The organism is Pseudomonas sp. GM49, assembly GCF_000282355.1.
Classification (GTDB): Bacteria; Pseudomonadota; Gammaproteobacteria; order Pseudomonadales; family Pseudomonadaceae; genus Aquipseudomonas.
In genome coordinates this window covers 1-48,864 of record NZ_AKJL01000032.1, presented here as the reverse complement: position 1 = coordinate 48,864, position 48,864 = coordinate 1, and the positions used below count along the sequence as shown (strand labels likewise).

Below are 48,864 nucleotides of genomic sequence, written 5' to 3'. Positions count from 1 at the left end.
AAGCCGATAAAGAACAAGCCGCCAATTGCGGCGGTGGCGACGCCGATGGGAAGGTCTTCCGGAGCGATCATTGTCCGGGCGGCGACGTCGACCCAAACCAGAAACACGCTGCCGAGCAGCACGCACACCGGCAGCAATCTTCGGTGTTCAGCCCCGACCAGACGTCGCGCAATATGCGGCACCATCAGCCCGACAAAACCGATCGAGCCGCTGATCGACACCAGCACTCCGGTCATCAACGACGCAATCAAAAACACCCGCAGACGCACGGTGCGCGCATTCAGGCCCAGGGTCACCGCGGTCTGTTCGCCGGCCATCAGCGCATTCAGCGGTCGCGCCATGCCCAGCAGCAAAATCAGTCCGAGCAGTACACTGGCTGTCGGCACCGCCAGCAGTTCCCAGCGTGCCAGCCCAAGTCCGCCGAGCATCCAGAACATCACCGCCGAACTGGCTCGATGATCGCCGAGAAACAGCAGCAAATTGGCAATCGCCATCATCACGAACGACACCGCCACACCACACAGCAGCAAGCGGTCACTGTCGAGTCGACCGTTGCGGTTGGCGATCATCAGCACCACCAGCATGCTCAGCAATGCACCGATAAATGCCGCGATCGGCAAGGTCAGCAGGCCAACGATTTCTCCCACATGCAGCACCACGATCACCGCGCCCAATGTCGCGCCGGACGTGACGCCGAGCAAGTGCGGGTCGGCCAACGGGTTGCGCGTCACCGCTTGCAGCACCGCGCCGATCAGTGCCAGCCCGGCGCCTACCAACGCGCCAAGCAGCATGCGCGGAATGCGGATCAGCCAGACGATATGTTCCTGCCCAGGACTCCAGTCCGGTACACCGAAGCCGAACAGTTTGTGCAACAGGATGCGCCACACCACGTCCACCGGCACCCGCGCCGGGCCGAAACCCAGGGACACCACGCACGACACCAGCAACAGCGCACCGAGGGCGATCAGTAACAGGGCATAGCGACGGTTGATCATTCGCCGTGGAAACCCTTGGCCAGGGTTGCGACCGCCAGCACATTGTCGATCCCCGGCGTGGCCTGCACGTACGGGATGACGATGAAGCGCCGGTTCCTGATTGCGTCCACCGATTGCAGGGCTTTGTTGTCCAGCAGGAATTGAATCTTCTGTTCGGCGGTGATTTCGCTGTAGTCGACGATCACGATCACCTGCGGATTGCGCTCGACTACGTTCTCCCAGTTGACCCGGGTCCAGCTCGCGTCGACATCCTCCAGGATATTGCGCCCGCCAGCGGCATCGATCAGCGCTTGCGGCATGCCCAGGCGGCCTGAGGTCATGGCCCGGTCTTCGCCGCTGTCGTACAGGAAGACCCGTGGTTTTGCCGCGGGCAGGTCTTTGCGAATGTCCGCCACTTGCGCCTGCATGTTGGCGATCAGGGCATTGGCACGGTCCTGCACGTCGAAGATCCTGCCGAGGTTACGCAGGTCGTTGTAGGTGTCTTCGAGGCTGGCCGGCGGGCGCTTCATCACGAAGGCGCAGGACTCGCTCAGCTCATACACATTGATGCCCAGCGGTTGCAGGGTTTGCGGCGTGAGGTCGCCGCCGACGCGCATGCCGTAGTCCCATCCGGCGAAGAAGAAATCGACGTTGGCATTGAGCAGGGTTTCCACCGACGGGTACTTGGCCGCCAGCTCCGGCAGGCCATCGAGCAGCGATTGCATGTCGGGTGTCACGGCCTTCCAGCCACTGACGCCGCTATAGCCGGCCATTCGTGGCTTGAGGCCGAGGGCGAGCATCATCTGGGTCATATTGATGTCGTGGCTGAGGGCGTGTTGCGGTGCCTGCCTGAAGGTCACTTCACGGTCGCAACTGTGGATCGTCAGCGGGTAACGGGTGGCTTCGGCAAACGCCTGGGCGCTGCCCGACAGCATCGCGAGGGAGAGGCTGCAGCGCAGCAGGGAACGCAAAGTCATGGTTGGGTTATCCAGGTGATTCGTGGGTAGCCGTGCAAGGGATGCTCATCGATCAGGGCTTCGACGCCGAACACATTGCGCAGCAGCGCAGCCGTCAGGACTTCTTTCGGCGTGCCGCTGGCGACGATGCGGCCGTGGTTGATCACGTACAGCCGATCACAAAAAGCCGCAGCCAGATTGAGGTCGTGGATGCTCGCCAGGGTGCCGATGTCCAGGCGCTTGACCAACTTCAAAAGCTCAAGCTGATAGCGCGGGTCGAGGTGGTTGGTCGGCTCGTCGAGGATCAGCAACTGTGGCTGCTGGGCCAGGGCGCGGGCGAGGATGACCCGCTGTTTTTCGCCACCGGAGAGGGTGGCGAACCCGTGGTCTTCGAACCCCTCGAGACCGACCGACGCCAGGGCTTGATTGATGAGATTCGAGTCTTCAAGCGTGTCGCCATCGAACAAGCCTTTGTGCGGCGTGCGGCCCATGGCGACCACCTCAAAGACGGTCAGGCCGAAGGTATCCGGGAACTCCTGCAACACCACGGCGATGCGTTGCGCGCACCAGCGCGAGGATTGCTTCCAGACATTCTGATGATCAAGCCTGACCTCGCCGCTTTCCGGTTTGCTGAAGCGCCAGGCACAACGCAACAGGCTGGTCTTGCCACTGCCGTTGGGACCGATCAGCCCGACGAATTCACCGGCGGCCACGTGCACAGAGGCATCACGCAGCTGGAATTGGTGGTGGCAATGGCCGTGACCCAAGGGCGTCCAGGAAATGTTTGCGAGGTTCAGCGAGGTCATGCAGTGGCTCTTGAGGTGATGCCAAGGGCCCCATCGCGAGCAAGCTCGCTCCCACAGGTCTTATGCAATCCCTGTGGGAGCGAGCTTGCTCGCGATGGGGCTGAGGAGATACGCGGGGAGTTTACAGTGCCTTTCGCCCCGCGCATCTCGCCTGTTTCAAGATGAAGATGAAGCCGACTCAGTCTGCCGGGTAAAACGCGACAGCAGCACACGATCCAGCACCCACACCACCACCAGCGAAGCGCCCACCAATGGGAAGGCCACCGCCAGGGCGAACATGATCACCATGGCGGTTTTCCATTTCGGCAGGTCGTGACGCAGCGGCGGCACGCCGAGTTTTCCTTGCGGGCGACGCTTCCACCAGATCACCACGCCGCTGACCGCGCTGAGCAGGATCATCAGGCAGATCAGCAACACGATGATCTGATTGAGCGTGCCGAACATTTTGCCTTCGTGCAGCATCACGCCGATTTCCGTGGCGCGGGCGACGCTGCCGTAGTGCTCGAAACGGACGTCGGCCAGAACCTTGCCGGTGTATTGATCGATGTGCAACGTGGCGTCATTACGCGGGTCGTCGGCGAACACCGAGATGGTGAACACGCCGGTCGCGGATTTCGGCAAAGTGATGCTGTAGCCCGGTTCGACCTTACTCTGCGTGGCGATGTTTTGTACGTCTTGCAGGCTGATAGTCGGCGTTGCCGGGCCGGCGTGCGCACCGTCGTGGGCCATGTGTTCGGCATGGTCGCCGGACATCGGCATCGGCGTATTTTCCATGGCCCATGGCACGGTCTGGCGGGTCGCGGTGTTGAGGCTGCGCGCTTCGACATCGGACTTCGGCACGTCATCCCACATCGTCGCCGGAAAGACGTTCCATACCGCCGCGTACTGCTGGCCCCAGAACCCGGTCCAGGTCATGCCGCTGAGCAGCATCACCAGCAGCAGGGACGCGCCCCAGAACCCGGTGACCGCGTGCAGGTCACGCCACAATACGCGCCCGCGACTGTTCAGGCGCGGCCACAAAATGCCTGCCGCCTGACCGCGCGGCCACCACAGGAAAATGCCGGACACCACCAGCACCACGCCCCAACCGGCGGCCAGTTCGATCAGCCGATCGCCAACCGTGCCGATCATCAGCTCGCCGTGAATCGCGCGTGCTATGGCTTGCAGATTGTTCTTGGCGTCTTGCTCGCCGAGGATGTCGCCGTGGTACGGGTCGACAAATACATTCAGCTCGTTGCCGCCATTGAGCACGACAAACTGGGCGCTGCGTTCGGCGTTGGCCGGTGGCAGGTACTGCTTGATCGTTGCTTGGGGATACGCGTCTTTCACACGCTTGAGCAGGTCGTCGGCCGGGACGGTGTGATGACCGGCCGGGACGTTGAGCAGGCTGCTGTACATCAGCGAATCGAGCTGCGGTTTGAACAGATAAATGGTGCCGGTCAGGGCCAGCATCACCATGAATGGCGCAACGAACAATCCGGCATAGAAATGCCAGCGCCACGCCAGGTTGTAGAAATTCACTTTGGGCTGTTTCATCACGTGTGCTCCGCTTGGCTGGATCTTTTAGTTGTTTGTTTTGCGGTTGCTGCGCAACCGATCGCGGGCAAGCCCGCTCCCACAGAGGGAGCGGGGCCCTCAAGGGTTAGAAACTCATGTCCACCTTGGTCCAGAGCGTTCGCCCCGGTTCCTTGATGGCTTGCGGGTCATTGGCCGGGTAGCCGAAGCCGGCGTTGCCGGCCAGGTTCAAGTGCTCGGCGTAAGCCTTGCCGAACAGGTTGTCGACGCCGCTGCTGACCTTCCAGTTGCTGTTGATCCGATAGGCACCGTTGAGGGAGAACACGCCGAAGCCCGGCGTCTTGCCGAAATCCTTGCCGACCACGTTGCCTTTGTTCTGGTCGATGCGGTTTTGCGCGGCAACCACTCTCCACAGTGCGCCGGCGCTCCAGTTGTCTTCGCTGTAGGTCAGGCCGAAACGGGCATCCAGCGGCGGCATCTGCGCCAAGGCAGTGTCGTCGCTGCTGTTCTTGCCCCAGGCGTAGGCCAGGGTCGCGTCGGCTTTCCAGTTTTCGGTGAAGTTGTAAGCGGCGCCCAGCTCGCCACCCATGATTCGCGCGTCGATGTTTTCGGCTTGCGAGGTCATGCCCATCATCCCGGGTGTGTAGCTGAACAGGATGTAATCGCGCACCTGGCCGACGTAGCCAGAGGCCCAGGCTTCGAGTTTTTCGGTGTTGTATTGCAGGCCGAAATCGAGCTGGGTGGTTTTTTCCGGTTTGATCGAATCGAAGGCATTCAGTGAACCGGCGGGGCCGGATTTGGGTGAAAACAGCTCCCAGTAATCCGGGAACCGCTGGGTGTGACCGAGGCCGGCATACACCGTGGTCGGGCTGTCGGCCAGGTCATGCTCGTAGCGGATGAAGCCACTGGGCAGGGTATCGGCGCGGGTGTCGTCGGCAGTCGGGTTCGGGCGGGACATCATTCCCGAGCCGATGGTTTGCCGATAATCCTTGGCCGAGGCGCGGTCCAGGCGTGCGCCGCTGATCAGGCGTTCACGGTCGGCGGCGTACCAGGTCAGTTCGCCGAAGACCCCGTAGTTATGGAAGTCGGCATCCTTGGTGTACGGCAGGTCCTTGTAGGTGTCGACGCCCATGGCGCCGCGCTGGCGATGCTCGTTGGTCTGTGCGTCGATGCCGCTGATCAGTTGCACATCGGCCCAGCGCCAGGTGGCCTTGACCCGGGCGCCGAGGGTACGGCGGTCGACGTTGGAGGCCATCGGGCCGGCCATCTTGCCGGTGCCGGACGGCGTGCGCAGGGTGTAGTTGTCCATCACGTGGTCGGCGTAGTTGTAGTAGACCTGGGCTTCGAGCTTTTCCAGTACGTCGCTGATGTTGGATTTCTCAAAGCGCAGGCCGAGGCTTTCGCGCAGGAACTGCGAGCCGTCCATGCTGCGCCCGGCGTAGCGTGCCTCACCGTCACCCTTGCCGGCGGTCAGCTCCAGCAGGGTATCGGCATCCGGGGTCCAGCCGAGTGCGACGTCGCCGTTCCATTTGTCGTAGCGCGACGGGACGGTGTCGTTGTTGCCATCCTGGTAGTCGTCTGCATGTGCGGTGTTGCCGATCACCCGCACGTAGCCCAGTGACCCGCCGGCAGCGGCGTCCACCAATTTGTCGAAACGCCCGTTGGAGCCGGCCAGCACGCTGGCATTCACCCTCGTGCCGAGTTCGCCGAAGCTTTCCGGTTCGCGGTCGAACAGGATGGTGCCGGCCGAAGCGCCCGGCCCCCAGAGTACGGTTTGCGGGCCTTTGATCACAGTGAGCTTGTCGTAGGTTTCCGGGGAGATGTAGGAAGTGGGGGCGTCCATCCGGCCCGGGCAGGCGCCGAGCATCATGCCGCCGTTGGTGAGAATGTTCAGCCGCGAACCGAACATGCCGCGCAGCACCGGGTCGCCATTGGTGCCGCCGTTGCGCACTTGGGCGAAACCCGGAATGGTTTTCAGATAATCCGAGCCGTCGCTGGCCGGTACCGGTTGGCGCGGGTCCTTGGGGTTGGTGACGATGGTCAGTGGCGAACTGGGTGCAACGGCGGTAATCACCGTCGGGCTCAGTTCTTCACTGTGACCGGAATGTTCATCGGCGAGCGCAGAGGGCGCCAGCAAAGCACCGCACAGGATCGCGGTGGCGTGCCTGAAACGAATGCAAGACTCGTTCAGGGCAAAAGAGGCTTGGGCAGTGCTCAAGCACGGGACAGCAGAAAACCTGGACATGACAACTTCCATCGAACAGTCGTAAACGACACGGCCGGCAGCCTGCGCAATCCCTGTGGGAGCGAGCTTGCTCGCGAAAGCGGTGTGCCAGACGACATCAATGTTGACTGACACTCCCTCTTCGCAAGCAAGCCCGCTCCCACAGGTTGCTGTGGCTGTCTTGCGGACCGTGTGAAATCAAAAGTGAGTGTTTACGCGACGATGACGGGCGGGGCGCGGGTGCGGGCGCCGGGGAAGAAGGTTTGCCGGGCATGGCCCAGGCGCGGAGAGGGTGTGGTGAAGGTGTTGACGGGCGGGATGACGAAGTTGGCGAAAGACACGCCACCGGTCAGCGCCGGGCAATTGAACAACAGGCTGCAATAGCCGCACTTTTCCCACAGCACATGCTGACCCGGGGCAGGCGGGCAATGCTCGGTGGAGGTTTGCGTGCCGTGGTCGGCATGCTCCATCGCCGCCATGCTCATGTCCATGCTCATACCCGCAGGCATGCTCATCGACATGGCGCGCGAATCCATCGGCATCGACTGAGAAATCAGCGGACCGATAAAGATCATCAGCATGGCGAACAGGCTGATCCAGCTGCCGCGTGTCAGACTCAATGCCTGATTGCGTGGCCTGGATGACCTGGCGCTAAGCGGGCGCATGGGCGTTTTCAGCTCAGACGATTACGGCTTGTGCACGTGCGCTTGCATGCTGTCCGGCGCCTGTTTCTGTACCGCGACTTCGACCGTCACGTCACCGGACTTCTCGAAGTGCAGCGTCATGGGGAAGCGCTTGCCGTCTGTGAGCAGGCTGCGGTCCTTGAGGCCCAGCAGCATCACGTGATAGGCCATTGGCGCAAAAGTGACCTGGCCACCAGCGGGCACTTCCACGCTCGGTACGTGCTGCATTTTCATCATGTCGCCTTGCATCACGTGCTCATGCAATTGCGCTTCGCCCGCTATGGGGGTGTCGACGCTGAGCAGGCGGTCGGCGGTCGTGCCTTCATTATTGATCACGAAATACGCCGCAACGTTGGGCGCATTGGGTGGCAACTCCTGGGACCACGGATGAGCGATTTCCAGTGTGCCGACCTTGTATTCGTGGGCATTGGCAAAGCAGGCAGGCAGCAGCAACGCGGCCAGAACGATGAGTTTGTTCAACATGGCAGTTCTCCGGAACGATTTAAACGCAGGTCAATTGCGAGAAAAATCACACCAGAGGGGAAGCGCGGGGGTTGAGGCTCGGCCATTGCTGGCGCGGTGACGGGCTTTCGAGAGAAGTCGCAGGCAGGCTTCGGTTGGACTCGAAGTGCGCGAAATACAGCTGTGGCGTATGCCCCGGCAACGCCACCAATGGCGCAGAACCCGAGCAGCACCAGCAATGTTGCATGTTGGAGTGATCGTCGCTTTGCGGGGCTTTCTGTTCGAGGTCGCCGATGGAAATTGCCACCATCCTGGTGCCGCTGGAGCTGCAGAAACTACTCCACAACAGTTGTTCGGCGGGTGACTTCGCCGTCTGTGCCATCGCTCCGGACATCGGCATGGCGAGCAAATTGAACAGCACTGCGAAGCAGGCTATCCAGGCAATTGCGAGCCGTTGTCGGGACATGGGACAAAATCCGTTTGGGTGGGCGATCAGGCGCGGGCTATTTAGCCTGATCAGGGCCGATAAGTAAAAAAGCGGCGTGCGGTTTGGTGTCGCAGCGTAATTAGACAGCGATGGCATGCAAGCGCAGACCCAAGGCTTTCATAACTTTCATGATAGTCGCGAATTCCGGATTGCCACTACTGCTCAGCGCTTTGTAAAGACTCTCGCGTCCCAGACCGGCATCACGGGCAATTTGTGTCATGCCTTTTGCTCGGGCGATATCGTTGAGCGCTGCACGTATCAGCACACCGTCTCCGGCATCCTCTTCAAAGCAGGCATCCAGATAGGCCGCCATTTCCTCCGGCGTTTTGAGAAACTCGACGGCATCAAAACGGGTAAATTGTTCGGCCATGATTTACTCCTCACTACCGATTTTGTGTGCCATTTGAATAGCACGTTTGATATCTCGCTTTTGAGTCGACTTGTCACCTCCGATCAACAGCAAGTAAATCACCTCATCTCTGCGAGTGAAGTACATCCTGTAGCCTGGGCCGTAGTGAACGCGCATCTCATAAACCGCAGCACCTACAGATTCACAATCACCAAAACTTCCATGCTCGGCTGCCCGGAGTCTGGCGATTATTCGAGCTTTGCCAATGGTGTCCTTCAGCGAGTTGAGCCAGTCAGCAAATACTTGGGATCGCTGAAAATCGATCATGTTGAATCGTATTCCTTGGGATACAGAGTGGCAAGCGGCACTTTCTCTTGGGCGAGACCATTTATCCCTGTGGATGTTGGGGGCGCTTGATTGGTTCAGGAGGAGGCGAACTATAGGGTTGAGGCCGTAGAGTCGATAGCCGGCTTCGTCTGAGAATATTGCCAGCGGAATCGCAAGGTTTAGCAGGTCTAAGGAACAGTCCTACCCTGATAGGGCATCGAGCATATCTGCCACCGCGCCAAACTCCCTATCAACCCCCGGCAATTCCGGCCGCTTCAAAACAATCACCGGGACCCCACGCTCACGCGCCACTTCCAGCTTCGGCTCGGTCGCCGTGCTGCCGCTGTTCTTACTGATCAGCACGTCGATGTTTCGCCGTTCGAACAACTCGCGTTCATCGTCGATCAGGAAGGGCCCACGTGCGCCGATCACTTCGCAGCGCTCGTTGCCCGGATACACGTCCAGCGCACGCAGGGTCCAGAATTGCTCCGGGGGGATTTCATCCAGGTGTTGCAGGGGTTCTCGACCGAGGGTGAACAGTGGTCGACGGAAGGGCTTCAGGGCTTCGATCAGTTCGGCCCAATCGCTGACTTCCCGCCAGTCATCCCCCGCCTGGGCTTGCCAGGCCGGACGTCGTAGCGCCCAGCAGGGGACGCCGCTCAAGCGCGCGGCGGTCGCAGCGTTCTGGCTGATTTGGGCTGCGTAGGGGTGAGTGGCGTCGACCAGCAGTTCGATACCTTCATCGCGAATGAATTGCGCCAGACCCTCGGCACCGCCGTAACCTCCCACGCGGATCTGACATTGCAGGTCCGTCGGCACTCGACCGACACCGGCCAGGCTGTAGATATGTTGCGGTCCCAGCGTGCGGGCAATGGCCAGGGCTTCGGTCACGCCGCCGAGCAACAGAATGCGCTTCATTGAAACGCTCCCGCATGGCCAACAATCCCGCCCTGGCGATCGATGGCAAAGACTTCCACTTGAACCTGCGCCGGCACCACGCTGCGGGCAAAATCCAGGGCGTGCTGACAGACGGCATCACCCAGGGCGACTCCGGCGGCGGCGGCCATGGCCAGTGCCTGCTGGCTAGTGTTGGCCTCGCGGATGCGCTGCTGCAACGCCGCATCGGCACCGACCTGCGCCGCCCATAACGCCAGTTGCGGCAGGTCAATGCTCGAATGACGACTGTGCAAATCCATGTGCCCGGCCGCCAGTTTGCTGATCTTGCCGAAACCACCGCACAGGCTGAGCTTGTCCACGGGCACCTTGCGCAGGTGCTTGAGCACGGCGCCAACGAAGTCGCCCATTTCGATCAGGGCGATTTCCGGCAGGTTGTAGACCCGGCGCATGGTGTCTTCGCTGGCGTTGCCGGTGCAGGCGGCGATGTGCAGGTAACCGTTGGTTTTCGCCACGTCAATGCCCTGGTGGATCGAGGCGATGTAGGCCGCACAGGAAAACGGCCGGACGATGCCGCTGGTGCCGAGGATCGACAGACCGCCAAGAATGCCCAGGCGCGGGTTCATGGTTTTCAGTGCCAGCGCCTCGCCGTTCTCGACATTGATCGTGACCTCGAAACCGCCGCTGTAGCCGAGTTCGTCGGCCAGTCGGGCCAGGTGTTCGCTGATCATTTTGCGTGGCACCGGGTTGATCGCGGGCTCGCCGACACCCAGCACCAGCCCGGGCCGGGTCACTGTGCCGACGCCGCGACCGGCCTTGAAGCGCGTCCCCGGTTCGCTGCTCAGGCGCACCTGGGAGTAGAGCAGGGCACCGTGGGTCACGTCCGGATCGTCACCGGCGTCCTTGAGGGTTCCCGCTTCGGCGCCGTCCTCGGTGAGGCGGCAGAACTCCAGGCGCATCTGCACCTGCTTGCCCTTGGGCAGCACGATTTCCACCGCATCGGCCGATGTGCCATCCAGCAGCAGACGCGCGGCGGCGAGGCTGGTGGCCGTGGCGCAACTGCCGGTGGTCAGGCCACTGCGCAGTGGTGCGGGTTGTTCGGCGGTTTCGTCACGCATCGAAGGGTTTCGTCACGTCCAGCAAGGTAATCGGAAGGGCCTGGCGCCAGGTGTCGAAGTCGCCCAGCGGTTGTGCTTGCGCGATATGAATGCGGGTCAACTCCCCGCCGTGTTGCTCGCGCCAGGCCATCAGGGTCATTTCACTTTGCAGGGTGACTGCGTTGGCAATCAGCCGGCCACCGGGTTTGAGTTCGGCCCAGCAAGTATCGAGCACGCCTGCGCGGGTGACACCGCCGCCGATGAAAATCGCATCCGGCCGCTCCAGCCCGGCCAGGGCCTGCGGCGCACTGCCGCGAATCAATTGCAGGCCGGGAACGCCGAGGGCATCGCGATTGTGTTCGATCAACGCTTGTCGGCCCGCATCGGCCTCGATGGCCAGTGCGCGGCAACTGGGGTGGGCGCGCATCCATTCGATGCCGATCGAGCCGCTACCGGCGCCGACGTCCCACAACAGTTCGCCGGGGATCGGGGCCAGGCGCGCGAGGGTGATGGCGCGCACATCGCGTTTGGTCAGTTGGCCGTCATGCTGGAAGGCCGAGTCCGGCAGGCCGGCCAGTCGTGACAGGCGCGGTGTATCCGGCTCTGCGATGCAGTCGATGGCAATCAGGTTCAGGTCGGCGATCGGCGGATCGCTCCAGTCGCTGGCGATACCGTCGACGCGCCGCTCGGCTTCACTGCCAAGGTGTTCCAGCACGCTGAGACGGCTAGGGCCGAAGCCACGTTCGCGCAACAGTGCCGCGATGGCGGCGGGGCTGCGGCCATCGTTGCTCAATACCAGCAAGCGCACGCCGCTGAATAATTGCGCGTTGAGTGCGGCGACAGGCCGGGCCACCACTGAGAGTGTGATCACATCCTGCAAGGGCCAACCCATTCGCGCAGCGGCCAGCGAGCAGGAGGACGGCGCAGGAAGCGTCAGCATCTCGGCCGCGGGGAGTTGCCGGGCGAGGCTGGCGCCGACGCCAAAGAACATGGGGTCGCCACTGGCCAGGACGCAAACGGGTTCGCCACGCAGTGACAGCAGCGACTCAAGGCAGAAGGGACTCGGCCACGGCTGGCGCTCGCCGCGTATGCACGGCGGGAGCAGATCCAGATGCCGCTGGCCGCCAAAGATCTTCGATGCGCGCAACAATGCATGCCGGGCGTTCTTGCCCAGGCCCTTGAATCCGTCTTCGCCGATGCCTACTACCGTCAACCAGGGTGTCATGCCGTTCCTCAATCCCGCGTTCAACGTTGTTGGGCGGCATGATAGCGCGGGTTCCTTGAGCTGACTGCCTTCTCTTCCCGACCGGAGTCTTTTCATGCAGCGAAGTAAAGCAGGCATAATACCGCGCACTTTCGCCGTGAATCGCCTCGCCACCTGAACGGGTCCACCTTGAACGAACGTCCGCTGTCCGCTGCCTTACGCCCCTCGGCTTGCCCGGGGTTGCTGCGTATTGTGCCGGCACTGGATGGCGGCATCTGCCGGATCAAGTTGAACGGTGGTTCAATCAACAGTATCCAGGCTGAGGCCGTGGCGTCTGCGGCCGAGCGTTACGCCAGCGGAGCGATCGAGGCGACCAACCGGGCCAACCTGCAGATCCGCGGCATCGGCAACGAGCGAGCGGCGTTGATCGACAGCCTGCTGGCCGCCGATCTGGGACCGCGCACGGCAGCTGGCGACGATGTGCGTAATTTGATGCTCAGCCCTGGTGCCGGGATCGATCCGCGCATGCTGTTCGACACTCGGCCGCTGGCCGGGCAGATCCTCGCCACACTGCAAAGCCACGAAGCTTTTCACGACCTCAGTGCCAAGTTCGCCGTGCAGCTTGATGGCGGTGAAGACCTGACGATGCTCGAACATCCCCATGACCTGTGGCTCTCGGCGTTTGATCAGGACGGTGAGCAACGGCTGGCGTTCGGTCTGGCGGGATGCCCGACGGACAGCCCCGCCGGGTCGGTTGCACTCGCTGACGGGCATGCGCTGGTGGTCGCGGTCCTTGAGTTGTTCCTTGAACTGGCGCGCCCCGAGCAGACGCGGATGCGCCATTTGCTGGCCGACTGCTCGGTCGAGGCCGTACGGCTTCGGCTGGCTGAGCGAGTACCGTTGCAAGCCGTTGTCGGTTGGCAGCGGCTTTCTGGTGGCAGTGATTTGCACATGGGCGCCCATCCCCAGGCCGAATCCGGTGTTGTCTATGTGGGGGCTGTCCCACCGCTGGGGCGGCTTGATCCGGCGATGCTGCGGGGTGTGGCACGACTGGCACGGGAGTTCGGTGATGGCCGTCTGCGCTTCACGCCCTGGCAAAGCCTGCTATTGCCCAATGTCCTCGCGGAAAACGCCACTGAGGTCATTCGGAAATTGCAATGTCTGGGCTTGCACTGCGAAGCCGATCAGCCATTGTCCCGGTTGATCGCCTGCACCGGCTCAAACGGCTGCGGTAAAAGCCTGGCCGAGACCAAGGGCGATGCCCTGCAACTGGCTGCATTGCTGCAACGTCACGGACAAACGCCGAGTGTGCATTTGAGCGGGTGCGCGCGTTCCTGCGCCGCGGCACATACGGCGCCCGTCACATTGCTGGCCGTCGCCCCCGGTCACTACGATCTCTATTTTCGCGATGCAGAGCAGCCGGGTTTCGGCGCGCTGCACGCACGCAACCTTACTATTGAAGCGGTCGCGACCCTGCTCGACGCCCGCTCACGGAGCCCCATTGATGCTTGATTACATCCGCGACGGTCAGGAGATCTATCGCAACTCCTTCGCGATTATTCGCGCCGAGGCCAACCTCGACAGGATTCCGGCCGATCTGGAGAAACTTGCGGTTCGGGTGATTCACGCCTGCGGCATGGTCGAGGCCATCGACGGTTTGCAGTTTTCCGAAGGCGCAGGCAAGGCCGGGCGTGATGCGCTGGCGGCCGGCGCGCCGATCCTGTGTGATGCGCGAATGGTCTCCGAGGGCGTGACCCGCGCGCGGTTGCCTGCGAACAATCAGGTGATCTGCACTCTGCGCGATGAAAGCGTTCCGGACCTCGCCCGTGAGTTGGGCAACACCCGTTCCGCTGCCGCACTGGAGTTGTGGCGCCCGCATCTGGAAGGCAGCGTGGTGGTGATTGGCAACGCGCCGACTGCGCTGTTTTACCTGCTGGAAATGCTGGATGCCGGCGCACCGAAACCGGCACTGATCCTCGGCTTCCCGGTAGGCTTCGTTGGCGCCGCCGAATCCAAGGCAGCGTTGGCGGCGGATAGCCGTGGCGTGCCTTTCGTCATCATGCAGGGTCGGCTGGGCGGTAGCGCCATGGCCGCCGCCGCCGTCAATGCACTCGCCACGGAGATCGAATGATGCAGCAACCTGGACGTTTGATCGGCCTCGGCGTCGGTCCCGGTGATCCGGAACTGATTACCGTCAAGGCCCTGCGTTTGCTGCGCGAATCCCCGGTGGTGGCGTACTTCGTGGCCAAGGGCAAGAAGGGCAATGCCTTCGGCATCATCGAAGCGCACCTGCAGGCTGCCCAGAATTTGTTGCCGCTGGTGTACCCGGTGACCACCGAAGCCTTGCCGGCGCCGTTGTCCTACGAGCAAGTGATCAGCGACTTTTACGATGACGCTGCCGAAGAACTGGCCACGCATCTCGATGCGGGTCGTGATGTGGCGGTGATCTGCGAAGGTGATCCGTTCTTCTACGGCTCCTACATGTACCTGCATGACCGGCTTGCCGAACGCTATCAGGCCGAAGTCGTGCCCGGTGTGTGCTCGATGCTCGGCGGTGCCTCGGTGCTCGGTGCACCGCTGGTGTATCGCAATCAGAGTCTGTCGGTGTTGTCCGGTGTGCTGCCGCACGACGAACTCAAGCGTCGCTTGGCCGATGCCGATGCGGCGGTGATCATGAAACTGGGGCGCAACTTTCCCAAGGTTCGCCAGGTGCTGGAAGAACTCGGCCTGGCCGAGCGTGCGTTGTACGTCGAGCGGGCGACCATGGCCAATCAGAAGATCGTGCCGCTGGATCAGGTCGAGCCGATGTCCTCGCCGTACTTCTCGTTGATCATCGTTCCCGGTGAAAGGTGGCAAGGCTGATGACCCGTCCAGTTCCGGCGATTGTCATTCTTGGCAATGGCAGCCTCGCTACCGCACGCAGCATTCAGCAGGTGTACCCCGAAGCCCTGATCCATGGCCTGGCCGAACGGGTCGAAGGCGCGGATCGGGTTTATCACGAGTTCGGTGCGACCCTGCGCGAACTCTATCAACGGGGCACTCCAATTATTGCCCTGTGCGCGGCCGGGATCGTGATCCGCACGCTGGCTCCCTTGTTGCTGGAAAAGGGCGCCGAGCCACCGGTATTGGCGGTGGCTGAAGACGGCAGTGCCGTGGTTCCACTGCTGGGTGGTCTCGGCGGGGTGAATGTAATGGCGCGGGAGATTGCCGCCGCGCTTGAAGTCGCGGCGGCGATCACCACCAGCGGCGAGTTGCGTTTTGGCACTTGTCTGCTCAACCCGCCCAGCGGTTATGCCCTTGGCGATCTGGAGTTGGGCAAGCGTTTCGTATCCGATTTGCTGGCTGGTGAAACGGTGCGCATTGAAGGTGAGGCCCCGTGGCTGGCGCAGGCGCAGTTGCCTGAAGATGCACAGGCCCGATTGGCGGTGCATGTCAGTCATGCCGAGCGGACACCCGCGGCCAACGAATTGTTGATCTACCCGCGCAATGTGGTGGTCGCTGTGGACGCTGGTCTGGTGAGCGTCGCGGGAGCGGTGCGCGAGGCGTTGCATCAGGCAAGAATCGCCGTGCAGTCGCTGGCCTGCCTGTTGGCTCCCGACACCGAAATTGCCTGCCCGGGGTTGCGCGAAGCGGCGCTTGAATTGGGCGTGCCGCTGCGTTTTGCCGGCGCTGAGAAGGTGCTTGGCGAACGTCTGAGTACTGCCATAGGCCAGCCCGTTTCCATGCTGGGTAGCGACACCGTTGCCATTGCGGTGGCAGAGCAGCCGCTGGATCCGTTGCAGATCGGCCGCCCGCGTGGACGGCTGGCCGTGATCGGTCTGGGGCCGGGGGCCGCCGAACTGATGGTGCCGGCCGTGAAGGCGGAACTGGCCCGCGCAACCGACGTGCTGGGTTACGAAACCTACGTGCGCATGGCCGGGCCGTTTCGCGCCGATCAGGTGCTGCATTGCACCGACAACCGTGAAGAGATGCAGCGTGCCCGCCACGCCTTCGAACTGGCAGCCCAGGGGCGTTCGGTGGTGGTGGTTTCTTCGGGGGATCCGGGGGTTTTTGCCATGGCTGCGGCGGTGCTGGAAGCGCTGCATGAGTCCACCGACGTCCATTGGCATAACGTTGATCTCGAGATTCTGCCGGGGGTTTCCGCCTCGCTGGCGACGGCCGCCCAGGCCGGCGCACCGCTGGGGCATGATTTCTGCGTGCTGTCGCTGTCGGATAACCTCAAGCCTTGGGCAATCATCGAAAAACGCCTGGACCTGGCCGCTCAAGCCGATCTGGCGCTGGCGTTCTACAACCCGATTTCCCGTTCGCGGCCATGGCAACTGGGCCAGGCGCTTGAAATCGTCGCCCGGCACCGTATGCCGCAAACACCTGTCGTGTTGGGGCGGGACATTGGCCGGCCGGGTCAGACACTGCGCGTCACGACCCTCGGCCAATTGACCCCCGACCAGGTCGATATGCGCACGATGGTATTGATCGGCTCATCCCTGACCTGTGTTTTTCCGCGGGTCGGCGGCGGTGATTGGGTTTACACGCCGCGCTGGTACCCAAGCAAGCCAGCCACCTGAGTGCAAGCGGCTTTGTTCAAAGGTCGCTGATGTTCAAGGCAATAACTGATAATAGGGCCTGCGATTGACGAAAGTTGTCGCGGGCCTTTTTGTTTTCTAATAACTCGTGAAATAACTTCGGAGTGTTTTTACTTTGACCAACTCAACTCCGCGCTTTAGTTTTCAGCCGGTCGCATGAGGCGGCTTGTTGATTAAATGGAGATTTAAATGGTCGATATAAAAAATTACTCAGTAGCTAAAGTCGCATTTGATGATGCCATGCAGGATAAGTATTTCGAAGGCATTGCGGCAGAACTTGAAAACGTTGTGCCACGGGCGCGGACCAAGCGTTCCACCTCGATCCTGGGCGCAGTATCGCGTGATTCGTCAGTGCAAGGTGTGGGGGCTTCGGTAGTAGGCCCCTCGCTGGTGGTGTTCGACCAGGCGCTTTCGGAGGACGACAGGCAGGATGCGCTGGACTGCCAGCAGTTTGCCGAAGCGGTGGTCCGGCGCCTGCCCAACGAAACCAGCAACGAAGACCGCTACAAGAAGTACAACGAGGCATTGTTGGCGGTGGGCTGGGTGTCGGGAAGCTTCACCTACAAGAAATTCGTCAGCAAACAGCTCACCATCACGATGAATGAAGCGATTTTGCAAGTGCTTGAGACCGTTGTTTCCGGTGGTGCAAGCAGCGTCCTGAACCTGGTGGCGTCGGGTTTCAGCAAGCTCAAGGGCGATAAGGACGCACTGAAGGTTGTCGATGCCGGCAGCAAGAAAAACGAGGTCGTCAGCTTCAAGGCTGTGCCTTGCATTACGACGCCAAGCGGCGGCATGTCCATGTTGATGGGAGGCCTGGACTTGGTGGACAAGGAATACAACGGCAACTTTCTATTTGTAACTTACAAGACCCAGGGTTTGCAGGTTTTCCAGGGTGCCGGTGTGCGCAATTTCAATCGACGTGCATTCGAACGAAAGAAAAATATGATGTATGCCTATAACGACCAATTTGCCGATGGTCTTTTCAAACAATTGACTGGTCAATAAGTCGGACAGGCTTTGATCGATGTAACCGATTAAAGCACTGACTGTATGGGGTAAATATGCCTGCGTCTGTTAATGCTGTTGTAGTGGGTGGTTGCCTGTTGTCCTTTACCCAACAGGTAAGCTCGCAAGACCAAGAGGATATACAGGACTGCCTGTTGTACGCGGAACTGGCGGCCAATGAGAAATACCCGGACCAAGTGTCGAGGAAGGTCTGGTTCGATTATTTTCAAGGGCGATTGCTCAAGGCGGGATGCAGGCTCAAGACCATCGTTCCGGCCGAGCCGATCCGGGTCACGAGTGTCCGACAATTGCTTGGCGCCAGTTACAGCGTGATTGGCCGCTTGGGCGTGGAGCGCTTGAGCCAGCTCCTCGAGGACACCTATCAGGCGTTGCGGCTGGATGAGTTTGCCTGGGACTTCTTTCGCGGCAATGTTGCCAATGGCGGCTCGGGTATCCTCAAGTGCGCGCCTTGCGAGCGGCTCGCCTCGGGTGAGGTGGTCGTATGCCTGCTGGGCTTGCGCTACAGCGCGACCGTGATTGAAAGCGACTTTTTCCTGTGGCGCGAATTCGATCGAGAGCTGGTGATCATTCCCGATGGCGGGGTGTTCGTGTTCGACCGACGGGCGTTTGAAAACTACCGTAAACGGGTCCACGAGAAAATCGAAGCTTATTCAAGCAAGGTGTTCGTGCGCAAACTCCAGTCCTGACTGAAAGGCTTTGCACGCCATAAACGACAAGGCCCTGTGATTGATGCACAGGGCCTTGTTTTCGGGTTCGGACAAGCCGCCGCTTCAAGGCACCAGGTAGCCCCTGACTCCGGTGAAGATAATCTGCGCCGCCAGTGCACACACGAACAGTCCCATCAACCGGCTGACGATCTGCAAGCCCTGGTCGCCGAGTATGCGTTCGATGCGGCTGGACAGATAAAGCACCACCCCCACGGTGAAGCTGGCCAAGGCAATGCTGACAATGGCGGTGAGCTTGTCGTCCCAGTGCGGCTGACTCACGCCCATCACGAGCAAGGCACCTATGGTGCCGGGGCCGACGGTCAGCGGGATGGTCAGCGGGACGATAGTGACATCCTGCTGCACGTTGTCGGTCTGTACCGCCGATTTGCCTTGTGCCATCCCCAGTGCCGAGATGAACAGGACGCTACCGGCGCCAATGCGGAATGCGTCCACGGTAATGCCGAAAACACTGAAAATCACTCGGCCGAACAAGTACAGCAGAACGCTGGAGACCAGGGTGGCGACCGCTACTTTCCAGGCCAGTCGCCGCTGTTCCTTGCGCGAATAACCACGGGTCAGGCTGATGAAGCAGGACAACACGAAGAATGGGCTGTAGAGCACCAGCATCTTCAGGTAAACGCTGAACAACTCATGGAGCATGGTGCCGGGCTCACTGGCGAGGGAAGTCGAGGGGGAGTCTATCAGGGGTTGCGTAGTCTGTCGGCTCAGGACGTTTGGGTCGTTGCGCGATTCTGCTGGTCACGCTGGGCGACCCAGTGTTCGATCAATTCGCGCAACTGTGACAGTTCGACCGGCTTGGCCATGTGTCCGTCCATGCCGGCCTGACGCGCACGCTCTTTGTGTTCGGCCAGGATATGGGCGGTCAATGCCACCACGGGGGTACGGACCCGCTGGTTGCTGACTTCCCAGGCACGCAATTGCTGGGTGGCCGAGAAGCCGTCGAGGATCGGCATTTCGCAGTCCATCAGCACCAGGTCGTAGCGTTGGGCCTTCATCGCCTGCAAGGCTTCTTCGCCGTTGCAGGCGGTATCCGGTTGCAGGTTGAGCTTGCTCAGCATGCCGCGGATCACCTTGGTCGAAATGCTGTTGTCTTCGGCCACCAGAATGCGGAAGTCGCAGGGGACCTTGATCGGCAGAGCCGGGCCGCTTTGCACTGGGTGGGTGGCGACGAGACCTTTGTTGCGTTGGGTCAGCTCGTCGGCGAGGGTGGTCTTGAGGGTGTAGCCGGCCACCGGTTTGGCGAGGATGCGCTTGATCCCGGAGTTGCGCGCGATGATCTTGCTCGGCGCATTGCTGATGCCGGTGAGCATGATCAGCAGGATGTCATGGTTCAGGCTCGGGTCTTCCTTGATTTTGGCCGCCAGTTGCATGCCGGTCATGCCGGGCATGTTCTGGTCCAGCAGGACCACATCGAAGTAATCGCGCAAATGAGCTTTGGTGCGCAGCAGTGCCAGCGCTTCCTTGCCGGAAGGCGCGGCGCTGACGTTCAGGCCCCATGCGCTGCATTGCTGCACCAGCACCTTGCGGCAGGTGTCGTTGTCGTCCACCACCAAAACCCGAGCACCTTGCAGCGGGCCGTCGAGATCGGAGGTCGGGTGTTCGAGGCGATCCGGGTCCAGTGGCAGGGTCAACCACAGGGTGCTGCCCTGGTTGCTGCCACTCTTGATCCCGAATTCTCCCTGCATCAAGCGGATCAGTTGGCGGGCAATCACCAGCCCCAGGTTGCCGCCCAGGTGGGTGGCCGAAAGAAAATGCCGGCTGTGCAGTTCGGCGTGCATCAGAGCGTCGCGCTCTTCGGCTTCCATGGGCTCGCCGCTGTCCTGCACGGCGATACGCAGGCGTGGTTTGGTGTTGCGCTCGTCGAGCGCCACGACGATCAGGATTTCGCCTTCATCGGTTTTTTTCAGGGCGTTTTCAAGCAGGCTCAACAGCGTCTGGCGCAGACGTGTCGGATCACCGCTGATCACCCGCGGCACCTGTGGCTGGATGAAGCTGATCAACTCGACGTTTTGCTGCTCGGCCTTGGCGCGGAAGATGCTCAGGCAGTCTTCGATCAGCGCGTTGAGGTCGAACTGCACATCGTCCAGTTCGATCTGCCCGGACTCGAGTCTGGAGATGTCGAGAATTTCGTTGATCAGTGTCAACAGCTCGTTGCCGGCGCTGTGGATCGTCTGCACATAGTCGCGTTGCTTGACCGACAGCGGCGTGCCCAGCAGCAGCTCGGTCATGCCGAGGACGCCGTTCATCGGGGTGCGGATCTCATGGCTGATCTTTGCCAGGAACTCGGCCTTGGCGTTGATCTCGGCGTTGCTGGCCGCCAGGTCGCGACTGATGCTGAAACGGTCTTCCATGATGCGGCGCTGGCGCTCGCTCAACGCAATGCTCATCAGCAGGCCGCTGATGCAGATGAGCACCAGCAATGTAGTGATCAGACCATGGGGTTCGATCAGGGTCAGCCCCAACAGGGCGGGCAGGATGACCAGTGTCCCGAGGTTGAACACCACCATGGCTGCCACGAAGAGGCGAGCCGGGCGATAACCTTTTTGCCAGTGATAGGCGCTGATGAACAGCATGGTCAGGCCTGCCAGGGCCACCAGGCCGTAGGTAATGAAGTTCAGCGGCAAGGTATTGACGAACAGCAGCATCAGGCCGCAGGCGGTGATGAGCAGGACCTCGCCGAGCAGCAACCGGTTCAGCGGATGCGGCCCTAGCGGGGAGAAGAAGCGATAGGCAAGCATCAGGCCGCCGGGCGCAGTCAGCAGCAATGCCAGGTAAGCCCCCGGCGTTTGCACTGCGTGCCAGTCCGGTAGCCAGGGGCCGGCGAGGTTCAGCAACAGCAGCAGGCTGAGCATCAACAGCCCTTCGCACGCTGCCAGCCAGAGGGCGCTGTGCGAGCGGGTGTAGGCGTAGCGGATGAGGTTGTGCAGGATCAGCATGGCGATGCAACCGAACAGCAGGCCATAGATCAGCGTCTGGTTCTGGTTGGCAGCCGCGATGACCGCCGATTGCAGGGTGATGTAGGGCCGTAACTGGTGGTCGGAGGCCAGTCGCAGGTAGACGTCCAGGGAGCTGTCGCTTTGCGGCAGGGCCAGCATGAGGTCGCTGCTGGGTAATGGACGCTCGGATTGGGGCTGTTCGTTGCCTGTGCTGGATTGCTCGATCAGCCTGTCGCCGTCCAGTACGTACATGTTGAACTGGCGCAGGTCAGGCGCGAACACCCGCAGCAATTGTTCGTGTTTGCCGGGTGCAAGCCTGAATCGCAGCCATAACGCGCCATCGGGTTCGGCCGCGGTAATGCGGTCGAGTTCGATGGGGCTGAATTGATTGGTGTAACGAGCGGAACGGATATCGCTCAGTTGCAGGTCGCCCTGTTCGTCAAGCAATACCGCCCAGCCACTGCCTTGCGCGGCCTGGGCCGGTAGCATGCAGAGCAAGGTCAACAGCGTGACGGTTAAGCTTATGGCAATCCTGAGCCAGCGCACGGCGAAATCCCTTCTTAGGTTGATGCCAGAGTATAACGATGCGCGGCGCCGGAATAGCCAGGCAAGGAATCGCAATCCCTGCCTGGCGTGGTGTTTACCTTATTCCTGACTCTCGCCGCGCTCGCGGGCAATGGCGCGGTAGCCAATGTCCTTGCGATAGAAACAGCCTTCCCAGTCAATCGTAGCCGCCAGCTTGTAGGCCTGATGCTGTGCAGCGTCGACGCTGGCACCCATGGCTGTGGCGCACAACACCCGACCACCGGCCGTTACGACTTGACCGTCCTTGAGCGCAGTGCCGGCGTGGAAAACCTTGCCTTCCAGTGCGGCGGCTGCATCCAGCCCCTTGATGGCTGCGCCTTTGGCGTAGTCACCAGGATAGCCGCCAGCGGCCAGGACGATACCGACGCTAGGGCGTGGATCCCATTGTGCTTCTACTTTGTCCAGCGCCTGGGCCAGGGCGGCCTCGACCAGCAGCACCAGGCTCGACTGCAGGCGCAGCATCACCGGCTGGGTCTCAGGGTCGCCGAAGCGGCAGTTGAACTCGATGACTTTTGGGTTACCAGCCTTGTCGATCATCAGGCCGGCGTACAGGAAACCAGTATAGACGTTGCCTTCCTCGGCCATGCCGCGCACGGTCGGCCAGATCACCAGGTCCATGACGCGCTTGTGCACTTCGGCAGTGACCACTGGCGCCGGGGAGTAAGCACCCATGCCGCCGGTGTTCGGGCCGGTGTCGCCGTCACCGACGCGTTTGTGGTCCTGGCTGGTGGCCATCGGCAGCACGTTCTTGCCGTCGACCATGACAATGAAGCTGGCTTCTTCGCCGTCCAGGAACTCTTCGATGACCACGCGCGAACCCGCATCGCCAAAGGCATTGCCCGCCAGCATGTCGCGCACGGCGTCTTCGGCTTCGGCCAGGGTCATGGCGACGATCACGCCTTTACCGGCGGCCAGGCCATCGGCCTTGATCACGATCGGAGCGCCTTTTTCACGCAGGTAAGCGAGGGCCGGTTCGATTTCGGTGAAATTCTGGTAGTCGGCAGTCGGGATCTTGTGGCGAGCCAGGAAGTCCTTGGTGAAGGCTTTCGAACCTTCAAGCTGTGCCGCGCCAGCGGTCGGACCGAAGCAATCGAGGCCACGGCTGCGGAACAGATCCACAACACCGGCAACCAGCGGCACTTCAGGGCCAACGATGGTCAGGGAAACGTTTTTCTCGGCAAAGTCTGCCAGTTGCTCAAGCGCCAGTACGTCGATGGCGACGTTCTCGCACTTGGCTTCGATGGCGGTACCGGCGTTGCCCGGAGCCACGAACACCTTCTGTACGCGCGGATCCTGAGCCACTTTCCAGGCCAGGGCGTGTTCACGGCCACCGCTGCCAATGATCAAAACATTCATTTCAAAAACCTCGGATGACGCAAATCTGGGAACTGTAGGAGCGAGCTTGCTCGCGATGGTGGTTAACGATAACGCGGGGTGTCTGAAACACTGTGGCGTCTAGTCGTTCTTCGCGAGCAAGCTCGCTCCTACAGGGGAATGCTGTGCTGTCAGTGACGGAAGTGGCGCATGCCCGTAAAGACCATTGCGATACCGGCTTCGTCGGCAGCAGCAATCACTTCAGCATCACGCATCGAACCGCCTGGCTGGATCACTGCAGTCACGCCGGCCTTGGCCGCATTGTCCAGACCGTCGCGGAACGGGAAGAATGCGTCGGAAGCCATCACCGAACCGGCTACCTGCAAGCCGGCATGTTCTGCCTTGATCGCGGCGATACGCGCCGAGTTCACGCGGCTCATCTGGCCGGCGCCGACACCGATGGTCTGGCGATTCTTGGCGTAGACGATGGCGTTGGACTTCACGTACTTGGCGACTTTCCAGGCGAAGATCAGGTCGTGGACTTCCTGCTCGCTCGGTGCGCGCCTGGTCACCACTTTCAGGTCGTCGGCGCCAATCATGCCGATGTCGCGGCTCTGTACCAGCAGGCCACCGTTGACGCGCTTGTAGTCCCAGGCAGCAGCGCGGTCAGCCGACCATTCGCCGCAAGCCAGCAGGCGTACGTTGGCTTTGGCGGCGACGATGGCGCGGGCTTCTTCGCTGACCGACGGAGCGATGATCACTTCGACGAACTGACGTTCAACGATGGCCTTGGCGGTCTCGGCGTCCAGTTCGCGGTTGAAGGCGATGATGCCACCGAAGGCGGATTCGGTGTCGGTGGCGTAGGCCAGGTCGTAGGCCTTGCGGATGCCGCCTTCGGCATCAGGGCTGACAGCCACGCCGCACGGGTTGGCGTGCTTGACGATCACGCAAGCCGGCTTGACGAAGCTCTTCACGCATTCCAGCGCGGCATCGGTGTCGGCCACATTGTTGTACGACAGTTCCTTGCCTTGCAGTTGGGTCGCGGTGGCGATGCCGACTTCGGCAGGCTTGGCTTCCACGTAGAACGCCGCGCTCTGGTGCGGGTTCTCGCCGTAGCGCATTTCCTGGGCCTTGATGAACTGGCTGTTGAAGGTGCGCGGGAACTCGCTGCGACCTTCTGTGCTGAGGGTATCGGCAGCCTGGTTCACTGTGCCCATGTAGTTGGCGATCATGCCGTCGTAGGCGGCGGTGTGCTCGAAGGCCTTGAGCATCAGGTCGAAACGCTGAGCGTAGGTCAGGCCGCCGGCCTTGAGGTTTTCCAGGACGCTGGCGTAATCGCTGGCGTTGACCACGATGGCCACGTCCTTGTGGTTCTTGGCTGCGGAACGGACCATGGTCGGGCCGCCAATGTCGATGTTCTCGATGGCGGTCGGCAGGTCGCAGCCCGGCTTGCTGATGGTGGCTTCGAACGGGTACAGGTTGACCGCTACCAGGTCGATCGGCTTGATGCCGTGTTCGTTCATGATCGCGTCGTCGATACCGCGACGACCGAGGATCCCGCCGTGGATTTTCGGGTGCAGGGTCTTCACCCGGCCGTCCATCATTTCTGCGAAACCGGTGTAATCCGCGACTTCCACTGCGGCAACGCCGTTGTCCTGCAGCAGCTTGAACGTCCCGCCGGTGGAGAGGATCTCGACGCCCAGGGCTTCAAGCTCCTTGGCGAATTCGAGGATCCCGGTCTTGTCGGAAACGCTGATCAAAGCGCGGCGGATCGGCAGGCGGGTAGTCTGGTCGGTCATTTCAATTTCCATCAAAAGCAAAGGAGTCAGCAAAAAAGGCGACCGGTTTTACGCGGGCGCCTTTCTGGTTTGATTGAATGCTTACAGCAAATCGTACTGCTTGAGTTTCTTGCGCAGCGTGCCCCGGTTCAGCCCGAGCAGCTCGCTGGCCTTGGTCTGGTTGCCCTTGACGTAATTCATCACGCACTCGAGCAGGGGAGCCTCGACTTCGGAGAGCACCAGGTTGTACACATCCGTGACGGCAGCGCCCTCAAGGTGGGCGAAATAATTGTGCAGCGCCTTCTCGACACTCCCGCGAAGGGTCTGGCCTTCTTCGCTTGGCGTATTGAGGTGCTGTTTCAAATTCACGTTGTCGCTCACGGGTGTTGTTCCACTCACTAAAGTCTCGGTCATCATCGTCATGCGGCCACCCACTCTCCGTCCCCTGTCAGGCTCTTGTAACGCTCGGCGAAAAACGCCCGAACGTTGGCGCATTGTGTATCCGTACCATCCAAACGATTGAAGTGGGCGCGAAACTCCCTGGCGCCCGGCAGGGTTGCGAGATACCAGCCCACATGCTTTCGAGCAATGCGTACACCCATGACATCACCATAGAAGGCGTGCAGGGCAGCCAGATGCTCTAGCAGAATGCGTTCCACCTCGATCAGTTCCAGCGCCGGGAGTTTCTCGCCGGTACGCAGGAAATGGTCGATCTCGCGAAAAATCCATGGCCGCCCCTGGGCAGCCCGGCCAATCAACAAACCATCGGCACCGGTCGCGTCGAGCACGTACCGGGCTTTTTCCGGCGAATCGATATCGCCGTTGGCGAAGACCGGAATCGACACCGCCTGCTTGATTGCGGCAATGGTGTCGTACTCGGCCTCACCGGTGTACAGGTCGGCACGGGTGCGGCCATGCACCGCCAGCGCCGTAATGCCTGTCTGTTCGGCAATCTTCGCCACCGTCAGGCCGTTCTTGTTGTCCCGGTCCCAGCCGGTCCGGATCTTCAGGGTAACCGGCACATCGACCGCAGCCACGACGGCCTGCAGGATCTCGGTTACCAGGGCTTCATCTTTCAACAGTGCGGAACCGGCAGCCTTGTTGCAGACTTTTTTGGCCGGACAGCCCATGTTGATATCAATAATCTGCGCGCCCATTTCAACGTTGGCACGGGCGGCGTCCGCCAGCATCTGCGCGTCTCCACCGGCGATCTGTACCGAGCGTGGCTCGGGATCACCTTCGTGGATCATGCGCATGCGCGATTTGCGGGTGTTCCACAAACTCATATCGCTGGTGACCATTTCCGAGACGACCAGTCCCGCGCCCAAGCGCTTGCACAGCTGACGAAAGGGCTGGTCGGTGACACCCGCCATGGGGGCGAGAATCAAGCTGTTATGTAATGTGTATGGGCCGATGCGTACCGCCGACATAGGACTTCCCTGTTGTGGGGCCGGATCATTAGAGTTCGAAAAAGGGTTGGCATGATACCCGCTCTCGATGACTGGATAAAGGCTGAATTGAACAAATTCTGAACAGTTAATCTGTTATTACCCGTGGTTTGGTTTGCCAGGGGGAGTCAGAAAGCCGGCGTTAATCCGGGAGCGATCAAGCGTTTCACTCCGGAGAGTGAAAGCTCAGACTGTAGTTCACGGCCTTGGCACCAGGGTCGAGAATGTCCAGGGCGATGTGGATCGGCGTTTGCGGAGGCATTTCCGCCATGCCTTCGAGATCGCCATTGAGGTACTCGCCGGGTTTGAAGCGGCGACTGGCGATCAGGTGGCCATTGAGGTCGGCGAAGCGCAGTTCCAGCAGCGGGAAGGGCTGGGAGAAGGGCGCGCGGTTATAGATGATCGCATCGACCACCAGTGCGCCATTGAAGTCGGGATGGCTGCGCACCACCAGGTTGCTGCTTTTGATTTTCGCGATGTCGACCTTGGAGGGCACGGTGCAGCCGATTTGCGGGCACAGTTGCTGGAACCACGGACGATATTGATCCTGTCGCGCCAGTTCGTCGAAATGGTAGGCAATGTACTGGCCGGCGAGGGCGCCAGCGGCAATCAGCACCAGCAGCAACCACAGCAGCCGCCGCCCCCAGGGCGAGCGGCGTTTTTGCCAGTCCAGTTGCAGCGGGTCGTCGGTCAGGTCTTGCAGCACTTCGGCACGCACGCCCGGCTCACTGCGTTCGCGTCGCTTGCGCAGCGGTTCGATCGAAGGCAGGTTGTCGTCGGATTCGTTCTCGTCGGCGGCCGACAGGCGTTCGTGGCTCAGTGGCGCATCGAGTGGGTCGTGCAGGCGCAAATGGGGTGGTTGCAGTTCGTCGTCGAGATCGACCGGTTCCAGAGACAGCGAAGGTTCGGTGCGCGAGGCTTTGCCCGGTTCGACCGTCGGCTCTGGCGATTCAAGGCTGTCGAACGGTTCGTCGACTTGCGCACGATCGGCCGCCGACTCACTGAACAGGCTGTCGGACCACGGCTCTTCGTCATCCTGCCCGGTGCTGTCGCGACGGGCGCTCAGCGAGTCGTCGCGATGGCGACCGAGCTCGGTGGCCGGCTGGATTTCCCGCTGTTCGAGTCGGGCGAGTTCTTCGTCGAGGTCGAGACTGTCCAGATCCAGCTCGGTCGCGCTCCATTGCTTTTGGCTGATGGCGCGCGGCGGCGATGGTTCGACGGGCTCTGCAGGCTCCACAGGCGGGAGCGGCGTCGCTACCGGTGGTTCCTTGCCGGCCTGCTCGAGCAACTGCCTGGCGGCATTGAACACCTGCAGACAGGAGCCGCAACGAACCACCCCGCGAGCCACGCTCAACTGGGCATGGCTGACGCGGAAGCTGGTTTGGCAATGCGGGCACTGGGTGACGAAGCTATCGGTCATGCGGCGATCCGGATTATGCAGGCAGCCATTCTAGCGCCGACGGCCAGTGATGCGCACCCAACCATCGCGATTGGCGATCGGGTCCAGATCGAAGTCCTTGGCATAAGCAGCGGCGACTTCATTGCCCTGTTCGGCGAGGATGCCCGACAGCGCCAGGCGCCCGCCGGACTTGACCAGGCCGGACAGCTGCGGCGCCAGGGAAACCAGCGGGCCGGCGAGAATGTTGGCCACCAGCACGTCGGCCTGCACTTGCGGCAAATCTTCTGGCAGGTACAGCGGGAACAGGTGTTCGGCGATGTTGTTGCGCCCGGCGTTGTCGCGAGAGGCTTCCAGCGCCTGCACGTCGATGTCGGTGCCCACGGCCTCCTTGGCGCCCAGCAATAGCGCGGCAATTGCCAGAATCCCCGAGCCGCAGCCGAAGTCCAGTACGTTGCAGTCCTTCAGGTCCTGGCCGTCAAGCCATTCCAGGCACAGTGCGGTGGTCGGGTGGGTGCCGGTGCCGAACGCCAGGCCCGGGTCCAGCAGCAAATTAACGGCATCCGGTTCCGGCGCGGCGTGCCAGCTCGGCACGATCCACAGGCGCTGGCCGAAACGCATTGGCTGGAAATTGTCCATCCAGTTGCGTTCCCAGTCCTGGTCTTCGATCACTTCGCTGTGGTGCTCGGGCAGCGGGCTGCCGGTCAACAGCTCCAGGTGGGCCAGTACCGGGCCTGGCTCGGTGCCACCTTCGAACAGGGCCAGCAGGTGAGTGTGGGACCACAGCGGCGTGGTGTTGAGTTCCGGCTCGAAGATCGGCTGATCTTCGGCGTCCATGAAGGTCACCGATACGGCGCCCACTTCAAGGAAAGCGTCTTCATAGGTTTCGGCTTGTTCTGGGCTGATGGCGAGACGTACTTGCAGCCAAGGCATGGCGGGCACCTTTGAAAAATGTTGATTGCAGCCTAGCGGGCTGCGAGAAGCGCGCAAGTTTACGCGAGCGCGGGGCTTTTGTGGGAGTGGGTTGACCTGGGGCTGTCGCGACTCCCGGTTAACCCGGAACTCTGTGGGAGCGAGCTTGCTCGCGATAGCGGTGTATCAGTCAACGCCGATGCTGGATGTACCTGCCCATCGCGAGCAAGCTCGCTCCCACAGGGGAAATGCGAAACCTTTAGATACAACAAAGCCGCCCGAAGGCGGCTTTGTTTTGTGCCAGCTAAAGCTTAGTGCTTTTCGCCAGCCAGCTTGTGCTCGAGGTAGTGAATGTTCACGCCCCCTTTGCAGAAGCCTTCATCGCGGGTCAGGTCGCGGTGCAGTGGGATGTTGGTCTTGATCCCGTCGACCACGATTTCGTCCAGCGCATTGCGCATGCGCGCCATGGCTTCGTCGCGGGTTGCGCCGTAGGTGATCAGCTTGCCGATCAACGAATCGTAGTTCGGCGGAACGGCATAGCCACTGTACAGGTGCGAGTCGACGCGAACGCCGTTGCCGCCTGGGGCGTGGAAATGCTTGACCGTGCCCGGGCTCGGCATGAAGGTTTTCGGGTCTTCGGCGTTGATCCGGCATTCCAGCGCGTGACCACGGATGACCACGTCATCCTGGGTGAACGACAGCTTGTTGCCGGCGGCGATGCTGAGCATCTCCTTGACGATGTCGATGCCGGTGACCATTTCCGAAACCGGGTGCTCTACCTGGACACGAGTGTTCATCTCGATGAAGTAGAAACGACCGTTTTCGTACAGGAACTCGAAAGTACCTGCGCCACGGTAACCGATGTCGATGCACGCCCTGACGCAGCGGGCGAGGACTTCCTCACGCGCGTTCTCGTCGATGCCCGGTGCCGGCGCTTCTTCAAGAACCTTCTGGTGACGACGTTGCAGCGAGCAGTCGCGGTCGCCCAGATGGATGGCATGACCCTGACCATCGGAAAGAACCTGGACTTCCACGTGACGTGGGTTGGTCAGGAATTTTTCCAGATAAACCATCGGGTTGCCGAACGCCGCGCCTGCTTCGGAGCGGGTCAGTTTGGCCGAGGCAATCAGGTCTTCTTCTTTATGCACAACGCGCATGCCGCGACCACCGCCGCCGCCAGCGGCCTTGATGATCACCGGGTAACCGACTTCGCGACCGATGCGCAGAGCGGTTTCTTCGTCTTCCGGCAACGGGCCGTCAGAGCCCGGAACGGTCGGTACGCCAGCAGCGATCATGGCGTGCTTGGCCGAAACCTTGTCGCCCATCAGGCGAATGGTTTCGGCTTTCGGGCCAATGAACGCGAAGCCGGATTTCTCGACCTGTTCGGCGAAGTCGGCATTTTCCGCAAGGAAGCCGTAGCCCGGGTGAATGGCGGTGGCGCCAGTCACTTCGGCCGCGGCGATGATTGCCGGAATGTGCAGGTAGGAGTGGGCGGCCGATGCCGGACCAATGCAGACGGATTCGTCTGCCAGGCCCAGGTGCATCAGTTCCTTGTCAGCCTTGGAGTAAACGGCGACGGTCTTGATGCCCATCTCTTTGCAGGCGCGCAGGATCCGCAGGGCGATCTCACCGCGGTTGGCGATCAGAACTTTTTCCAACTTCGCAGTCATCAAAGGCTCTCCGCGGTTCAAACGATGGTGAACAGCGGTTGGTCGTACTCAACCGGCTGGCCGTCTTCGACGAGGATGGATTCGATCACACCGCTGGTTTCAGCTTCGATGTGGTTCATCATCTTCATGGCTTCAACGATGCACAGGGTGTCGCCTTTCTTCACGGTCTGGCCGACTTCTACGAAGGACGGCGAGGTTGGCGAAGACTTGCGATAGAACGTACCGACCATCGGCGAGCGGGCAACGGCACCGTTCAGTGCTGGAGCGGCGGCGGCAGCAGGTGCAGCAGCGGCAGCCGGAGCGGCGGCAGCGGCAGGCGCGGCAACCGGAGCAGGCATTGGAGCCGGCGCGTAGTACTGCTGAGCCGGGGTCTTGCTATGACGGCTGATGCGTACGGACTCTTCGCCTTCCTTGATCTCGAGCTCGTCGATGCCGGACTCTTCCAGCAATTCGATCAGTTTCTTAACTTTACGGATATCCATGAATCATCAACTCCCAAGGGTCGGTCAGGGGCGTTTAACGCTTGTTGTTCAAGCTGTTGCCTGTCTTTCAAGCTGCTCTAGGGCGGCCTCCAGGGCCAGTCGATAACCGCTGGCGCCAAGGCCGCAGATCACTCCCACCGCTACGTCGGAGAAGTAAGAGTGATGGCGGAAAGGTTCGCGTTTGTGCACGTTAGACAAATGCACTTCGATGAATGGGATGCTCACCGCCAGCAGCGCGTCACGTAATGCGACACTTGTATGTGTAAAAGCTGCTGGGTTGATCAGAATGAAGTCCACGCCTTCGCTGCTGGCAGCGTGGATGCGGTCGATCAATTCGTACTCGGCATTGCTTTGCAGGTGCAGCAAATGGTGACCGGCTTCGCGGGCACGGCGTTCCAGATCCTGGTTGATCTGCGCCAGCGTCGTGGCGCCGTAGGTGCCCGGTTCGCGAGTGCCGAGCAAGTTCAGGTTGGGTCCGTGCAGAACCAGTAGGGTCGCCATCGGCTGTTCCTTTATTTTCTGTGAGCAATTGTCAGAACCCGGCGACTATGCCGCAAAGCCTTTGTGACTGTCCAGTTCTCTGCAATAGCCAGCACGATGACCGATGTTTGCGCGAAATATATGACTGCTTGATTAAATTTGGTCATTCGCCCTGGTAACACGTTCGGCGAAGTCTTTGGCATTGATCTCACCGATCACTCGCACCTCGGCACGTTCGACGCCGTCCTTGCCAAAAAACATCAGCGCTGGAGGACCGAACAAGTGGTAGCGGTCGAGCAGGGCGCGTTGTTCGGCATTGCTGGCGGTGATGTCGAAGCGGATCAGCCGGTAACCCTTGAGGCGTTCGACGACGATCGGGTCGTCCAGCACCTCATGCTCGATGACTTTGCAGCTGATGCACCAGTCGGCGTACCAGTCGAGCAGCAGCGGTGTGCCGGATGATCTGGCGTCGGCGAGTGCGCGGTCCAGATCGGCCGGCGTGCTGACGGTTTGCCAGGCGCTGGTGTTTTGCGCGGGTCCGCTGTTGTCGACGGTGCGGGGCTGGCCAATCGGGTTGAGCGGGTCGGTCTGGCCGCTGAAGGCGCCATACCAGCAGGCCAGCGCGTAAAACAGCAAAAACATCCCGAGCAATTGGCCCAGGCGTTTGCGCGGTGGTTTATAGACGAACTCCAGCGCCCCCATGAACAAACCGACACCGCCGGCCAGCAAACCGATCAGCAGCAAGGTGACCTGACCCGGAAGGACGCGGCCGAGCAACCCGATGGCCAACCCGAGCAACAACACGCCTATCGCGTTTTTCACGTAGACCAGCCACGGACCGCTTTTCGGCAGCCAGGCTGCACCACCGGTGGCCACCAGCAACAGCGGAGCACCCATGCCGAGGCCGAGCATGAACAGTTTCAGGCCACCGCCCAGCGCATCGCCACTGGCACTGATGTACAGCAGCGCACCGGCCAATGGCGCCGAAACACAGGGTGAAACCAGCAAGCTGGAGACCACGCCCAACACCGCGGCGCCCCACAGTGACCCGCCTTTGGTGCGGCCGGCGATGCGGTCCAGGCGACTGCTGATGGCGTGCGGCAATTTGAGTTCGAATACACCGAACATCGCCAATGCAAACACGGCGAAAAACATCGCGAACGGCACCAGCACCCAGGCCGATTGCAGCCGCGCCTGTAGATTGAGCTGGGCACCGAACAGACCCATCAGCGCACCGAGCAGGGCAAAGCAGGCAGCCATCGGCAGCACATAGGCCAGCGACAGATTGAAACCGCGCCAGCCGCCCACCTGGCCGCGCAGCACCACGCCGGACAGGATCGGCAGCATGGGCAGCACGCATGGCGTGAACGTCAAACCCAGGCCCGCGAGGAAAAACAACGCCAGTTCGCGCCAGCTCCATGGATAAACCGGCGCCGGAGCGCCGCTGCCGTCGATGCTCAGGCGCTCGGTTTCCGGCGGATAGCACAGGCCTTTGTCGGCGCAACCCTGATAGGTCACGGCCAGGGTGAAGGCGCGTTGATCGGTGCGCGGCAACTCGACGTCGAGAATGCCGTGGTAGACCTCGACGTCGCCGAAGTATTCATCATGCTTTTTCTGGCCTTCGGGCAGTTTTGCCGGGCCGAGGACAACATCGGCTGGATCGGCGTGAAACTGAAAACGGTGGCGGTAGAGGTAATAACCTTCGGTGGCGACGAAGCGCAGCTTGATTGATTGCGGCGTGCTTTCTACCAGGCTCAGTTGGAAGGCTTCGCGCACCGGCAGGAAATCGGCGCTGTTGTTGATCGAGCCCAAGGTGGAGCTGGGGCGGTTCTCCAGCAAGCCGGTGGCGCTGGCCGGCAGGGCGAACACTAAAAACAGCAGGCAGAGCAGACGGCGCATGACGATCTCGCGTATCGGAATTGGGGGGGATGATAGCGGACAGTGGCCAGGCGTGCAGAGCAGGAGTCTTGCTGTGAATGTTCTGACGCCATCGCGAGCAGGCTCGCTCCCACAGGGACAACATTCCAATGTGGGAGCGAGCTTGCTCGCGATGGCGGTCTGTCAGACGCGAAAAGCTTGAACGGCCGTATGCAATCGCCCACCCAGCACCAGCAAATTCTCCCCTTGCTCACGGCCTTCGCCAATGCGCAGCAGATTATCCCCGCCCAACTGATGAATTCGCTCACTGTGGTCACGGATCTCGCTGACAGCGCCGCTTTGCTGGGCGGTGACATCGGCGATGCGCACTGCCGTGTCGGAAATGGTCTGGATCGCCCCGACGATTTTATCCAGCGCGCCATCGGCGGCCTGGGCCTGGTTGGCCGTGGCTTCGGCGTGTTCGACCTGGGCGCGCATGCCTTCCACCGATTGCCGCGCAGCGGTTTGCAGTCCTGCGATCAGCGTCTGGATTTCTGCGGTGGCCCCGGCGGTACGTTGCGCCAGTGAGCGAACCTCTTCCGCCACCACCGCAAAGCCTCGTCCCATTTCCCCGGCGCGAGCCGCTTCAATGGCCGCGTTCAAGGCCAGCAGGTTGGTCTGGTCGGCAATCGAGCGGATCACCGTCAACACGCCGCCAATGGTGGCCGACTCTTCGGCCAGGTGTTCGATCATCTGCGCATTGCCTTGCACTTCTCCCACCAGTGCATGCAGGCCGGTGAGGCTCAGGCCGATGACTTTCTGTCCGTGCTCCACGGCCAGGCCGGCGTGGCGGCTGGCGTCGGCAGCCTGGCTGGCATCGCCGGCGACTTGCTGAATGGTCGCTTCCAGCTCGCTGAGGGAGTCGCGGATCAGCGCCGTATCGCCGGCCTGATGCTCGGCACCGCTGTGCAGGTCGTTGCTCAGATCGGCCAGGGTGCGGCTGCTGCCGGCCACTTGCTCGGCATTGAGGCGAATGGTCCCCACCAGGTCCACCAGATACGCGCGCAAGCGGTTGAGCGAGGCTTCAATGTCATGCAATTCGCGGTTGGTGTTGCCCAGTTGAATGTCGCGGCTGAAGTCACCTTCGGCCCAGGTCGACAGGGCCGGGGCAAGGTTGGTCAGGGTCCGGGCCAGTTTGCGTTGCAGGGTGTCGATCAGCAGTGCGATCAACAGGATCAAGCCGATCATCACGCCTTGCATCAGCCGCACTTCACCCTGGATCTGCCCATGCTGGGCGCGTACCACCGGTTCCAGCCCGGCAATGGCCTGTTGCACGTCGGCGATTTTCAAGTGCGTCGCGGAGCTGAGGTCGGCGCGTTTGCGGATTTGATCGCGGGTGCGCGAGAGTTCGGCCGGGTAGCGGGTGAGCAGGCTGTTGAGTTCGCGCTTGAGGCCGACGCCGGCATCTTCGGCGACGGTTTTTTCCTTGTTCTCAAGGCCCATCATCGAGGCGAAGTCATCGGTGTTCGATTCGCTGCTGGTGGTCACGCCCAGCAAGGGCAGGGCATCGAGTTTCTCGGCCTGGGTGCGGATGTTGGCGACTTCGCGTTCGACATCGGCGGCCAGTTCACTGCGGCCGCTGCTGACCAGTTTGTCCCGCGCCAGCGACAATTTGCCCAAGTGCTGCGACGCGGTGAGCAGCGGCGTCAGGTAGGTCGCATTACCGCTGGCGTACTGGCTGAGCTGATCGAGGCTGGCGCCCAGTTCCCGTTCGGCCTGCAGCAGCAAGGCCTGCGGGTCGCCTGCCAGTTTGCCGGCGGCCAGCAGGTCGGTTTTGCTGAACTCTTCAAGGGTCGACAGGCTGGGACGCAACGTCTCGGCCAAGGCCGGTGGCAATTCGCCGAGCTCTTTTTGCAGGCTGTCGATGCCCTGGGCGGCACTGCTCAGGCGCAGTGCATCGCCGCTGCCAAGGTAATCCTCGATGCTGCGGGCGACTTCATTCTGAAATTGCTGCGACAGGCCCAGGTATCGCTCCATTAATAGATACGGGCGCTCAAGGGCTTTCTGCGACCACCACAGCGTCGCGCCGAGGGCCACGCACACGGCCACCAGAAGGAGAGTATTGAGATTGGTCAGCAGCTTCAGGCGCATTACGGACTACCAACGGCAGAAATGGTAAGTGCCTGAAGTTATTGCGTTTCTGTTACAGGGTTATGACCGTATCGGTCGATTCCGATAAAAAAGTGGCACTTTGCTTTGATGTGCGAGCGGCCTGTACGCGATTGCGTCCGCCGCCCTTGGCACGGTACAGCGCCTCGTCTGCCTGGCTGGCCATCATCAGGCTGTCAGAGCTTTCGCATAACTCCACCACCCCGGCACTGAAGGTGCACCACAGATCCTGGGGTTGCGCGGGGTAGTGAATCTCGGCGAATCGCTGACGGATTTCATCGAGCACGTTGTAGGCCGCTTCGATATCGGTGTCCGGCATGACGATGGCGAATTCTTCGCCACCGTATCGGCCGATGAAGTCGGTTTTGCGCAGGCGTTGCTTGAGAAACAGCGCCAGGCTCTTGATCACCCGGTCGCCCATGGGGTGGCCGTGGCTGTCATTGACCCGTTTGAAATGGTCGATGTCGAGCATGGCAAAGCTCAGCGGCTTGCTTTCGCGGCGGGCGCGGAACGAGCAGTCTTCGAGCAATTGCAGGATATGCGTGTGGTTGTACAGGCCGGTGAGGCTGTCGCGCACCATCCGTGCCTTGAGGTTGCGGGCCCTTGCTGCGCGGTTGCGCACGGTGGTGATCAGGTGCCGGGGCTTGATCGGTTTGGTCAGGAAGTCATCGCCGCCCTCGCTCATGGCGTCGAGCTGCTTGTCCAGGTCGTCTTCGGCCGACAGGTAAATGATCGGCACGCTGACATAGCGGTCGTTGTGACGGATCACTTTGGCCAATTCCGTACCGGTGCAGGCCGGCATGTACATGTCGAGGATGATCAGGTCCGGCTGGAAGTCCGCCAGTTCGGCCATGGCCTGGATCGGTTCGATCAATGTCCGGGTGACGATCCCGGCGCTGTTGAGCAGGCGCTCGGTGTGCAGGGCCTGGGCGCGGGAGTCGTCGATGATCAGCACTTTATAAGGTTCGTACTGGGCAACGCAGGTCAGGACTTCGATCTTCTCCAGCAGGCTCGACGCTTCGAGGGTGCCGGTGAGGAACTCCTGGCCACCGGCACGCACGGCGGCGAGGCGGGTCGGTGTGTCGGTTTCGTGCAGGCTGAAGAACAGCAGCGGCAAGCGGTGGTCCAGGCCGTCCTGGGCTTCGGCGGCCAGCTTCAGGCCGACACCGGGGCCGCTGAAATCCACGTCCATGACAATCGCCGCCGGCAGGCGCTCGACCATCGATGAGCGAAACGCGTCTACGCTGTCCAGGGACTGGGCGCTGAGCCCGAAGAATTCCAGTTGCTTGGCCAGGCGCTCGGCACGGTCGTGATCCTGCAGCATTATGTAGATGGGCTTGCGCAGCGGTGGCAGGAAGGTTTGATCGAGCTGATCGCCATGGCGCAGGCCGGTGCGCGACAGGCGCTGCATCAAGCGATTGAGGTCGGTGATCAGGCCGCTGCTCAGGCGTCCGCGATTGGCGTCGACAGCCTCCAGGGACTGACCGATGTGGTGGGCCAGTTGTGTGTGTTCCGGTTGCTCGAAACGCTCGGCGAAACGCAGCAGGCGCAGATTGGCCTCGCTCAGTTCCGACAGGTCGGCGCTGGACCACTCACTGCGTTGCAGGCGCTGCCATATCTCAAGAATCTGACGAGCCTGATGAATTACCCGCTGGGCAAAGTGGTGCTTGAGGCGCTCGCGGCTGGGGTCTTCTGGCTCGGTCATATCCTGACTACTAGTTAGGGTGCACACTGAGGTCGACTGGTGGCTCTATGCTAGCACCACTTTTCCGTTACATGAGTGCTGTACGTCAATAATCTGCAATGTGAGTTCATTCAGTTTATGACTGAGCGGTCAGGCTTCGGCCTTTAAAGTCGCGCTGTGCCGGGGGCAAAGTGCTTGAATCAGGGCACTTGAGGGAAGTGGGGTGGCAATTGGCGAGTGGCTGACATTGGGCAGTTCATGGTTTTTTGCCAGTGCTGGTCGGCCCGGTTTTTTTCGCCTCAGGGGGTCGGGGATTCCCTGAGGGGGCAATCCAAACCATAAGGGGGATTTCGACGGCCGCAAGGGCGTCAGGTGCGCAGGAACTCTTTTCATTCGCAAGCCCGGTAATTTTCCCCATCGATGCAATGGCGGGTGCCGGGCCAAGGCACGTTGTTGTATGGTTGTGGTCGAACCGTGAACTCAAGAGCTTGAAAGGATATCGCCATGCTGGACTGGAAGAACCGCACAGGCAGTGCGCCTGAACGTGCCCCTGAACCGAAGTCGGAGACCCGCAGTTATCTGGGCGGTCTGTTGTTCAGCCGGGCGCTGGCCACTTTACTGGGCATCTACCTGTTGGTGGCGAGTGTCTTGGGCTGGTACTGGAGCCAGGAGCCGGCGCTGTTCCCGGTCCAGCAAACCGCCCAACTGGCCGCCGAGAAAGAAGGCAAGCAGATGGTCGTCGGCTACACCACGGTGGAAACCCTCAAGACCGTCGCCGGCACCTTGCTGACCAAACCGGGCGGCTATATTTCCAACGACCGATTCCCGCCAGGCCTGTGGATGGACAACATGCCGAGCTGGGAATACGGCGTGCTGGTGCAGGTCCGCGACCTGAGCCGTGCACTGCGTAAAGACTTCGCCCGTTCACAGTCGCAGTCCGCCGAAGACGCCGACCTGGCCAAGGCCGAGCCGCGTTTCAACTTCGACAACAAGAGCTGGGTGCTGCCGTCCAGTGAGTCCGAGTACCAGGAAGGCATCAACTCCCTGAGCCGCTATCAGGCGCGTCTGTCCGATCCGAACCAGAAGAGCGCGCTGTTCTATGCCCGCGCCGACAACCTGAACAACTGGCTGGGTGACGTCGGCACTCGTCTGGGTTCGCTGTCGCAACGGCTGTCGGCCAGCGTTGGTCGGGTCAAGCTCAACACTGCGCTGAAGACCGAGGTCGTGACACCGGGTGTGGCGCCGCAAGTCGATGAAGAAATCGTCGAGACTCCATGGTTGCAGATCGACAACGTGTTCTATGAAGCCCGCGGTCAGGCCTGGGCCTTGTCGCACTTGCTGCGCGCCATCGAAGTCGACTTCGCCGATGTGCTGGCCAAGAAAAACGCCACGGTCAGCGTGCGCCAGATCATTCGTGAACTGGAAGCGTCGCAGGAGCCGGTGTGGAGCCCGATGATCCTCAATGGCAGCGGCTTCGGCGTGCTGGCCAACCACTCGCTGGTCATGGCCAACTACATTTCCCGGGCCAACGCCGCGGTGATCGATTTGCGTCAATTGCTCAATCAGGGCTGAGTCATGGTTGATAACTCTGTCGATGGAATGCGAGAGGCCGCGCACCGTGCGGCTTCCGATGCCGAACAGATCGCCTGGGTCGATGAGCAGGACAACCTGCTCGGCGCCCTGGTCCGTTCCGACTTGCGCGAGCGCGGGCTGATCGGGCGCGGCACCTACATTATGTTGTTCAACTCCGCTGGCGAGCTGTGCGTGCATCGCCGCACCCTGAGCAAGGCGATCTATCCCGGTTACTGGGACGTGGCAGCGGGGGGCATGGTGCTCGCCAGTGAAACCTACGCCGAATCGGCGGCCCGGGAACTGGAAGAAGAGCTGGGCGTGAGTGGCGTAGAGCTGACCGCCCATGACCATTTCTTCTTCGAGGACACTGGCAATCGCCTGTGGTGCTCGGCATTCTCGGCGGTGTGGGACGGCCCGTTGACCCTGCAACCGGAAGAGGTGCTGGAAGCGCGCTTTATCCCCATCGATCAGGTCATGCTGGAGATCGAGCAAAAGCCTTACTGCCCGGACTCTCTGGCGGCGTTGAAGCGCTATCTGAAGGCTCAACAAAGCAACGTCGCAAAACAGCTATAAATTGGCGCCGATTGGCTCTTAGCAATCGGCGTTTTTGCCGTTACACTGCGCGACCTTTTTAAACTGAACCGGTATTGCTGGTTGTTGCTGTAGGAGCGAGCTCGCTCGCGATGGACGTCAACGATAACGCGGGCATCCAGAATGAACGCGTCGCTTTTGAGTTCATCGCGAGCGAGCTCGCTCCTACAGTGAAATGAATGTCGTACCGTTTCAGTAGCGCTGCCCCTGCCTGAGTGGGGCTTCGCGGTCGATAGCCTTCCCAAGTGCTGCGACCAGTCTTTGTCCTCCGAAGAGGATTGCCGGTGGCCAAAAAAGCCGCATCCTTCGCCGCCCTGGGCGGCCTGGTATTTTCCACCGACGCAGGTCGTCATTGCCCGGAATGCAGTAAACCGGTGGACGCCTGCATCTGCAAACAGACCGTTATCCCGGCCGGCGACGGCATCGCGCGCGTGCGTCGCGAAAGCAAGGGCCGTGGCGGCAAGACGGTGACTACCATCACTGGCGTGCCATTGGCTGAAGACGCGCTCAAGGAACTGGCCACGACGTTGAAGAAACGCTGTGGGACCGGTGGGGCGTTGAAAGACGGTGTCATCGAAATCCAGGGCGATCATGTCGAGCTACTCTTGGCAGAACTGATCAAGCTCGGTTTCAAAGCGAAGAAGTCCGGCGGCTAGCAGCCTCTGTGAAAACCACCCTCGGCTTGATCCGGTCCTGATGGCATTCAGGTCTGGCGTCGTCCACATGGTTTTCACAGAGCCTGTTCATGACCGGTTTCTAAACTCACTGCGGTCGGCGGGGTCTATTGCCTCGTTGACGAACCGTCATTTTCATTCTTTAGACTGCGCCGGCCTGAACCCAGGCGACGCACTATGACTTCTTTATAGGGGACTTCGATGTCCGTACGACGCACACGCAAAGACGATGGCAGCCAATGGACAGTTGCGGACAGCCGCAGTGTTTACGGGATTCGCCATTGGGGGGCCGGGTATTTCGCGATCAATGACGCCGGTCGCGTCGAAGTTCGTCCGAACGGTCCGAGCAGCTCGCCTATCGACCTGTTCGAGCAAGTCGACCAGCTGCGCAAAAGCGGCCTGTCCTTGCCGTTGCTGGTCCGTTTTCCGGACATCCTGCAAGACCGCGTGCGTCAGCTGACGGGCGCATTCGACGCCAACATCGAGCGTCTGGAATACCAGAGCAAGTACACCGCGCTGTACCCGATCAAGGTGAACCAGCAGGAAGCGGTGATCGAAAACATCATCGCCACCCAGAACGTTTCCATCGGTCTGGAAGCCGGTTCCAAGCCTGAACTGCTGGCCGTGCTGGCGCTGGCGCCGAAGGGCGGCACCATCGTTTGCAACGGCTACAAGGATCGTGAGTTCATTCGCCTGGCGTTGATGGGCCAGAAGCTCGGCCACAACGTGTTCATCGTGATCGAGAAAGAATCCGAAGTCGGCCTGGTGATCGAAGAAGCGGCCTCGCTCAAGGTCAAGCCTCAGGTCGGCCTGCGCGTGCGGCTGTCGTCCCTGGCATCGAGCAAGTGGGCGGACACCGGCGGCGAGAAATCCAAGTTCGGTCTGTCGGCGGCGCAACTGCTGTCGGTGGTCGAGCGTTTCCGCGCGGCCGGCCTGGACCAGGGCGTTCGCCTGCTGCACTTCCATATGGGTTCGCAGATCGCCAACCTCGCTGACTACCAGCACGGCTTCAAGGAAGCGATCCGTTACTACGGCGAATTGCGCAACCTCGGCCTGCCGGTGGACCACATCGACGTCGGCGGTGGCCTGGGCGTGGACTACGACGGTACGCACTCGCGTAACGCCAGTTCGATCAACTACGACATGGACGATTACGCCGGCGTCGTGGTCGGGATGCTCAAGGAATTCTGCGATGCGCAGAGCCTGCCGCACCCGCACATCTTCTCCGAAAGCGGCCGCTCCCTGACCGCGCACCACGCCATGCTGGTGGTGCAGGTGACCGACGTCGAGAAGCACAACGACGACGTGCCGCAGATCGAAAACAAGGAATCGCTGCCGGAAACCGTGCAGTGGCTGGTGGACCTGCTGGGCCCGACCGACATCGAGATGGTCACCGAAACCTACTGGCGCGCCACGCACTACATGAGCGATGTTGCCGCCCAGTACGCCGACGGCAAGCTGACCCTGGCCGAGAAGGCCCTGGCCGAGCAATGCTACTTCGCCGTGTGCCGTCGCCTGCACAACTCGTTGAAGGCGCGTCAGCGTTCCCACCGTCAGGTGCTGGACGAACTCAACGACAAACTGGCCGACAAGTACATCTGCAACTTCTCGGTGTTCCAGAGCCTGCCGGACACCTGGGCCATCGACCAGGTCCTGCCGATCATCCCGCTGCATCGCCTTGACGAAGAGCCGCTGCGTCGTGCGGTACTGCAGGACCTGACCTGTGACTCCGACGGCAAGATCAACCAGTACGTCGACGAGCAGAGCATCGAAACCAGTTTACCGGTGCACGCCCTGAACGAAGGTGAAGACTACTTGCTGGGTGTGTTCCTGGTCGGTGCCTACCAGGAAATTCTTGGCGACATGCACAACCTGTTCGGTGACACCGACTCGGTGAACATCTACCAGAACGCCGACGGCAGCGTGTACCACGCCGGTATCGAAACCCACGACACCATCGAAGACATGCTGCGTTATGTGCACTTGTCGCCGGAGGAACTGATGACTCACTACCGCGACAAGTGCGCCAGTGCCCGCATCAGCGCAACCGAGCGCACGCAGTTCCTCGATGCCTTGCGTCTGGGGCTGACCCGTTCGTCTTACCTGTCTTCCTGAGGTAAGCCTCACGCTCATCAGGTTGTCTGAAAATGTTCCGCTCGCTGCGGAAATTTCAGATGACCTGGTGCGGCAATTCTCCTATTTCAGACGAAATTTCCCGCGTCTCGACGACCCAACGCATTTGGTCTTCTTTTCACGTAGGTTATTTCCTAATTTGTATTTCGGCACTCTACTCGGCCATGTCTCTCAGCGAGAATCCCCGGCCGCCCCTCCTGTAGAGAAACCCCGATGTTCAATCCAGTCAGCGAACCGTCATTTCGTCTGGATGTAGCAGGTCTGCCCGACTCCTTTGAGGTCCTGGCCTTTACCGGTAGAGAAGCCATCAGCGAGCCGTTCGTGTTCGACCTGGAACTGCTGATCGATGACCCGGTGCTTGACCTCGCCAGTTTGCTGTACCGCCCGGCCTCGTTGCATTTCGGACCAGCCGGAAGTCACGTGCATGGACAATTGCATGAACTCGTCCAGCGTGACCATGTCTCGGGACCCCGACTCTGCCAGGTGCGTCTGGGGCCAAAACTGGCTTGCCTGGCCCAGCGCTTCAGCCAACGAATCTTCAGCGCCCGTTCAGTGCCGCAAATCCTCGACCAGGTGCTCAAGGAGCACGGCATTACCGGCAAAGATCGACGCCTGGCGCTGAGCGGCGAATACCCGCCCCGGGATTTTTGCACGCAATATCGAGAGTCAGACCTGCAGTTTCTCCAGCGACTGTGCGCCCAGGAGCGGCTTCACTACCACTTCGAACACCGGGCCCGCGGGCACTGTGTGGTGTTTGGGGATGATCAGCAGCATTTTCCAACCGGCGAACCTGCGGTAATGCGCAGCGAGGGCGACCGGCCGGCGGTGCGGCAGTTCGAACGTCAGCGTTGCGGTGAGATAGCGGCGCAGTGTGCCGAATGCCGGACGGACCTGGCGACCTTGCGTAGCGGTCGGCTGATGCCGCTGTCCGGTCATCCGGTTGCCGATTGCAATCGGCTCTGGCTGCTGACCCACGTTGAGCACTGGGGCAGCCAGGATGCTACGACGCCTTACCACAATCAGGCCCGTGCCCTGCACTGGCCGACACTCTTCGAGCCGTCCTGTGTGACGCTCAAACCACAGATGCATAGCCTGCAACGGGCGTGGGTCGTCGAGGTCGATGAACCAGGCCCTGACCCGGCAAGGCCGGTCGCGGTGCAATTCGACTGGCTGTATCAGGGCGAAGGGGCAGCGCCCAGCCATTGCTGGTTACCCCTGGCCAGGCAGTTGCAGGCCTCGACGTTCTCGTCATTGCGGGAAGGGACCGAGCTGGTCGTGGGTTTTGTCGAGGGCGATCCCGATCAACCGCAGATAACCGGGTTGCTGCATGCGCCGACACCGGTCGAAGTGACGGACGCTGACACCCCCCAGCCCAGTTGCACCCATGATGAGGGCCTGGAGCAATGGTTACGGTCGGGGGAGCCATTGCTGGTGTTGTGCCTGCTGCCCGGCGGTGGCAGTTTCAACCATTGCGCACAGGCGTTGTGCACCTGTCGTCTGGCGACACAGCTTGGCCAGAGCTCTGGAGCATGATCGCCACACGCATGCCCGAGGCACCCCCGCAGTGGCTGTTGCTGGATGTGCCGGGCACGCCACAGGCGGGTATCGCACTTCGGCAGATGTTTGCGCAAGCCCGGTGCTCCGGGTTGTTCGAAGGTACGGAGTGGCATGCGCTGCATGAGCTGGGGCCGGTCCTGGTCGATCTGCGCACCTGCCCGGCACTGGCCGATTTATGCATCGTCGACGGACAACGCTGGCCCGGATTGCTGATAGTCAGCGAGGCCAGCGCTTCGTCGTTGCTGGCGCATTTGCGGCGCATGCTCACGGTTACGCTTGGCCTGCACCGGGCCCTTTTGAGCTACTACAACCCGATCACGGCCAGCTATTTTTTCGATGCCTGCGATGCCGCTGAACTGAGTCGCTGGCTAGGGCCCATCCACCAGCTTCGCTGGTTCGGCGGCAGTTGGGCCGACCGCGCGACGGGATCTGAAGGCTGGCAACGCTTGTCCAACCCGGGGCTGGCGGTCAGCCCATTGGCAGTCGAGGAGAGCCTCAGTGCCGCGCAACAGGGAAAACTGCAAACCTGCCTGCTCGAACAGTATGCCTGGCGCTGGAACCAATCCACCGGTGCCGATTTCTCCCGTCTGTGGGCCTATGTGCAGGAGGGGGTGGCGCTGGGTTTCAGCGAGCGCCCGGTGCTTGATGGCTGGATATGGCTACGTTTGCAGTATCCCGACGCCGTGCCCGTGCAGCCATTGCCGGGCAGGACTCAACAGGAACGCCTCGATAGCCTGCGTCACTTGTGGCAGAACGAACCACCCTGGCCATGAGGTCGAAATTGATTCGGTGTTGGTCGGGGCCACGTCCGTTCAGTGAGTGCTGCCGGCGAACCAGCCATCGTGACGGCGCAGGCGCCAGGCGATCACGCCGAGGGTCAGACTGCGCAGCAGCATGAACAACAAAAAGGTTACCCACAGGCCATGGTTGCCCCCGCCTTGCAGTGCCCAGCCGAAAGGCAGCACCAGCGCCACGGTCAGCAGCATGCCGTTGCGCATTTCCCTGGCGCGGGTGGCGCCGATGAAAAGACCGTCGAGCAGGTAACTCCAGACGGCAATCAGCGGCAGTACGGCGAGATAGGGCAGGTAGATGAACGCGGTGTCGCGCACACTCTGAATGTCGGTTTGCATCTCGATGAACAGATGCCCGGCGAACAGAAACAGTGCGGCAAAACCCAGGCTCGCCAGCAACGACCAGCCGCCAGCCACCACCAATGAACGGCGCAGGGCATCGCGGTCGCGGGCGCCGAGAGCATGTCCGCACAGGGCTTCGACGGCGTGGGCCAGGCCATCGAGGGCGTGGGCGGTCAGCAGCAAACCGTTGAGCAGCAAGGCATTGGCAGCGACCGTGGCGTCGCCCAGCCGCGCGCCTTGCACGGTGATCAGGAAAAACACCGATTGCAGCGCCAGGCTGCGGATGAAGATGTCGCGGTTGACCGCCAGCAATGGCCGCCAACTCTGCCACAGCGTCAATGCCGCCCAGGCGATATGCCCGGGATAGGCGCGCAGGGCTTTGCGGGTCATCAGCAAGCCGATCAGCGCCCCCGTCCATTCGGCAATGACCGAAGCCCGGGCCGCACCGACCACGCCCCATTCCAGGCCGAGAACGAACCACAGGTTCAGGGCAATGTTGACCAGGTTGGTGCTCAGCAAAATCGCCAGGGGCGCCCGGGCATTCTGGGTGCCGAGGAACCAGCCGACCAGTGCATAACTGGCGAGCGCCGCCGGCAGGCCAAACAGGCGGGTATGGAAGAACTCGCGAGTCAGATGATCGAGTTCCGCCGACGGTTGCATGAAATGCAGCGCGACCCCGCTCAACGGCACGCCCACCGCACCCAACACCACGGCCAGGCCGATGGCGAGCAACAGGCCTTGCAACAGGATCTGTCGCAAGGCCGCGCCATCCCCGCGCCCGGCCGCCTGGGCGGCGAACCCGGTGGAGCCCATGCGCAGAAAACCCATGGCCCAGGCCAGGAAGGTGTACAGACTGGCGCCGACCGCGACGGCGCCGAGTTGATGGGCGTGGGGCAGGTGACCGATGACGGTACTGTCCACCAGCGCCACCAGCGGTACGGAGATGTTCGAAAGAATCATCGGTGCGGCCAGCGCCCAGACCCGGCGATGGGTAGGGCGGTCGCGCCAGTCGGTGATCAGGTTGGACATGCAGGCTCCTTGGGGAGTCGGCATTGTAGCGGCACATTCGAAATTCGCCGCGATCCATTGTGGGAGCGAGCTTGCTCGCGATAGCGGTGTGGCAGACACTCATATGTTGTATGTGCCGGCATTATCGCGAGCAAGCTCGCTCCCACAGGTGTCCGGTGGGGTCAGTGAATTATCCAGCTGAGCAACCAAAGCCCCAGCATCAACCAGATGATTCCCATGATGAACGACGCATTGAGAAAGGCGCGGATCGCCGACCACAGCAGTATCAGCCCGAGGATCAAGGTCACGATGCTGACGATCGAGGTATCCATGCCCAGTGCCTGGGACAAGCCTTCGACAAAATTGCTGCTGGCGTTGCTCATCAGATTGAAAAGCCCACTGAGGCCATCAACGATGAAGCGGATGATCGAGCCGAGTACCTGGCCGAGCCATTCGAAAAAACCTTCTACCTGCATGGAATGGGAATCCTGATTAATGAGAATTGAGTCTTGGGCTGTCGATCATGCTGCCGAGTTCCCACAAGCATAGAGCGTTGCACCGCAACTGTGGGAGCGAGCCTGCTCCGGGCGGCGTTCCGACGAAGGCGGCGGCATATCCAACATTGATGTGTCTGATCCAGTGCTTTCGCGAGCAGGCTCGCTCCCACAAAAAACAAACGGGACACTGAGCCGTTGTCACTTGCCATCCTAGGCCATCCCCCCGAAGCTATACGCCTTCAGGAGAGCCCGATGAACCTTGTTGAACTGACCGAACGCCTGCACACCATCCGTGACCGCAATGACTGGCGGCAATTTCACAGCCCGAAAAACCTGGCCATGGCCGCGAGTGTGGAAATGTCCGAGCTGGTGGAGATTTTCCAGTGGCTGACCGAAGACCAGTCACGCCAGTTACCGGCGGACAAGCTCGCCCACGCCGGGCAGGAAGTCGGTGACATCGTGCTTTATCTGTTGCTGTTGTGCAGCGAGCTGGGCCTGGACATGGAAACCGTGGTGCGCAGCAAACTGGCGGACAGCGAACGGAGGTTCAGCTGATGAGCGACCGTCATTTCGATCAACTGGCGACCCGTTTCGCCGAAAAAATCTACGGCGGTGCCAAAGGTGCCATCCGTCTGGCGGTGTTGCAGGCCGATCTGGCCGAAATCTTGCCCGACCGGCCGCTGCGTGTTCTGGATATCGGCGCCGGACTTGGCCACATGTCGTTGTGGCTGGCCCAGCGCGGCCATCAGGTGACCCTCGCCGAGCCTGCCGAGCCGATGCTCGAAGGCGCCCGTCAACGCTTTGCCGAAGCCGGGCAGAGCGCCACGTTCATTCAGGCACCGTGGCAGGAACTGCTCGGGCAGCTCACCGAACCCTACGACCTGGTGCTGTGTCATGCCGTGCTGGAATGGCTGGCCGAACCCCACGCCATCCTGCCGGTGCTGCATCAACTGACCAAGGCGGACGGCTGGCTGTCCCTGGCGTTCTACAACCGTGACGCGCTGATTTATCGCAACTTGCTCAAGGGCCATTTCCGGAAGATGCGCAAGAACGACATGGCCGGCGAAAAGCAGAGCCTGACCCCGCAACAGCCCCTGGATCCGCGCGAGCTGGCGGCGCAACTTGAAGGCCTGTGGCAGGTCGAAAGTCAGAGTGGAGTGCGGGTTTTTCACGATTACATGCCGGTGGAGTTCCAGGCCCGCGCCGAGCTGGTGGACCTGCTGGAAATGGAACTGGCCCACCGTCGTCATCCAAGCTTTGCCGGGCTTGGGCGTTACTTGCACTGGATCTGTCGGCCTGTCTGATCGGAGCACGAAATGAAAAATCATTCAGGTGTACTGGTGTTCTGCCTGGGACTGGCCGCTTGTCAGGGCAGCAACCCTTATGTCGCCACATCCAACCCTTTGCCACCGGCGCCACCCCAGGCCGCCACCACCTTTGACCGCAGCGCTTACCCGGCAGCCCCGCGTGACTATGGACGCTACCGCAGTTGGGCCTGGCTCAATGGGCATCTGCCAGCGGGCACCGCCTGGGCCGACTCGGCGCAGGTCGCTGAAGCAGTCAGCAATGCGCTGGATCAACGCGGCTTGCGCCCGTTGCACGACAATCGCCCGGCCGACCTGTTTGTCAGTGCCGACCTGCGGATGGAAACCCGCTTGCGTCAGGTTCGGGACGACTATTACGGCGGCGGTTATGGCGGCTACAACGGCTACGGCCCTGGATATGGCGGATACGCCACCGTGCCGATCATCCGTACCTATCAGGAACAGGTCGTGGTCGTGCAGGTGGACATGTTTGACGCCAAAAGCGGTCAGCCGATATGGAGCTCCAGCGCCGAAACCGGCAACCGGGGCAGCGAAAGCGAGCGGGCCGATGCCATACGGGAGGCTGTGGAAAAGGCAATGTCGGCGTATCCTCCTAGTTAGCTTCTTGTAGATAAGAAGCGTTCCACAGGATCATGTCTTCAACCGGAGAATCATCATGTTCCGCCGTTTTGTTCTACTGGCAGTGGCCGCGCTGCTCAGTGCCTGCGCCGCCAACCAGGTCAATCATGACTTCGACGCCAGCCGCGACTTTGCTGCCTATCGCAGCTGGAGCTGGAAAGAACCCGCCCTGCAATACCGTCCCGATGATCCACGGATCAAGAGCGACCTGACCGAACAGCGCGTCCGCCAGGCAGTTGCCGATCAACTGGATCAGCGCGGTCTGCGCCCGGCCGCCGCGGGTGCCAAGGGTGACTTGAATGTACAGACCTACCTGATCGTCGAAGAGCGGCAACAACAGGTGACCACCAATTACGGCGGTGGGTGGGGCAACCCGTGGTATGGCTACTACGGCGCACCGATGTACAACGAAACCCGCAATGTCAGCTACAAAGTGGCGACCATCCAGATCGACTTGCTCGATGGCAAGGACGGCAAACTGGTGTGGCGCGGCAGTGACGAACAGATACTCAGCCGCACGCCGAACCCGACGGATCGTCGCGATGCCATCTGGGAAACAGTCACGCGGATATTGGCCAACTATCCACCGCACTTATCCTAGAATCAGCCTGCCATTCAACCCCTGTGGGCCTACAGGGGTTTTTTTGGATGGTGTGCATATCCATTGCTGCGGTAACGGCGGCTGGCGGTTTCGCCCTTACGGCGAGTCCCTTTTGGCAGACGCCCCAAA

45 protein-coding genes are annotated in these 48,864 nt (G+C 61.3%); 16 read left to right on the top strand and 29 right to left on the bottom strand.

Annotated elements, in window-relative coordinates:
- The 13 genes from PMI29_RS26025 to PMI29_RS26085 all read right to left on the bottom strand — a co-directional run.
- The coding region (locus PMI29_RS26025) for a FecCD family ABC transporter permease (protein ID WP_007994277.1) at positions 1–995 on the bottom strand (995 nt) is incomplete at its 3' end.
- Entirely contained in the window at positions 992–1,951 is a 960-nt protein-coding gene (locus PMI29_RS26030; RefSeq protein ID WP_007994275.1) for an ABC transporter substrate-binding protein, read from the bottom strand. The genes PMI29_RS26030 and PMI29_RS26025, both read right to left, overlap by 4 nt.
- A complete protein-coding gene (locus tag PMI29_RS26035; protein WP_007994273.1) occupies positions 1,948–2,736 on the bottom strand; it encodes an ABC transporter ATP-binding protein in 789 nt (262 codons plus the stop codon). The genes PMI29_RS26030 and PMI29_RS26035 overlap by 4 nt, the downstream gene beginning before the upstream one ends.
- A 156-nt stretch (positions 2,737–2,892) precedes the next feature.
- Complete coding sequence (locus PMI29_RS26040; protein ID WP_007994272.1) at positions 2,893–4,272, bottom strand: PepSY-associated TM helix domain-containing protein; 1,380 nt, start codon at positions 4,270–4,272, stop codon at positions 2,893–2,895.
- A gap of 106 nt (positions 4,273–4,378) precedes the next feature.
- Positions 4,379–6,496, bottom strand: coding sequence for a TonB-dependent copper receptor (locus tag PMI29_RS26045; RefSeq protein ID WP_007994271.1), 2,118 nt, complete (start codon positions 6,494–6,496; stop codon positions 4,379–4,381).
- 191 nt (positions 6,497–6,687) lie between these two features.
- Positions 6,688–7,140: a DUF2946 domain-containing protein gene (locus PMI29_RS26050; RefSeq protein ID WP_007994270.1), complete on the bottom strand. Its 453-nt coding sequence runs from the start codon at positions 7,138–7,140 to the stop codon at positions 6,688–6,690.
- Positions 7,141–7,161: 21 nt separating this feature from the next.
- On the bottom strand, positions 7,162–7,641 hold the full coding sequence (locus tag PMI29_RS26055) for a copper chaperone PCu(A)C (RefSeq protein ID WP_007994269.1): 480 nt from the start codon (positions 7,639–7,641) through the stop codon (positions 7,162–7,164).
- A gap of 46 nt (positions 7,642–7,687) precedes the next feature.
- Complete coding sequence (locus PMI29_RS30790; RefSeq protein ID WP_081501623.1) at positions 7,688–8,086, bottom strand: DUF2946 domain-containing protein; 399 nt, start codon at positions 8,084–8,086, stop codon at positions 7,688–7,690.
- Between the two features lie 100 nt (positions 8,087–8,186).
- Positions 8,187–8,477, bottom strand: coding sequence for an addiction module antidote protein (locus PMI29_RS26065; RefSeq protein WP_007994260.1), 291 nt, complete (start codon positions 8,475–8,477; stop codon positions 8,187–8,189).
- Positions 8,478–8,480: 3 nt separating this feature from the next.
- On the bottom strand, positions 8,481–8,783 hold the full coding sequence (locus tag PMI29_RS26070) for a type II toxin-antitoxin system RelE/ParE family toxin (RefSeq protein WP_007994257.1): 303 nt from the start codon (positions 8,781–8,783) through the stop codon (positions 8,481–8,483).
- 201 nt (positions 8,784–8,984) lie between these two features.
- Entirely contained in the window at positions 8,985–9,701 is a 717-nt protein-coding gene (locus tag PMI29_RS26075) for a cobalt-precorrin-6A reductase (RefSeq protein ID WP_007994255.1), read from the bottom strand.
- Positions 9,698–10,795 (bottom strand): cobalt-precorrin-5B (C(1))-methyltransferase, encoded by a 1,098-nt coding sequence (locus tag PMI29_RS26080; protein ID WP_007994253.1) that lies wholly within the window; start codon positions 10,793–10,795, stop codon positions 9,698–9,700. Before PMI29_RS26080 ends, PMI29_RS26075 begins: the two co-directional genes overlap by 4 nt.
- Positions 10,788–11,999, bottom strand: a complete 1,212-nt coding sequence (locus PMI29_RS26085; RefSeq protein ID WP_007994251.1) for a bifunctional cobalt-precorrin-7 (C(5))-methyltransferase/cobalt-precorrin-6B (C(15))-methyltransferase — start codon at positions 11,997–11,999, stop codon at positions 10,788–10,790. The genes PMI29_RS26080 and PMI29_RS26085 overlap by 8 nt, the downstream gene beginning before the upstream one ends.
- A gap of 168 nt (positions 12,000–12,167) precedes the next feature.
- Between PMI29_RS26085 and cobG the strand changes: the two genes are divergently transcribed.
- The 6 genes from cobG to PMI29_RS26115 all read left to right on the top strand — a co-directional run bounded on the left by cobG (position 12,168) and on the right by PMI29_RS26115 (position 18,273).
- Entirely contained in the window at positions 12,168–13,490 is a 1,323-nt protein-coding gene (cobG, locus tag PMI29_RS26090) for a precorrin-3B synthase (RefSeq protein ID WP_007994249.1), read from the top strand.
- Positions 13,483–14,109, top strand: a complete 627-nt coding sequence (locus PMI29_RS26095; RefSeq protein WP_007994246.1) for a precorrin-8X methylmutase — start codon at positions 13,483–13,485, stop codon at positions 14,107–14,109. The genes cobG and PMI29_RS26095 overlap by 8 nt, the downstream gene beginning before the upstream one ends.
- On the top strand, positions 14,109–14,840 hold the full coding sequence (locus PMI29_RS26100) for a precorrin-2 C(20)-methyltransferase (RefSeq protein ID WP_033051980.1): 732 nt from the start codon (positions 14,109–14,111) through the stop codon (positions 14,838–14,840). The genes PMI29_RS26095 and PMI29_RS26100 overlap by 1 nt, the downstream gene beginning before the upstream one ends.
- Positions 14,840–16,543 (top strand): precorrin-3B C(17)-methyltransferase, encoded by a 1,704-nt coding sequence (cobJ, locus tag PMI29_RS26105; RefSeq protein WP_007994243.1) that lies wholly within the window; start codon positions 14,840–14,842, stop codon positions 16,541–16,543. Before PMI29_RS26100 ends, cobJ begins: the two co-directional genes overlap by 1 nt.
- A gap of 207 nt (positions 16,544–16,750) precedes the next feature.
- Positions 16,751–17,566 (top strand): hypothetical protein, encoded by an 816-nt coding sequence (locus tag PMI29_RS26110; RefSeq protein ID WP_007994241.1) that lies wholly within the window; start codon positions 16,751–16,753, stop codon positions 17,564–17,566.
- Positions 17,567–17,721: 155 nt separating this feature from the next.
- A complete protein-coding gene (locus PMI29_RS26115) occupies positions 17,722–18,273 on the top strand; it encodes a hypothetical protein (RefSeq protein ID WP_238541630.1) in 552 nt (183 codons plus the stop codon).
- A gap of 84 nt (positions 18,274–18,357) precedes the next feature.
- Here PMI29_RS26115 and PMI29_RS26120 read toward each other — a convergent pair whose 3' ends face one another.
- From PMI29_RS26120 to gcbA, 14 genes are all read right to left on the bottom strand, one after another.
- Complete coding sequence (locus PMI29_RS26120) at positions 18,358–18,954, bottom strand: MarC family protein (RefSeq protein WP_007994238.1); 597 nt, start codon at positions 18,952–18,954, stop codon at positions 18,358–18,360.
- Positions 18,955–19,019: 65 nt separating this feature from the next.
- Positions 19,020–21,797 (bottom strand): hybrid sensor histidine kinase/response regulator, encoded by a 2,778-nt coding sequence (locus tag PMI29_RS26125; RefSeq protein ID WP_007994237.1) that lies wholly within the window; start codon positions 21,795–21,797, stop codon positions 19,020–19,022.
- 99 nt (positions 21,798–21,896) lie between these two features.
- Entirely contained in the window at positions 21,897–23,192 is a 1,296-nt protein-coding gene (gene purD, locus PMI29_RS26130; RefSeq protein ID WP_007994236.1) for a phosphoribosylamine--glycine ligase, read from the bottom strand.
- A 149-nt stretch (positions 23,193–23,341) separates the two neighbouring features.
- The gene (gene purH / locus PMI29_RS26135) at positions 23,342–24,949 is read right to left on the bottom strand and encodes a bifunctional phosphoribosylaminoimidazolecarboxamide formyltransferase/IMP cyclohydrolase (protein ID WP_007994235.1); all 1,608 of its coding nucleotides are present in this window, start codon (positions 24,947–24,949) and stop codon (positions 23,342–23,344) included.
- An 81-nt stretch (positions 24,950–25,030) separates the two neighbouring features.
- Complete coding sequence (gene fis, locus PMI29_RS26140) at positions 25,031–25,351, bottom strand: DNA-binding transcriptional regulator Fis (RefSeq protein ID WP_007907419.1); 321 nt, start codon at positions 25,349–25,351, stop codon at positions 25,031–25,033.
- Positions 25,348–26,358: a tRNA dihydrouridine synthase DusB gene (gene dusB, locus PMI29_RS26145; RefSeq protein WP_007994234.1), complete on the bottom strand. Its 1,011-nt coding sequence runs from the start codon at positions 26,356–26,358 to the stop codon at positions 25,348–25,350. The genes fis and dusB overlap by 4 nt, the downstream gene beginning before the upstream one ends.
- Positions 26,359–26,542: 184 nt before the next feature.
- Positions 26,543–27,796: a DUF3426 domain-containing protein gene (locus PMI29_RS26150; protein WP_007994231.1), complete on the bottom strand. Its 1,254-nt coding sequence runs from the start codon at positions 27,794–27,796 to the stop codon at positions 26,543–26,545.
- A 30-nt stretch (positions 27,797–27,826) separates the two neighbouring features.
- Positions 27,827–28,705, bottom strand: coding sequence for a 50S ribosomal protein L11 methyltransferase (prmA, locus tag PMI29_RS26155; RefSeq protein WP_007994229.1), 879 nt, complete (start codon positions 28,703–28,705; stop codon positions 27,827–27,829).
- 290 nt (positions 28,706–28,995) lie between these two features.
- Positions 28,996–30,354: an acetyl-CoA carboxylase biotin carboxylase subunit gene (gene accC, locus PMI29_RS26160; protein WP_007994228.1), complete on the bottom strand. Its 1,359-nt coding sequence runs from the start codon at positions 30,352–30,354 to the stop codon at positions 28,996–28,998.
- Between the two features lie 17 nt (positions 30,355–30,371).
- The gene (gene accB, locus PMI29_RS26165; protein WP_007994227.1) at positions 30,372–30,836 is read right to left on the bottom strand and encodes an acetyl-CoA carboxylase biotin carboxyl carrier protein; all 465 of its coding nucleotides are present in this window, start codon (positions 30,834–30,836) and stop codon (positions 30,372–30,374) included.
- Between the two features lie 48 nt (positions 30,837–30,884).
- On the bottom strand, positions 30,885–31,337 hold the full coding sequence (gene aroQ, locus PMI29_RS26170; RefSeq protein ID WP_007994226.1) for a type II 3-dehydroquinate dehydratase: 453 nt from the start codon (positions 31,335–31,337) through the stop codon (positions 30,885–30,887).
- 132 nt (positions 31,338–31,469) lie between these two features.
- Positions 31,470–33,215, bottom strand: a complete 1,746-nt coding sequence (locus PMI29_RS26175) for a protein-disulfide reductase DsbD (RefSeq protein ID WP_007994225.1) — start codon at positions 33,213–33,215, stop codon at positions 31,470–31,472.
- 162 nt (positions 33,216–33,377) lie between these two features.
- Positions 33,378–34,421 carry a methyl-accepting chemotaxis protein gene (locus tag PMI29_RS32995; RefSeq protein WP_442096124.1) on the bottom strand — a complete coding sequence of 348 codons (1,044 nt, stop codon included), beginning with the start codon at positions 34,419–34,421 and terminating at the stop codon, positions 33,378–33,380.
- Positions 34,422–35,376: 955 nt separating this feature from the next.
- Positions 35,377–37,047: a diguanylate cyclase GcbA gene (gene gcbA / locus PMI29_RS26185; RefSeq protein WP_007994223.1), complete on the bottom strand. Its 1,671-nt coding sequence runs from the start codon at positions 37,045–37,047 to the stop codon at positions 35,377–35,379.
- A 483-nt stretch (positions 37,048–37,530) separates the two neighbouring features.
- On the opposite strand from gcbA, the gene PMI29_RS26190 reads away from it, so the two are divergent.
- The 6 genes from PMI29_RS26190 to PMI29_RS26215 all read left to right on the top strand — a co-directional run bounded on the left by PMI29_RS26190 (position 37,531) and on the right by PMI29_RS26215 (position 44,326).
- Positions 37,531–38,598, top strand: a complete 1,068-nt coding sequence (locus PMI29_RS26190; RefSeq protein ID WP_007994220.1) for a DUF2333 family protein — start codon at positions 37,531–37,533, stop codon at positions 38,596–38,598.
- A gap of 3 nt (positions 38,599–38,601) precedes the next feature.
- Positions 38,602–39,171, top strand: coding sequence for an NUDIX hydrolase (locus PMI29_RS26195; protein WP_007994219.1), 570 nt, complete (start codon positions 38,602–38,604; stop codon positions 39,169–39,171).
- A 302-nt stretch (positions 39,172–39,473) separates the two neighbouring features.
- On the top strand, positions 39,474–39,845 hold the full coding sequence (locus PMI29_RS26200) for a translation initiation factor Sui1 (RefSeq protein ID WP_007991289.1): 372 nt from the start codon (positions 39,474–39,476) through the stop codon (positions 39,843–39,845).
- Positions 39,846–40,064: 219 nt separating this feature from the next.
- Complete coding sequence (speA, locus tag PMI29_RS26205) at positions 40,065–41,978, top strand: arginine decarboxylase (RefSeq protein ID WP_007994217.1); 1,914 nt, start codon at positions 40,065–40,067, stop codon at positions 41,976–41,978.
- 231 nt (positions 41,979–42,209) lie between these two features.
- On the top strand, positions 42,210–43,529 hold the full coding sequence (locus PMI29_RS26210) for a type VI secretion system Vgr family protein (RefSeq protein WP_007994215.1): 1,320 nt from the start codon (positions 42,210–42,212) through the stop codon (positions 43,527–43,529).
- Positions 43,526–44,326: a DUF4123 domain-containing protein gene (locus PMI29_RS26215; protein WP_007994211.1), complete on the top strand. Its 801-nt coding sequence runs from the start codon at positions 43,526–43,528 to the stop codon at positions 44,324–44,326. The genes PMI29_RS26210 and PMI29_RS26215 overlap by 4 nt, the downstream gene beginning before the upstream one ends.
- 39 nt (positions 44,327–44,365) lie before the next feature.
- Here the strand turns inward: PMI29_RS26215 and PMI29_RS26220 are convergent, their stop codons facing one another.
- Both PMI29_RS26220 and PMI29_RS26225 read right to left on the bottom strand, forming a co-directional pair.
- On the bottom strand, positions 44,366–45,715 hold the full coding sequence (locus PMI29_RS26220; protein ID WP_007994209.1) for an MATE family efflux transporter: 1,350 nt from the start codon (positions 45,713–45,715) through the stop codon (positions 44,366–44,368).
- A gap of 161 nt (positions 45,716–45,876) precedes the next feature.
- Entirely contained in the window at positions 45,877–46,170 is a 294-nt protein-coding gene (locus tag PMI29_RS26225) for a hypothetical protein (protein WP_007994207.1), read from the bottom strand.
- A gap of 273 nt (positions 46,171–46,443) precedes the next feature.
- Here PMI29_RS26225 and PMI29_RS26230 point away from each other — a divergent pair, with 273 nt between their 5' ends.
- The 4 genes from PMI29_RS26230 to PMI29_RS26245 are packed head-to-tail and all read left to right on the top strand — an operon-like array spanning position 46,444 to position 48,735.
- On the top strand, positions 46,444–46,746 hold the full coding sequence (locus PMI29_RS26230) for a MazG-like family protein (protein WP_007994203.1): 303 nt from the start codon (positions 46,444–46,446) through the stop codon (positions 46,744–46,746).
- A complete protein-coding gene (locus PMI29_RS26235; RefSeq protein WP_007994202.1) occupies positions 46,746–47,495 on the top strand; it encodes a methyltransferase domain-containing protein in 750 nt (249 codons plus the stop codon). Before PMI29_RS26230 ends, PMI29_RS26235 begins: the two co-directional genes overlap by 1 nt.
- Positions 47,496–47,507: 12 nt before the next feature.
- Positions 47,508–48,116, top strand: a complete 609-nt coding sequence (locus PMI29_RS26240; RefSeq protein ID WP_007994199.1) for a DUF4136 domain-containing protein — start codon at positions 47,508–47,510, stop codon at positions 48,114–48,116.
- 55 nt (positions 48,117–48,171) lie between these two features.
- The gene (locus PMI29_RS26245) at positions 48,172–48,735 is read left to right on the top strand and encodes a DUF4136 domain-containing protein (protein WP_007994198.1); all 564 of its coding nucleotides are present in this window, start codon (positions 48,172–48,174) and stop codon (positions 48,733–48,735) included.
- Positions 48,736–48,864: the final 129 nt, after the last annotated feature.

Bases quoted from the DNA above. Each gene is read 5' to 3' on its own strand.
- PMI29_RS26030 (WP_007994275.1), bottom strand. From the start codon at position 1,951: ATGACTTTGCGTTCCCTGCTGCGCTGCAGCCTCTCCCTCGCGATGCTG.
- PMI29_RS26035 (WP_007994273.1), bottom strand. From the start codon at position 2,736: ATGACCTCGCTGAACCTCGCAAACATTTCCTGGACGCCCTTGGGTCAC.
- PMI29_RS26040 (WP_007994272.1), bottom strand. From the start codon at position 4,272: ATGAAACAGCCCAAAGTGAATTTCTACAACCTGGCGTGGCGCTGGCAT.
- PMI29_RS26045 (WP_007994271.1), bottom strand. From the start codon at position 6,496: ATGTCCAGGTTTTCTGCTGTCCCGTGCTTGAGCACTGCCCAAGCCTCT.
- PMI29_RS26050 (WP_007994270.1), bottom strand. From the start codon at position 7,140: ATGCGCCCGCTTAGCGCCAGGTCATCCAGGCCACGCAATCAGGCATTG.
- PMI29_RS26055 (WP_007994269.1), bottom strand. From the start codon at position 7,641: ATGTTGAACAAACTCATCGTTCTGGCCGCGTTGCTGCTGCCTGCCTGC.
- PMI29_RS30790 (WP_081501623.1), bottom strand. From the start codon at position 8,086: ATGTCCCGACAACGGCTCGCAATTGCCTGGATAGCCTGCTTCGCAGTG.
- PMI29_RS26065 (WP_007994260.1), bottom strand. From the start codon at position 8,477: ATGGCCGAACAATTTACCCGTTTTGATGCCGTCGAGTTTCTCAAAACG.
- PMI29_RS26070 (WP_007994257.1), bottom strand. From the start codon at position 8,783: ATGATCGATTTTCAGCGATCCCAAGTATTTGCTGACTGGCTCAACTCG.
- PMI29_RS26075 (WP_007994255.1), bottom strand. From the start codon at position 9,701: ATGAAGCGCATTCTGTTGCTCGGCGGCGTGACCGAAGCCCTGGCCATT.
- PMI29_RS26080 (WP_007994253.1), bottom strand. From the start codon at position 10,795: ATGCGTGACGAAACCGCCGAACAACCCGCACCACTGCGCAGTGGCCTG.
- PMI29_RS26085 (WP_007994251.1), bottom strand. From the start codon at position 11,999: ATGACACCCTGGTTGACGGTAGTAGGCATCGGCGAAGACGGATTCAAG.
- PMI29_RS26095 (WP_007994246.1), top strand. From the start codon at position 13,483: ATGCTTGATTACATCCGCGACGGTCAGGAGATCTATCGCAACTCCTTC.
- PMI29_RS26100 (WP_033051980.1), top strand. From the start codon at position 14,109: ATGCAGCAACCTGGACGTTTGATCGGCCTCGGCGTCGGTCCCGGTGAT.
- cobJ (WP_007994243.1), top strand. From the start codon at position 14,840: ATGACCCGTCCAGTTCCGGCGATTGTCATTCTTGGCAATGGCAGCCTC.
- PMI29_RS26110 (WP_007994241.1), top strand. From the start codon at position 16,751: ATGGTCGATATAAAAAATTACTCAGTAGCTAAAGTCGCATTTGATGAT.
- PMI29_RS26120 (WP_007994238.1), bottom strand. From the start codon at position 18,954: ATGCTCCATGAGTTGTTCAGCGTTTACCTGAAGATGCTGGTGCTCTAC.
- purD (WP_007994236.1), bottom strand. From the start codon at position 23,192: ATGAATGTTTTGATCATTGGCAGCGGTGGCCGTGAACACGCCCTGGCC.
- purH (WP_007994235.1), bottom strand. From the start codon at position 24,949: ATGACCGACCAGACTACCCGCCTGCCGATCCGCCGCGCTTTGATCAGC.
- fis (WP_007907419.1), bottom strand. From the start codon at position 25,351: ATGACGATGATGACCGAGACTTTAGTGAGTGGAACAACACCCGTGAGC.
- dusB (WP_007994234.1), bottom strand. From the start codon at position 26,358: ATGTCGGCGGTACGCATCGGCCCATACACATTACATAACAGCTTGATT.
- PMI29_RS26150 (WP_007994231.1), bottom strand. From the start codon at position 27,796: ATGACCGATAGCTTCGTCACCCAGTGCCCGCATTGCCAAACCAGCTTC.
- prmA (WP_007994229.1), bottom strand. From the start codon at position 28,705: ATGCCTTGGCTGCAAGTACGTCTCGCCATCAGCCCAGAACAAGCCGAA.
- accC (WP_007994228.1), bottom strand. From the start codon at position 30,354: ATGACTGCGAAGTTGGAAAAAGTTCTGATCGCCAACCGCGGTGAGATC.
- accB (WP_007994227.1), bottom strand. From the start codon at position 30,836: ATGGATATCCGTAAAGTTAAGAAACTGATCGAATTGCTGGAAGAGTCC.
- aroQ (WP_007994226.1), bottom strand. From the start codon at position 31,337: ATGGCGACCCTACTGGTTCTGCACGGACCCAACCTGAACTTGCTCGGC.
- PMI29_RS26175 (WP_007994225.1), bottom strand. From the start codon at position 33,215: ATGCGCCGTCTGCTCTGCCTGCTGTTTTTAGTGTTCGCCCTGCCGGCC.
- PMI29_RS32995 (WP_442096124.1), bottom strand. From the start codon at position 34,421: ATGATCGGCTTGATCCTGTTGATCGCACTGCTGATCGACACCCTGCAA.
- gcbA (WP_007994223.1), bottom strand. From the start codon at position 37,047: ATGACCGAGCCAGAAGACCCCAGCCGCGAGCGCCTCAAGCACCACTTT.
- PMI29_RS26190 (WP_007994220.1), top strand. From the start codon at position 37,531: ATGCTGGACTGGAAGAACCGCACAGGCAGTGCGCCTGAACGTGCCCCT.
- PMI29_RS26195 (WP_007994219.1), top strand. From the start codon at position 38,602: ATGGTTGATAACTCTGTCGATGGAATGCGAGAGGCCGCGCACCGTGCG.
- speA (WP_007994217.1), top strand. From the start codon at position 40,065: ATGTCCGTACGACGCACACGCAAAGACGATGGCAGCCAATGGACAGTT.
- PMI29_RS26210 (WP_007994215.1), top strand. From the start codon at position 42,210: ATGTTCAATCCAGTCAGCGAACCGTCATTTCGTCTGGATGTAGCAGGT.
- PMI29_RS26215 (WP_007994211.1), top strand. From the start codon at position 43,526: ATGATCGCCACACGCATGCCCGAGGCACCCCCGCAGTGGCTGTTGCTG.
- PMI29_RS26220 (WP_007994209.1), bottom strand. From the start codon at position 45,715: ATGTCCAACCTGATCACCGACTGGCGCGACCGCCCTACCCATCGCCGG.
- PMI29_RS26225 (WP_007994207.1), bottom strand. From the start codon at position 46,170: ATGCAGGTAGAAGGTTTTTTCGAATGGCTCGGCCAGGTACTCGGCTCG.
- PMI29_RS26230 (WP_007994203.1), top strand. From the start codon at position 46,444: ATGAACCTTGTTGAACTGACCGAACGCCTGCACACCATCCGTGACCGC.
- PMI29_RS26235 (WP_007994202.1), top strand. From the start codon at position 46,746: ATGAGCGACCGTCATTTCGATCAACTGGCGACCCGTTTCGCCGAAAAA.
- PMI29_RS26240 (WP_007994199.1), top strand. From the start codon at position 47,508: ATGAAAAATCATTCAGGTGTACTGGTGTTCTGCCTGGGACTGGCCGCT.
- PMI29_RS26245 (WP_007994198.1), top strand. From the start codon at position 48,172: ATGTTCCGCCGTTTTGTTCTACTGGCAGTGGCCGCGCTGCTCAGTGCC.